Annotated in this window: 58 protein-coding genes and 5 pseudogenes (1 of these 63 running past the window's edge); 40 read left to right on the top strand and 23 right to left on the bottom strand. The window is 31.4% G+C overall.

All coding sequences use genetic code 11. The features are described 5' to 3' along the window. Positions 1-807, bottom strand: partial view of a CDC27 family protein gene (locus BGS43_RS02660; protein WP_002826407.1) — the 5' portion only. It extends 177 nt beyond the left edge of the window; only the first 807 of its 984 coding nucleotides appear in the window; the start codon lies at positions 805-807; its stop codon lies beyond the left edge, outside the window. Positions 808-876: 69 nt separating this feature from the next. Here BGS43_RS02660 and dnaG point away from each other — a divergent pair, with 69 nt between their 5' ends. The 13 genes from dnaG (at position 877) to BGS43_RS02595 (ending at position 12,905) form a co-directional block, all read left to right on the top strand. After that, positions 877-2,694, top strand: coding sequence for a DNA primase (gene dnaG / locus BGS43_RS02655; protein ID WP_096568695.1), 1,818 nt, complete (start codon positions 877-879; stop codon positions 2,692-2,694). A gap of 81 nt (positions 2,695-2,775) precedes the next feature. Further along, the gene (locus BGS43_RS02650) at positions 2,776-3,048 is read left to right on the top strand and encodes a NifU family protein (RefSeq protein WP_002858971.1); all 273 of its coding nucleotides are present in this window, start codon (positions 2,776-2,778) and stop codon (positions 3,046-3,048) included. Further along, positions 3,035-3,592 (top strand): hypothetical protein, encoded by a 558-nt coding sequence (locus tag BGS43_RS02645; protein WP_002826403.1) that lies wholly within the window; start codon positions 3,035-3,037, stop codon positions 3,590-3,592. The genes BGS43_RS02650 and BGS43_RS02645 overlap by 14 nt, the downstream gene beginning before the upstream one ends. Next, entirely contained in the window at positions 3,576-4,859 is a 1,284-nt protein-coding gene (locus BGS43_RS02640; RefSeq protein WP_096568692.1) for a UDP-N-acetylmuramoyl-L-alanyl-D-glutamate--2,6-diaminopimelate ligase, read from the top strand. The genes BGS43_RS02645 and BGS43_RS02640 overlap by 17 nt, the downstream gene beginning before the upstream one ends. 3 nt (positions 4,860-4,862) lie before the next feature. Further along, positions 4,863-5,174 (top strand): YbaB/EbfC family nucleoid-associated protein, encoded by a 312-nt coding sequence (locus tag BGS43_RS02635; protein WP_025398637.1) that lies wholly within the window; start codon positions 4,863-4,865, stop codon positions 5,172-5,174. Further along, positions 5,171-6,265 carry a PDZ domain-containing protein gene (locus tag BGS43_RS02630; RefSeq protein ID WP_002870243.1) on the top strand — a complete coding sequence of 365 codons (1,095 nt, stop codon included), beginning with the start codon at positions 5,171-5,173 and terminating at the stop codon, positions 6,263-6,265. Before BGS43_RS02635 ends, BGS43_RS02630 begins: the two co-directional genes overlap by 4 nt. Further along, positions 6,262-7,107: a polyprenyl synthetase family protein gene (locus BGS43_RS02625; RefSeq protein ID WP_002826398.1), complete on the top strand. Its 846-nt coding sequence runs from the start codon at positions 6,262-6,264 to the stop codon at positions 7,105-7,107. The genes BGS43_RS02630 and BGS43_RS02625 overlap by 4 nt, the downstream gene beginning before the upstream one ends. Positions 7,108-7,116: 9 nt before the next feature. Beyond that, positions 7,117-9,015 carry a transketolase gene (gene tkt / locus BGS43_RS02620; RefSeq protein WP_057044748.1) on the top strand — a complete coding sequence of 633 codons (1,899 nt, stop codon included), beginning with the start codon at positions 7,117-7,119 and terminating at the stop codon, positions 9,013-9,015. Positions 9,016-9,017: 2 nt separating this feature from the next. Then, a complete protein-coding gene (locus BGS43_RS02615) occupies positions 9,018-10,133 on the top strand; it encodes an ABC transporter permease (RefSeq protein ID WP_025398634.1) in 1,116 nt (371 codons plus the stop codon). After that, the gene (locus tag BGS43_RS02610; RefSeq protein WP_057032602.1) at positions 10,134-10,856 is read left to right on the top strand and encodes an ABC transporter ATP-binding protein; all 723 of its coding nucleotides are present in this window, start codon (positions 10,134-10,136) and stop codon (positions 10,854-10,856) included. A gap of 2 nt (positions 10,857-10,858) precedes the next feature. Further along, complete coding sequence (locus BGS43_RS02605; RefSeq protein ID WP_096568689.1) at positions 10,859-11,752, top strand: MlaD family protein; 894 nt, start codon at positions 10,859-10,861, stop codon at positions 11,750-11,752. After that, on the top strand, positions 11,752-12,354 hold the full coding sequence (locus tag BGS43_RS02600; RefSeq protein WP_052785116.1) for an ABC-type transport auxiliary lipoprotein family protein: 603 nt from the start codon (positions 11,752-11,754) through the stop codon (positions 12,352-12,354). The genes BGS43_RS02605 and BGS43_RS02600 overlap by 1 nt, the downstream gene beginning before the upstream one ends. A 50-nt stretch (positions 12,355-12,404) precedes the next feature. After that, on the top strand, positions 12,405-12,905 hold the full coding sequence (locus tag BGS43_RS02595; protein WP_002892084.1) for a flagellar FLiS export co-chaperone: 501 nt from the start codon (positions 12,405-12,407) through the stop codon (positions 12,903-12,905). A gap of 241 nt (positions 12,906-13,146) precedes the next feature. Here the strand turns inward: BGS43_RS02595 and map are convergent, their stop codons facing one another. The 6 genes from map to BGS43_RS02565 all read right to left on the bottom strand — a co-directional run bounded on the left by map (position 13,147) and on the right by BGS43_RS02565 (position 17,767). Beyond that, entirely contained in the window at positions 13,147-13,905 is a 759-nt protein-coding gene (map, locus tag BGS43_RS02590; RefSeq protein WP_096568686.1) for a type I methionyl aminopeptidase, read from the bottom strand. Between the two features lie 9 nt (positions 13,906-13,914). Further along, positions 13,915-14,658: a glutamate racemase gene (murI, locus tag BGS43_RS02585; protein WP_002826386.1), complete on the bottom strand. Its 744-nt coding sequence runs from the start codon at positions 14,656-14,658 to the stop codon at positions 13,915-13,917. 1 nt (position 14,659) lies between these two features. Further along, positions 14,660-15,118 carry a C40 family peptidase gene (locus BGS43_RS02580; protein ID WP_002826385.1) on the bottom strand — a complete coding sequence of 153 codons (459 nt, stop codon included), beginning with the start codon at positions 15,116-15,118 and terminating at the stop codon, positions 14,660-14,662. Between the two features lie 8 nt (positions 15,119-15,126). After that, positions 15,127-16,296 carry a Na+/H+ antiporter NhaA gene (gene nhaA / locus BGS43_RS02575; RefSeq protein WP_002826383.1) on the bottom strand — a complete coding sequence of 390 codons (1,170 nt, stop codon included), beginning with the start codon at positions 16,294-16,296 and terminating at the stop codon, positions 15,127-15,129. After that, positions 16,293-17,441: a Na+/H+ antiporter NhaA gene (gene nhaA, locus BGS43_RS02570; RefSeq protein ID WP_002826382.1), complete on the bottom strand. Its 1,149-nt coding sequence runs from the start codon at positions 17,439-17,441 to the stop codon at positions 16,293-16,295. The genes nhaA (BGS43_RS02575) and nhaA (BGS43_RS02570) overlap by 4 nt, the downstream gene beginning before the upstream one ends. Before the next feature lie 143 nt (positions 17,442-17,584). Further along, entirely contained in the window at positions 17,585-17,767 is a 183-nt protein-coding gene (locus tag BGS43_RS02565; RefSeq protein ID WP_002778846.1) for a putative motility protein, read from the bottom strand. A 177-nt stretch (positions 17,768-17,944) separates the two neighbouring features. Between BGS43_RS02565 and BGS43_RS02560 the strand changes: the two genes are divergently transcribed. From BGS43_RS02560 to BGS43_RS02525, 8 genes are all read left to right on the top strand, one after another. After that, a complete protein-coding gene (locus BGS43_RS02560; RefSeq protein ID WP_096568683.1) occupies positions 17,945-20,035 on the top strand; it encodes an FTR1 family iron permease in 2,091 nt (696 codons plus the stop codon). Continuing rightward, positions 20,032-20,571, top strand: coding sequence for an iron transporter (locus BGS43_RS02555; RefSeq protein ID WP_002778842.1), 540 nt, complete (start codon positions 20,032-20,034; stop codon positions 20,569-20,571). The genes BGS43_RS02560 and BGS43_RS02555 overlap by 4 nt, the downstream gene beginning before the upstream one ends. An 82-nt stretch (positions 20,572-20,653) precedes the next feature. After that, complete coding sequence (locus BGS43_RS02550; RefSeq protein ID WP_002826379.1) at positions 20,654-22,057, top strand: Fe-S-containing protein; 1,404 nt, start codon at positions 20,654-20,656, stop codon at positions 22,055-22,057. After that, the gene (locus BGS43_RS02545) at positions 22,044-23,336 is read left to right on the top strand and encodes an ABC transporter permease (protein WP_096568680.1); all 1,293 of its coding nucleotides are present in this window, start codon (positions 22,044-22,046) and stop codon (positions 23,334-23,336) included. The genes BGS43_RS02550 and BGS43_RS02545 overlap by 14 nt, the downstream gene beginning before the upstream one ends. Further along, the gene (locus BGS43_RS02540; RefSeq protein ID WP_002826376.1) at positions 23,326-24,444 is read left to right on the top strand and encodes an ABC transporter permease; all 1,119 of its coding nucleotides are present in this window, start codon (positions 23,326-23,328) and stop codon (positions 24,442-24,444) included. The genes BGS43_RS02545 and BGS43_RS02540 overlap by 11 nt, the downstream gene beginning before the upstream one ends. Then, positions 24,441-25,091, top strand: coding sequence for an ABC transporter ATP-binding protein (locus BGS43_RS02535; RefSeq protein WP_025398626.1), 651 nt, complete (start codon positions 24,441-24,443; stop codon positions 25,089-25,091). Before BGS43_RS02540 ends, BGS43_RS02535 begins: the two co-directional genes overlap by 4 nt. Beyond that, positions 25,088-25,576, top strand: a complete 489-nt coding sequence (locus BGS43_RS02530; protein ID WP_096568677.1) for a TlpA family protein disulfide reductase — start codon at positions 25,088-25,090, stop codon at positions 25,574-25,576. Before BGS43_RS02535 ends, BGS43_RS02530 begins: the two co-directional genes overlap by 4 nt. Further along, a complete protein-coding gene (locus BGS43_RS02525; protein WP_002778823.1) occupies positions 25,537-26,040 on the top strand; it encodes a TlpA family protein disulfide reductase in 504 nt (167 codons plus the stop codon). The genes BGS43_RS02530 and BGS43_RS02525 overlap by 40 nt, the downstream gene beginning before the upstream one ends. 51 nt (positions 26,041-26,091) lie before the next feature. On the opposite strand, the gene obgE is transcribed toward BGS43_RS02525, so the two are convergent. The 8 genes from obgE to aspA all read right to left on the bottom strand — a co-directional run bounded on the left by obgE (position 26,092) and on the right by aspA (position 33,799). Continuing rightward, positions 26,092-27,138 carry a GTPase ObgE gene (obgE, locus tag BGS43_RS02520; RefSeq protein ID WP_002800975.1) on the bottom strand — a complete coding sequence of 349 codons (1,047 nt, stop codon included), beginning with the start codon at positions 27,136-27,138 and terminating at the stop codon, positions 26,092-26,094. A gap of 106 nt (positions 27,139-27,244) precedes the next feature. Beyond that, entirely contained in the window at positions 27,245-27,499 is a 255-nt protein-coding gene (gene rpmA / locus BGS43_RS02515) for a 50S ribosomal protein L27 (RefSeq protein WP_002800974.1), read from the bottom strand. A gap of 10 nt (positions 27,500-27,509) precedes the next feature. Continuing rightward, complete coding sequence (gene rplU, locus BGS43_RS02510) at positions 27,510-27,818, bottom strand: 50S ribosomal protein L21 (RefSeq protein WP_002800973.1); 309 nt, start codon at positions 27,816-27,818, stop codon at positions 27,510-27,512. Positions 27,819-27,975: 157 nt separating this feature from the next. Next, positions 27,976-28,962 (bottom strand): hypothetical protein, encoded by a 987-nt coding sequence (locus BGS43_RS02505; protein ID WP_002826371.1) that lies wholly within the window; start codon positions 28,960-28,962, stop codon positions 27,976-27,978. Then, positions 28,962-29,585 (bottom strand): penicillin-binding protein activator LpoB, encoded by a 624-nt coding sequence (lpoB, locus tag BGS43_RS02500; protein ID WP_002778802.1) that lies wholly within the window; start codon positions 29,583-29,585, stop codon positions 28,962-28,964. The genes BGS43_RS02505 and lpoB overlap by 1 nt, the downstream gene beginning before the upstream one ends. A gap of 30 nt (positions 29,586-29,615) precedes the next feature. Further along, positions 29,616-30,968, bottom strand: a complete 1,353-nt coding sequence (locus tag BGS43_RS02495) for a hypothetical protein (RefSeq protein WP_002800971.1) — start codon at positions 30,966-30,968, stop codon at positions 29,616-29,618. 69 nt (positions 30,969-31,037) lie between these two features. Beyond that, positions 31,038-32,378 (bottom strand): anaerobic C4-dicarboxylate transporter, encoded by a 1,341-nt coding sequence (locus tag BGS43_RS02490; RefSeq protein WP_002826370.1) that lies wholly within the window; start codon positions 32,376-32,378, stop codon positions 31,038-31,040. 2 nt (positions 32,379-32,380) lie between these two features. Beyond that, the gene (gene aspA / locus BGS43_RS02485) at positions 32,381-33,799 is read right to left on the bottom strand and encodes an aspartate ammonia-lyase (protein WP_057044744.1); all 1,419 of its coding nucleotides are present in this window, start codon (positions 33,797-33,799) and stop codon (positions 32,381-32,383) included. A 262-nt stretch (positions 33,800-34,061) separates the two neighbouring features. On the opposite strand from aspA, the gene ung reads away from it, so the two are divergent. Further along, positions 34,062-34,757, top strand: coding sequence for a uracil-DNA glycosylase (gene ung / locus BGS43_RS02480; protein ID WP_002826367.1), 696 nt, complete (start codon positions 34,062-34,064; stop codon positions 34,755-34,757). Between the two features lie 115 nt (positions 34,758-34,872). Then, positions 34,873-35,568, top strand: a complete 696-nt coding sequence (locus BGS43_RS02475) for an aspartate/glutamate racemase family protein (RefSeq protein WP_002825557.1) — start codon at positions 34,873-34,875, stop codon at positions 35,566-35,568. Between the two features lie 193 nt (positions 35,569-35,761). Here the strand turns inward: BGS43_RS02475 and cydB are convergent, their stop codons facing one another. The 3 genes from cydB to BGS43_RS02460 are packed head-to-tail and all read right to left on the bottom strand — an operon-like array spanning position 35,762 to position 38,678. After that, complete coding sequence (gene cydB / locus BGS43_RS02470) at positions 35,762-36,886, bottom strand: cytochrome d ubiquinol oxidase subunit II (RefSeq protein ID WP_025398623.1); 1,125 nt, start codon at positions 36,884-36,886, stop codon at positions 35,762-35,764. Beyond that, positions 36,886-38,448, bottom strand: a complete 1,563-nt coding sequence (locus tag BGS43_RS02465; RefSeq protein WP_096568674.1) for a cytochrome ubiquinol oxidase subunit I — start codon at positions 38,446-38,448, stop codon at positions 36,886-36,888. The genes cydB and BGS43_RS02465 overlap by 1 nt, the downstream gene beginning before the upstream one ends. Next, complete coding sequence (locus tag BGS43_RS02460) at positions 38,448-38,678, bottom strand: DUF4492 domain-containing protein (protein ID WP_002800966.1); 231 nt, start codon at positions 38,676-38,678, stop codon at positions 38,448-38,450. Before BGS43_RS02460 ends, BGS43_RS02465 begins: the two co-directional genes overlap by 1 nt. 387 nt (positions 38,679-39,065) lie before the next feature. Here BGS43_RS02460 and BGS43_RS02455 point away from each other — a divergent pair, with 387 nt between their 5' ends. From BGS43_RS02455 to BGS43_RS09735, 6 genes and pseudogenes are all read left to right on the top strand, one after another. Then, positions 39,066-40,733, top strand: a complete 1,668-nt coding sequence (locus BGS43_RS02455; RefSeq protein WP_002825552.1) for an L-lactate permease — start codon at positions 39,066-39,068, stop codon at positions 40,731-40,733. A 152-nt stretch (positions 40,734-40,885) separates the two neighbouring features. Further along, entirely contained in the window at positions 40,886-41,623 is a 738-nt protein-coding gene (locus BGS43_RS02450; RefSeq protein WP_002778775.1) for a (Fe-S)-binding protein, read from the top strand. Further along, positions 41,620-43,059, top strand: a complete 1,440-nt coding sequence (locus BGS43_RS02445; protein WP_072236954.1) for a LutB/LldF family L-lactate oxidation iron-sulfur protein — start codon at positions 41,620-41,622, stop codon at positions 43,057-43,059. Before BGS43_RS02450 ends, BGS43_RS02445 begins: the two co-directional genes overlap by 4 nt. Beyond that, positions 43,052-43,708: a LutC/YkgG family protein gene (locus tag BGS43_RS02440; RefSeq protein WP_025398621.1), complete on the top strand. Its 657-nt coding sequence runs from the start codon at positions 43,052-43,054 to the stop codon at positions 43,706-43,708. The genes BGS43_RS02445 and BGS43_RS02440 overlap by 8 nt, the downstream gene beginning before the upstream one ends. A gap of 229 nt (positions 43,709-43,937) precedes the next feature. Further along, a pseudogene (locus BGS43_RS09740) lies at positions 43,938-44,259 on the top strand (hemerythrin family protein); the annotation flags it as partial. After that, the gene (locus BGS43_RS09735; RefSeq protein ID WP_180753337.1) at positions 44,259-44,507 is read left to right on the top strand and encodes a hypothetical protein; all 249 of its coding nucleotides are present in this window, start codon (positions 44,259-44,261) and stop codon (positions 44,505-44,507) included. The pseudogene BGS43_RS09740 and the gene BGS43_RS09735, both read left to right, overlap by 1 nt. Positions 44,508-44,748: 241 nt before the next feature. Here the strand turns inward: BGS43_RS09735 and BGS43_RS02430 are convergent, their stop codons facing one another. The 3 genes from BGS43_RS02430 to mqnF all read right to left on the bottom strand — a co-directional run bounded on the left by BGS43_RS02430 (position 44,749) and on the right by mqnF (position 48,006). Continuing rightward, positions 44,749-45,780 (bottom strand): Cj0069 family protein, encoded by a 1,032-nt coding sequence (locus BGS43_RS02430; RefSeq protein ID WP_002826150.1) that lies wholly within the window; start codon positions 45,778-45,780, stop codon positions 44,749-44,751. A 112-nt stretch (positions 45,781-45,892) separates the two neighbouring features. Further along, entirely contained in the window at positions 45,893-46,789 is an 897-nt protein-coding gene (gene sppA / locus BGS43_RS02425) for a signal peptide peptidase SppA (protein ID WP_002784833.1), read from the bottom strand. Then, a complete protein-coding gene (gene mqnF / locus BGS43_RS02420) occupies positions 46,777-48,006 on the bottom strand; it encodes an aminofutalosine deaminase family hydrolase (RefSeq protein WP_057044742.1) in 1,230 nt (409 codons plus the stop codon). Before mqnF ends, sppA begins: the two co-directional genes overlap by 13 nt. A 93-nt stretch (positions 48,007-48,099) precedes the next feature. Between mqnF and aroQ the strand changes: the two genes are divergently transcribed. From aroQ to fliY, 8 genes are read left to right on the top strand one after another with little or no spacing between them, the layout of a single operon-like run. After that, entirely contained in the window at positions 48,100-48,588 is a 489-nt protein-coding gene (gene aroQ, locus BGS43_RS02415; protein ID WP_002784836.1) for a type II 3-dehydroquinate dehydratase, read from the top strand. 2 nt (positions 48,589-48,590) lie between these two features. Next, a complete protein-coding gene (gene folK, locus BGS43_RS02410) occupies positions 48,591-49,073 on the top strand; it encodes a 2-amino-4-hydroxy-6-hydroxymethyldihydropteridine diphosphokinase (RefSeq protein ID WP_002826148.1) in 483 nt (160 codons plus the stop codon). Then, on the top strand, positions 49,074-50,504 hold the full coding sequence (gene flhF / locus BGS43_RS02405; RefSeq protein ID WP_025398617.1) for a flagellar biosynthesis protein FlhF: 1,431 nt from the start codon (positions 49,074-49,076) through the stop codon (positions 50,502-50,504). After that, positions 50,497-51,363: a flagella biosynthesis ATPase FlhG gene (gene flhG, locus BGS43_RS02400; RefSeq protein ID WP_025398616.1), complete on the top strand. Its 867-nt coding sequence runs from the start codon at positions 50,497-50,499 to the stop codon at positions 51,361-51,363. The genes flhF and flhG overlap by 8 nt, the downstream gene beginning before the upstream one ends. Positions 51,364-51,382: 19 nt before the next feature. Beyond that, complete coding sequence (locus BGS43_RS02395; RefSeq protein ID WP_002784842.1) at positions 51,383-51,739, top strand: hypothetical protein; 357 nt, start codon at positions 51,383-51,385, stop codon at positions 51,737-51,739. Continuing rightward, entirely contained in the window at positions 51,720-52,412 is a 693-nt protein-coding gene (locus BGS43_RS02390) for an RNA polymerase sigma factor FliA (RefSeq protein WP_002826143.1), read from the top strand. The genes BGS43_RS02395 and BGS43_RS02390 overlap by 20 nt, the downstream gene beginning before the upstream one ends. Then, positions 52,412-53,488 carry a flagellar motor switch protein FliM gene (gene fliM / locus BGS43_RS02385; protein ID WP_002826142.1) on the top strand — a complete coding sequence of 359 codons (1,077 nt, stop codon included), beginning with the start codon at positions 52,412-52,414 and terminating at the stop codon, positions 53,486-53,488. Before BGS43_RS02390 ends, fliM begins: the two co-directional genes overlap by 1 nt. Beyond that, complete coding sequence (gene fliY, locus BGS43_RS02380; RefSeq protein ID WP_057991724.1) at positions 53,485-54,327, top strand: flagellar motor switch protein FliY; 843 nt, start codon at positions 53,485-53,487, stop codon at positions 54,325-54,327. The genes fliM and fliY overlap by 4 nt, the downstream gene beginning before the upstream one ends. Before the next feature lie 48 nt (positions 54,328-54,375). Here fliY and BGS43_RS02375 read toward each other — a convergent pair. Next, positions 54,376-54,976, bottom strand: a pseudogene (locus BGS43_RS02375) (C39 family peptidase). Continuing rightward, positions 54,961-55,815, bottom strand: a complete 855-nt coding sequence (locus BGS43_RS02370) for a hypothetical protein (protein WP_072228253.1) — start codon at positions 55,813-55,815, stop codon at positions 54,961-54,963. The pseudogene BGS43_RS02375 and the gene BGS43_RS02370 overlap by 16 nt, the downstream one beginning before the upstream one ends. A 128-nt stretch (positions 55,816-55,943) precedes the next feature. On the opposite strand from BGS43_RS02370, the pseudogene BGS43_RS10235 reads away from it, so the two are divergent. From BGS43_RS10235 to BGS43_RS10225, 3 pseudogenes are all read left to right on the top strand, one after another. Beyond that, a pseudogene (locus BGS43_RS10235) lies at positions 55,944-56,467 on the top strand (bacteriocin). A 69-nt stretch (positions 56,468-56,536) separates the two neighbouring features. After that, positions 56,537-56,857 (top strand): annotated as a pseudogene (locus BGS43_RS10230) (Cj0814 family flagellar-dependent secreted protein); the annotation flags it as partial. 621 nt (positions 56,858-57,478) lie between these two features. After that, positions 57,479-57,671: pseudogene (locus tag BGS43_RS10225) on the top strand (hypothetical protein); the annotation flags it as partial.

Here is a 57,671-nt window from a genome sequence, read left to right as displayed (position 1 = left end):
AGAATTTTTAAAATTTACATCTTTAGACTCTTCATCCTCTATCAAACCCAAGGCATAAAAAAATTCAAAATATTCTTTATTTTGTAGATTAAAAGCTTTATTTTCTTTATAAAGCAAATCACAAATACTTGAAAAATCTTGATTTAAAAAAATATGATATTTTTCAAAAACCAAGCGTCCTAGCATAGGATTATTGTCTATTTGTAGTTTTAAAATATGCTCTTTTTTTTCTTCATCACTTAAACTAGAAGCAAGAAAATCCAAAGCTTTTAAAAATTCTTTTTCCTCTTGCACATTTTCTCCAAGCTCAAACAAACAGCCCAAAAGCTCTAAATTTTCCTTATATTTTCTTAATTTAAGATAAACAATTTTTAAAAGCTTTAGGGTTTGTATATTTCTGGGTCGAATTTTTAAAGCTTGCAATAAAACTTCCTTTGCGCGCTCTAAAAACCCTGCTTTAAAATATACTTTTGCCAATGCAAAAAAGATAAATTCACGCTCTTGCTTATCCTTACTTTTTTCAAGGGCGATAAGATAAATTTGCGTGGCTTTTTCAAATTCACCACTTTTGGTAAAAATTTCGGCCAAAAAACTCAAATTTCCAAAACTCAAACCCTCATTTCTTAACAAATCTTTGTGGATATTATCCATCTCAAATTTCTTAATAAATTTTTCAAGCTTTTGTTCTTCATCTTTGCTCGCAAATACTTTCCAAATATAATTTGCCACAGCTACAACGAAGATTAAAACAGTTAAAATTATAAGTCCCACTAAGGGATCTCTGTATTCTACGAAGAAAAAATCCATCATCCTGCTCTAAAAATTTTATGCCAAATTATAGCTAAATCTTTGTATAATTTTATTTAAGGTTTTAAAATGATAACTAAAGAAAGTATAGAAAATTTATCCCAAAGACTTAATATTGTTGATATTATTGAAAATTATATAGAAGTAAAAAAACAAGGCTCTAGTTTTGTGTGTATCTGTCCTTTCCATGCAGATAAAAACCCGTCTATGCATATCAATCCTACCAAAGGTTTTTATCATTGTTTTGCTTGCAAAGCTGGTGGAGATGCTTTTAAATTTGTAATGGATTACGAAAAATTAAGCTTTACTGATGCGGTTGAAAAAATTGCAAATCTTTGTAATTTTACTCTAAGTTACACCAAAGAGAAAAATGAAAATAAAAAAGAATTAAGAACTATACTGCCTAGCTTAAATGCTTATTTTAAATCCAATCTCAAACACCATAAAGAAGCTTTGGATTATCTGTATAAAAGAATGCTAAATGATCAAGATATAGCCAAATTTGAATTAGGTTTTGCAGGCTCAAGCGAAGACAGCATAAGATTGTTTCATAACGAAAAAATCCCTTTAGAAGATGCTATGAGTGTGGGTGCTTTAAAAAAGGATGAAAATAATGAATTTTATGCAAGTTTTATATGGCGTATCACTTTTCCAATTTATGATCATAAAGACTTATTGGTAGGTTTTGGGGGACGCACTTTAAATCCTAATGTTGCAGCAAAATATGTGAATTCTCCTCAAAATATATTATTTGATAAAAGTAGAATTTTTTATGCTTTTAATATAGCTAAAGAAAATATAGCCAAAAAAAAAGAAATGATAGTATGTGAAGGCTATATGGATGCTATAGCTTTTCATAAAGCAGGGTTTAACAATGCTGTAGCAGTTCTTGGAACAGCATTAACCGAACATCATTTACCCTTAATCCGCCGTTATGATGCAAAAGTGATTTTATGTTTTGACAATGATGAAGCAGGATTAAAAGCTGCGACACGATCTGCATTTTTATTAAGCACAAACAAAATAGACGGTAAAGTGGCAATTTTGCAAGGTGGAAAAGATCCTGCCGAGCTCATAGCAAAAAATGAAAGCACAAAACTCTATAATATACTCGATGAAGGAATAGAGCTTGGTGAATTTTATATCAGACGCTTAATATCCACTCATTCCATAATTTCTGCTCTTGACAAACAAAAAGCTTTAGAAACTATACAACAATTCACCTTTAATCTTGAACCTTTAGTGGCAAATTCTTACACTAGTCTAGTTTCAAATTTATTAAAAGTGGATGAAAAATTTATTGTCTTATCACAAAATTCAAAAAAAACCATACAAACCCCTTTAATTTCTCAAAATAAATACAATTTTCCTAAAGAAAAAATTCACATTGCAGAATTAGAACTTATAGCTTTTTTAAAACAGCATCCAGATATATGTAACGATTTTAAGCAAATTAGTGATAGTGTTTGTTTTAAGCATAAGATTTTATTGGATAAAATTTTAGAAAAAAAAGGTTATGAAGATAGCGATATTAGAGAATTTGAAAGTAAAAATATTCGAAAAAATTTAAACTATAGCGAATTCTTGTTAGGTATTTGTAAGGTTAATTTAGCTTTTTTAAACAATGTAAAAATTAAAAATTCTACACTCGCATTAAAAAAACAACTTTTTACACTTATTGATAAAAATTTAAATCTTTTAATTAAAAATTTAAATACCGAAGAATTAAATAATTTTTTAAAAGAATATTTAAGCTTCTTAAAATATGAAAAAAACGAAGAAATTCTCCAACAATCATTTAGAAACTTAAATGGAATTTTTGGTAACAAAAACTTTACAGCTTATGATTTAGGATTTAGCATACAAAATAATGACGAACCTTTTTAATTTATTTAAATTTCAAGCCTTAATTTACCTTTTTTTAAACACAATCACGCTAAAGTATATAAAAATTTTGAAGGATAAATTATGATGCCTTTTAGTGATGAAGAGCTTATAAATCCTGTTAAAGCAAGTTTAGAAAAGAGCTTGCCTATGCTTGAACGTGATGGCGGAGGGCTTGAATTTTTAGGAATTAAAAATGGGATCGTTTATGTCCATTTAATAGGAGCTTGTAAAGGATGCGCTTCAAGTGGAACAACGCTAAAATACGGTCTTGAAAGGCAACTTAAGATTGATATTCATCCAGAAATCACTATAATCAATTTAAATGGCGGAGCAGACGAATTTGCAAAATTATAAAAAACTTGGAATCGAGCATTTTTTACGCAAAGACTTTAAAACAGCAAAAATATATTTTTCTTTAGCTTATGAAAAACGCAAAAACAAACGCTTGTTTCATTTTATCACTCTTTGTGATCTAGCTTTAAAATCCCCAAAAGAAGCGTTATTACTTTTTGAATTTTATTTAGAACATTATCAAATTAAAAATATCGATAAAGATTTAGAAGAAATTTTAAGCACTATAGAGCTTAAAAATGAAAAAAGTACCGATGAAACAGAAAATGAAATTCAAGAAGCTCATACTTTAAACTACAAAGATTTTCTAAAAAGTGAAGAGCAAATCGGCTTTAAAAAGAGTTTTGAAAATATTATACATAGCACAAAATTAGTCATTGATAATCGTGATGATTTTTTAGATTTTTTGGAAAAATTACTTGATAATGGCTATAAAGATATGACTTTAAACTATATAGAAAGCGTTATGCCGCACTTTTGGGCAAATGATAGATTTATCAAACTCCAAGAAAAACTCATGGGATTTAAAAGTGAAATTAAAACTTGAAAATTCATTCATTACAGATAACACCTTAGAGTGTGAAAAAGAATGCTTTTTTTTGCAAACCACACAAAATGCTAAATTTCACGCTCAAGCCTTAGAAAAAGGTGCAAAAATCATTGATGTAAATGAGTGTAAAAAACTTTTAAAAATCGATGAAAAGATTCAAATCATAGGAATCACAGGAACCAATGGCAAAACCACAACCGCAGCAGCGATTTATTCTATCTTATTGGATTTAGGTTATAAGTGTGGGCTTTGTGGGACAAGAGGAGCTTTTATCAACGATGAGCAAATCGATGAAAAATCCTTAACCACCTCCCCTATTCTTAAAACCTTAGAATACCTACAAATAGCCACTCAAAAAAAATGTGATTTTTTCATCATGGAAGTAAGCTCACACGCCTTAATTCAAAACCGCATCGAAGGCTTAAATTTTGCTGCTAAAATTTTTACTAACATTACTCAAGATCATTTAGATTTTCACGGTACTTTTGAAAATTATAAAGAAGCAAAAGAACTTTTTTTTACCGATGAGAGTTTAAAATTTATCAACAAAGATGCTTTGGCTATTAAATTTAATGTGCGTAATGCTTTTACTTATGGCATAGAAAATCCTGCTTTATATCAAATCAAAGCTTATTCTTTAGAAGAAGGCATTAGTGCTATTGTAACAAATAAAAATCAAACTTTTCACATAGACTCGCCCTTGCTAGGACTTTTTAATCTTTACAATCTTCTAGTTGCTAGTGCTTGTGTGAATGAACTCGTAAAGCCTGATTTAAAAGACTTGGAAAAAGCTATCAGTGGATTTGGCGGGGTTTGTGGCAGGATAGAACAAGTAGCAAAAGGCGTGATTGTAGATTTTGCTCATACGCCTGATGGCATTGAAAAAGTGCTTGACACTCTTAAAAATAAAAAACTCATCGTTGTTTTTGGAGCAGGTGGAGATAGAGATAAAACCAAACGCCCTTTAATGGGAAAAATCGTCGAACATTTTGCAAAAATTGCTATCATTACAAGTGACAATCCACGCAGTGAAGAACCAAAAACCATCATGGAAGAAATTTTATCAGGCTTTACTAAAAAAGAAAAAGTTTTAATGTTAGAAGATAGAAAAGAAGCTATAAAAAAAGCTTTAGAACTAAAAGAAAATGACGATTTAGTCGTTATTTTAGGCAAAGGTGATGAAACTACTCAAGAAATTAAAGGGATAAAATATCCTTTTAGTGATAAAGTAGTTGTTAATGAAATTTTAAAAAATCAAGGATAATCAATGTTTGAAAATATGGATTTTTCTAAAATGGGAGAACTTTTAAATCAAGTTCAAGAAAAAGCAAAAAATATAGAACTAGAACTTGCAAATCGTGAATTTAGCGCCAAAAGTGGAGCAGGACTTGTTAAAGTAAGTGCCAATGGAAAGGGTGAAATTATCGATATTAGCATTGATGATTCTTTACTTGAAGATAAAGAATCCTTGCAAATTTTACTTATTTCTGCAATTAATGATGTTTTGGCTATGGTTGCGCAAAATCGTTCAAGTATGGCGAATGATGTTTTAGGCGGTTTTGGAGGTATAAAATTATGAAAAAAATTTTAATTATTTGCATGCTTTTTACTTTGTCTTTTGGTATAGAAAGACCTAAATTTGAAGATTTTTTAGCAGGTTATGAAAGAAATAAGGCAAGCATGCTCAACTATGAAGGAATGCCAGCTTTTGCACTCAGTGAAAATTTACTTGCTGTGTTAAAACAGCCTAATGCTAAGCTTAACAAATATGTAAAATACGATCCATTTTTAAATTTATATCTTGTAAGAACTGACTTTAGCCTAATCCCTACTCCTATGGGTGATGAAGAAAAACTTACTCGTAATGATTGGGTTGGAATTTGGGATCCTAATAAACCTTATATAGGGCATATTAAGTATTTAGCTCAAAATATTGACGAAAAAGATCAACTTGATTTTAATTCTAAAATAGGACTTTTAGGGACTCCATGCTGTGAAATGATGGGGATTGCTTTAAATAATAGCTCTTTTATAGGCAATCGCTATTTAAAACATTTTATGAAATATAATGATGTTTATTGGGGAGATATTGGCGTTGATTTTGTTGTTCGAGAAAATAAAATTTATGTTAACAATGTAAGAAAAAATCCACAATTTTTAATCAATGATCAAGTTATAAGTGTTGATGGCTTACCCGCCAATGATTTAAGAAAACTCAATGAAAAAATTCTTTTTGCAGATCGCGGAAGCACTCTTTATTTTCAAGTGTTGCGTGATAATATGGATTTAAATATTTCTACTGAAGTTTTTGCAAAAGATTTGAGCAAATTTAACCTTCCTGATTCTAAACCAAAACCAAAAATTACAAATTTCACAAGCAATCTTGGTTTAACGGTTAATACTAGTCTTGTTGTAACCAAAATAGATCCAAAATCAAAAGCATCAAATGCAGGATTTATGGTAGGAGATAAAATTTTACGCGTTAATAATATTATTTTAAATAATTTTAAAGAATTACAAAATATTTTAAGTGCTGGTAATGACTTTAGCATCTTAATTGAACGCAAAAGTACTAAATTACCTTTATCAAATTTCAACAATGAACTAGGCGGAAATGCCAACTCAGGTGGCGATGGTAAATTTCAATTTTTCATAAGGCTTACTAAGTGAATTTAAAAGAACTTTTTATCCATCACTTAGAAAAAAATCTACCTAAAGTTGAAAGCTTTCATCCTTTTTTTAATGAAGCTTTAGCACTTATGTTAAAAGCGGGGGGAAAGCATTTTCGCGCACAATTGCTTTTAAGCGTAGTACAAAGCAATAAACCTGAACTTTTAAATCAAGCTTTAGATGTGGCTTTAGCTTTGGAGTTTATCCATACTTATTCACTCATACACGATGATTTACCCGCTATGGATAATGCGGACTTTAGACGAGGAATTCCAACCTTACACAAAAGCTACGATGAAACTACAGCCATCTTAGTGGGCGATGCTTTAAATACTGAAGCTTTTTTAGTTCTAAGTCATGCTCATTTAAAAGATGAAATCAAAATCAAACTCATCAAAACCCTTGCTTTTAATGCAGGACTTAATGGAATGGTTATAGGACAAGCTATTGATTGTTTTTTTGAAGACAAAAGACTGAGTTTAAATGAACTTGAGTTGTTGCATACACATAAAACCGCAAGATTAATCGCCGCAGCTTTAAAAATGGGTTGTGAAATTTGCGAACTTAATAACGAAGAAAGCAATCAAATTTACAAACTTGGTTTGAAATTAGGACTGATTTTTCAAATCAATGATGATATTATCGATGTAACTACAAGTCAAGAACAAAGCGGAAAGCCTGCTAATAACGATACTCATAAAAATTCTTTTGTCAATTTGCTTGGACTTGAACAAGCTATAAAAACAAAAGAAAATCTTCTTAGTGAATGCGAACAAGACTTAGAAAAACTCAATGAAAAACTCGCACAAATGATACAAAATTTAATAATTCAATACTTATAAAGGCAAACAATGGACATTCAAATTTTACAAGAACAGGCAAATACTTTAAGATTTTTAAGTGCAGATATGGTGCAAAAGGCTAATTCAGGTCACCCGGGTGCACCTTTAGGAATGGCTGATATTTTAACGGTTTTAAGTTATCATCTTTCTCATAATCCCAAAAATCCAACTTGGCTAAACCGCGATAGGCTTGTGTTTTCAGGCGGACATGCCAGTGCTTTGCTTTATAGCTTTTTGCATTTAAGTGGATATGATTTAAGTTTAGAAGATCTTAAAAATTTCCGCCAACTTCATTCAAAAACTCCAGGCCATCCTGAAATTTCAACTCTTGGAGTAGAAATCGCTACAGGCCCTTTAGGACAAGGCGTTGCCAATGCTGTAGGCTTTGCTATGGCAGCTAAAAAAGCTCAAAACTTACTAGGAAAAGAATTAATCAATCACAAGGTTTATTGTCTTTGTGGAGATGGGGATTTACAAGAAGGAATTTCTTATGAAGCGTGTTCTTTAGCAGGGCTTCATAAGCTTGATAATTTAATCATCATCTATGATAGCAATGAAATTTCTATCGAAGGAGATGTAAGCTTAGCCTTTAATGAAGATGTAAAAATGCGTTTTGAGTCGCAAGGTTTTGAAGTTTTAAGTATCAATGGACACGATTATGAAGAAATCAATAAAGCCTTAGAACAAGCTAAAAAATCCACAAAACCTTGTCTTATCATCGCAAAAACAACCATAGCAAAAGGCGCAGGAGAGCTTGAAGGAAGTCACAAAAGCCACGGCGCACCTTTGGGCGAAGAAGTGATTAAAAAAGCCAAAGAACAAGCAGGTTTTGATCCAAATATCAGTTTTCATATCCCACAAGCAAGCAAAATCCGCTTTGAAAGTGCTGTAGAACTTGGGGATTTAGAAGAAGCAAAATGGAAAGATAAGCTTGAAAAAAGTGCTAAAAAAGAACTTTTAGAAAGGTTATTAAATCCTGATTTTAACAAAATAGCTTATCCTGATTTTAAAGGAAAAGATCTTGCTACAAGAGATAGTAATGGTGAAATTTTAAATGTTTTAGCTAAAAATTTAGAAGGATTTTTAGGTGGAAGTGCGGACTTAGGCCCTTCGAATAAAACAGAACTTCACAGTATGGGAGACTTTGTAGAAGGTAAAAATATCCATTTTGGTATCAGAGAACACGCTATGGCAGCGATTAACAATGCTTTTGCAAGATATGGAATTTTCTTACCATTTTCGGCAACTTTTTTCATCTTTAGCGAGTACTTAAAACCTGCAGCTAGGATAGCAGCTTTAATGAAAATCAAACATTTTTTCATTTTCACACATGATAGCATAGGCGTTGGCGAAGATGGACCAACACACCAACCTATAGAACAACTTAGCACTTTTAGAGCTATGCCAAATTTTTTAACCTTTAGACCTGCTGATGGGGTGGAAAATGTCAAAGCTTGGCAAATAGCCCTAAATGCTGATATTCCGAGTGCTTTTGTGCTTTCACGCCAAAAACTTAAGGCTTTAAATGAACCTGTTTTTGGTGATGTAAAAAACGGGGCGTATTTACTTAAAGAAAGTAAAGATGCTAAATTTACGCTTTTAGCAAGCGGAAGTGAGGTTTCTCTTTGCTTAGAAAGTGCAAATGAATTAGAAAAACAAGGCTTTGCTTGTAATGTAATCTCCATGCCTTGCTTTGAACTCTTTGAAAAGCAAGATAAAGCTTATAAAGATAGGCTTTTACAGGGTGAAGTTATAGGGGTTGAAGCAGCACATTCTAATGAACTTTATAAATTTTGCGATAGGGTTTATGGCATAGAAAGTTTTGGAGAAAGTGGTAAAGATAAAGATGTATTTGAGCATTTTGGTTTTAGCACTCCACAAATTTTAAATTTCATTCTTAATAAGTAAATATGGGTGCAAATTTCAAATTTCAAAAAGAAGAAAATAAAGTTTTTATTTTTGGAATTTGGGATAAAACGAGTGTGTCTAAGATTAAAATCAAAGATCTATTGAGCCAAATTTCTCAAACAAATTGTATTTTTGATTTTAGTCAATTAAATGAAATCGATATGGCTGGAGTGAGATTTTTTCTTGCTCTAGAGCATGATTTGAAAAAAAACGATATCTTGATTTTAAGACAGGGATTAAACACACGCTTTAAAAGCCTTTTTGAGCTTTGTGAAAAAAACTATCAAAGAATTAATGAAAAACAAGAGAAAAAATTCAATTTTACAGACTTTTTTATTTCTTTAGGAATTTTAAGTTTTGATCTTTTAAAGATTTTGCAAAAATTTATCAGCTTTACAGGTGCTTTTTTTACCAGTCTTTTTTTATGTATAAAAAATCCTAAAAATTTCCGCTTTATATCTTTTTTATATCATATTGAAAATTCAGCTTTTAAAGCCTTACCTATTGTTATTTTAACCGCTCTTTTAGTCGGGGTTGTGCTTGCATATCAAGCTGCTTATCAGCTTGCACAATTTGGAGCTAATATTTTCATAGTAGATTTAGTAGGAATTTCAGCCACTAGAGAACTTGCTCCTTTAATTGCCGCGATAGTCATAGCAGGTAGAAGTGCAAGCTCTTATACGGCACAAATTGGGGTCATGAAAATCACAGATGAGATCAATGCTATGAATACCATGGGCTTTCGCTCTTTTGAATTCATCATCATCCCGCGGGTCATGGCTTTAGTTATTGCCATGCCTTTAATCGTTGCCTTAAGCGATGCAATCAGCATATTAGGAGGAATGGTAGTAGCAAAAATAAATCTTGATATATCCTTTGGAGAATTTTTAAGGCGCTTTAGGGAAGCTGTGGAAATGAAACATATCATCATAGGGCTTGCAAAAGCTCCTATTTTTGGTTTTTTAATAGGACTTATTGCTTGTTTTCGTGGTTTTGAGGTAAAAAACACTACACAAAGTATAGGAATTTATACAACAAAAAGCGTTGTAAATGCTATATTTTGGGTAATAGCATTTGATGCTTTATTTTCTGTGGTTTTAACTATAATGGAAGTTTAAATGATTATAAAAGCGCAAAATATCATCACCCGATTTGGAAATAAAGTTGTCCACGATGGAGTAAGTTTCGAAATCAATAAAAATGAAATTTTTGGGATTTTAGGAGGAAGTGGAAGTGGTAAGTCCGTACTCTTAAAACAAATGTTAATGCTTGAGCATTTTGATGAGGGAGAATATGAAATTTTGGGCTTTAAGCTAAAAAATATTAGCGAAGAAGATGCCTTAGCACTGCGTAAAAAATGGGGTGTAGTATTTCAGTTTTCTGCACTTTTTAGCTTTTTTAGTGTTTATGAAAATATAGCTATCCCTCTTAAAGAATATACAAATTTAGATCCCATAGCTATAAAAGAACTGGTGTTGATGAAACTTAAAATGGTCGGATTAAATGAAAGTGTTTTAAAGCAGCTTCCAAGTGAGCTAAGCGGTGGTATGCAAAAAAGAGTTGCCATCGCTAGGGCTTTGGCTCTTGATAGCAAATTACTTTTTTTAGATGAACCAACTTCTGGACTTGATCCGCATAGCAGTCGTGAATTTGATGATTTGATACTAGAACTCAAACAAAGCTTTGATCTTAATATTGTTTTAGTAACACACGATAAAGAAAGTATGAAAAATCTGCTCGAGCGTTTTATCATCTTAGAAGATAAAAAAGTTGCCTTTTGTGGAAATTATGAGGAGCTAAGGGCACAAAATGAAAGATTGTTTAAAAGATTTATGGAGTAAAAGTGGAGAATAAAGCAAATTATTTTTTTGTAGGGCTTTTTGTTTTTGGAGTTTTTTTTGCTAGTATTGGTTTCATGCTTTGGCTTGGAGGATACTCAAAAGAAGAAAGTTTTGAATACTATGAAATTCATACACAAGAATCTGTTGCAGGCCTTGGAATCAAAGCTCCCGTAAGGCTTTTGGGAGTAGAGATAGGAAATGTGGAAAATATCAGTATTTATGATAAAGAAAATTTAGGGGTAAATATTTTAATTAAAATCAAAAAAGGAACCCCTATAAAAGAAGATACTTTTGCAACCTTACAACTTCAAGGCATCACAGGGCTTAAATTTATACAACTTCAAGGAGGCTCTAAAAACAGCCCAAGACTTCAAGCAAAAGGTGAAGAAGAATTTCCTGTGATTCAATTTAAAGAAAGTTTTTTTGCTGCTATAGATAGACAAAGTGAGCATATTTTTTCTTTAGTAAAAAGGGCAGATGATAAATCAAAAGAGCTTTTTAGTGATAAGAATATAAAGAATTTAGAAATACTTTTAAGCAATTTAGCACAACTTAGTACTACTTTAAATGAAAATTCTAAAGCATTAAGCCAAAATATCACAAATACTAGTCTAAAACTTGGAGAAATGGCGGATAATGTAAGTTTGAGCGCAAAAGGTTTTAACTCAAGCTTGAAAGATATTCAAGAAGGGGCTTTAGCTCTTAGTTCTTTTGCAAAAAAAGCCAATGTTAAACTTGATTCTTATGATGACTTACGACTTTCCCTAGAAGAAAATTTAGAACTCTTGAAAAAAGTACTTTTAGAAAGTAGTATTTTGATACAAAATTTACAAAAAAGCCCATCAGATCTGATTTTTAAGGAAACTCAACCTAAACTAGGACCAGGAGAAAAATAATGAAAAAATTCATACCCATAGCTATCTTAGTCTTTATATTTAACGCGTGTTCAGTTCCAACTAGCACTCTTGATAAAACGCAAAGCTTTATACTTAAAAATGATGAAATTCCCCTTCAGGCTGATTTTATTAAAAGCGATAAAATTCTTAAAATTCAAAATGCATCCTTGCCCTTGTATCTTCATTCAAGATCAATTGTTTATATACAAAAGGGTGTAAGTGGGACTTACGCACATCACTTCTGGGCGGATTTGCCCAACAATCTTTATCAATCCTTGCTGCTATCCAAATTTGAACAAAGTCAAATCTTTAAAGCCCTGCTTTCCCAAGGGAGCTCTGTGAGAAGTGATTATATACTTGAAAGCAGGATAGATTCTTTTGAACAAGTGGTTGATGAAAATGAAAATTATGTAAGCATTTCTATTAGTATAAATTTCATCGACGCAAAAGAAAGTAAAATCATCGCTCATCGCCTGTTTTCAATCAAAGAAAGGGTTAAAAAAATAGATATTTTTGATGTCTATCAATCCTTTGAAAAAGCTTTAAATTCTCTAGGAAATGAAATAGTTTTATGGATCAATGCCACACTTGATGAAAAATAGGAACACTTTTTGCTTTTTAAACCTTTAGCAATATTTTTGAAAGGTAAACAATGAAAAGTGATTTAGAAATATTTAAAAAACACTTAGGCGAAATTCAAGGTGTGAATGAATTTAAAGCAAATCAAATTTGCTCTCAAATCAATGATGCAAATGATTTTATAGGAGCGCTTCAAGTGCTTGATATGTCTTTAAAAAAAATAGAAAAAAGCATTCTAGAAAGAATAGATGAAAATTCAGATGATATGCAAAAAAGAACTCTTGATGCCACAGCATCACAACTTATACAAAACTGCTCTTTCATGGGAACAGCCCTTTTTGGAAATATTTTCAATGTTTATGTTGGTAAAAAACTTTTTGAATTTGAAATTGCTAATCCGCTTTTAATTCTTCAAACAAGTAATTACGAAGGTGTATTGGCCTATATACAAGATAAAAGAGATGAAATAAAAATCATTCTATCGGAGTTAGCAACCGCAATTACCATGGGCGAAACTATGGATAATACTGGAATTTATAACTCTACAATGGATTTTAAAAATTTATTTAAATAAGAATAGTAATCGTTTGTTCTCTTTAAGCAAATATAATATATTTTAGCTTAAAGAGATTTTCCAAACTCTAAAAGAGAGTTAGGCTACGAATAAAAAAGGGGGAGGGAAATAGCCTAACCCAAACGAGATCTTAAAAGATCTCTTTAAACTTAAATTATTAAAGAATATTAATACAATATTATTTAAAAAATTTTAAATTTTTAGGATTTTAAGAAAAAAATATTATTTTTATAATTTAATATCATATCATAGAAAGAATTTCAGCACGCCCATTAATCACAGCAACACAATGTTCATAATGAGCCGCATTAAGCCCATCAATACTTCCAGCATCCCATTTTCCATTATAATGCTTTGATGTTCCATCTTTTTGGCATATCATAGGCTCTATGCAAAACACCATTCCATTTTTAATTTTAGGGCCACTTTTTGCACTCGCACCTTTTTCTAAATAGTTTAAAATTTCAGGCTCTCCATGGGGCTTTCGTCCTATACCATGCCCGCAATATCCACGAAGCGGGACAAAACCTCTTGCATGGATAAATTCGCCTAAAGCAGCTGAAAGTTCCTTAAAACGCATTCCATCATGAATAATATCTATAGCATGGTATAACGCATCTTTAGCACAAGAGATTAAAGCTTTATCAGTGGGTGAAACTTCTCCTATAGCAATAGTTATTGCTGCATCCCCATAATATCCATCAATCAAACTTCCCACATCAAGACCTAAAATATCACCCTCTTTGATAATTTTATCATCTGGAATTCCATGGATGCAAACTTGATTTAAAGATGTACAAATGGCACCCGGAAAACCATAAAGTCCCTTAAATGATGGCTTGGCGCCAAGGCTTAAAATATAATCTTCTGCCATTTTATCAATTTGTTTTAAGCTCATTCCTATTTTAATTTCATTCTCTAAAAAATTTAAAGTTTTTGCTACAATTTGATTTGCTATTCTTAATTTTTCTATTTCATCTGGTTTTTTCAATTCTATCATTTTATTTCCTTATAAATTTAGCCAAATTTTAGCAGTATTTTTTAAAGATTCAACATCGCTTGAAGCATAAAAATGTAATTTTGCTTTATGATTTTTCAAATCTATATTTTCTCTTTCTTTAAGAAATTCAACTATAGCATCTCCTGAATGAATTAATTTTGTTTTATCACCAAAATACTTACTTAAAGAACGTCCTAGTAAAGGGAAATGAGTGCAAGCGAGTATCAAAGCATCTGGAGTTGTGATATTTTTAAAATAATATTCCATAGCACTTTGCAAAAAATCTCCTTCAAAAATACCTTCTTCAACCATAGGCACAAAAAGCCCTGTAGCTAAAGCATTTATATTTGTATATCCTTGAGATAATAAACGCTTTTGGTATTCTTCTGATTTAATGGTTGCTTTTGTCGCAATGACTAAAATTTCTTTATTTTTATCATGCAAAGCTTTTATCGTTGCTTCAACCCCTGCATCAATTACGCCATATACTGGAAAATGTGCTTTTGCTCTTAAAGCATCTAAAGCATAAGCACTAGCAGTATTACATGCAATGATAAGCATATCAATTTGAAATTGTTCAAAAAATTCCAATGCTTCAAGACAGAACTTTATAATAGTATCTTTATCTTTCACCCCATAAGGAACTCTTGCGGTATCTCCATAATAGATAATTTCATCAAAAAGCCTAGCTTCATAGAGAGATTTTAAAACACTAAGCCCTCCTACTCCGCTATCAAATACACCTATTTTCACTTTAATACCTTCTTGCTCCTATATAACGAGCCTTCCAATAAGAACTATTTAGCTCGACTTCTTTTACTCCACCTTTAGTAGATAAATGTATAAATTTTCCCTTGCTCATATAAATACCAACATGCATACCATTTGGCCCTCTACCTGTCTTAAAAAACACCAAATCTCCTGTTTGCAATTTTGATTTAGAAACTTTTCTTCCAGAACCTAATTGAGTTTTTGTAGTGCGAGGTATGCGTATATTAAGCTGAGCTAATGCGCTCTGTGTAAATCCTGAACAATCAGCACCTTTTTTACTAGTTCCACCTAAAACATAAGGGGTTTTTTTCCATTCATTTGCAATAACTTTGAGCCTTGCTTCTTTATTTGTGTTGTAACTAGGACGATAGTTTAGATTCTGATAAAAACTACATCCACTTATAAAAAATATAATCGTAATAATAAAAAAAATATGCCTCATCAATCCCCTTAAGATCGAGTAGTAAAGAATTTAAGATAAATAAAACCCCAAATCCCAGAACAAAATGAGGCTATAAGAATAGCTAAGTTATCTGCATAATTAAAAATATCACTAACTTCATACGCCAATCCATCAATAAACAAACTCATTGTAAAACCAATTCCTGTAAGTATGCAAACCCCATAAAGTTGTTTCAAATTTGAACCTTGGGGCAAAGCTGCAAATTTAAAGCGGATTGCCAAATAAGAAAATAAAAATACACCCACTTGTTTACCCACAAAAAGCCCCAAGAAAATACCTACACTTACACCTGAAAAAATTGCTCCTATATCGATATTGGATAAATTTACCCCAGCGTTAGCAAAAGCAAATAAAGGCAATATAACGAAAGCGAGCCAAAATTTTAGACTTTCATAGATTTCTTCTAAAAATGCTTCTCCATTTTTAGTTTGCATCGGTATAAAAAATGCTGTTATGATTCCAGCTAAAGTTGCATGCACACCACTTTTTAAAACACTAATCCAAAGAATAACTGAGCAAATAAAATAAAAAGACTTTCTTGTTATTCCTAAAATATTTAAAACAAGCATTGCCAAAATAGCAATTCCTGCAACGACAAAAGCAACTATTGATAATTTTGTCGTATAAAAAATAGCTATAATTAAAATAGCACCCACATCATCAAAAATAGCCAAAGAAAGTAAGAAAATTTTTAAACTTGATGGAATATGCTTGCCACACATCATTAAAATCGCTAAGGCAAACGCTGTATCTGTGGCTGTAGGTATAGCCCAACCTTTTAAAGTATAAGCATCTCCTATATTTACCAAAGCAAACAACATCGCAGGTATAAGTATACCCCCTAAAGCAGCCATAAAAGGTAAAACAATATTTTTAGGATTTTTAAAATCCCCGTGCAAAAATTCCTTTTTAAGCTCAAGCCCTATAGCAAAGAAAAATATAGATATAAGCCCATCATTTATCCAAAGTAAAAAAGGCTTATTAAGCTCAAATTCACCTACACTAAATCCGACTTTTAAATTTAGAAATTCTCGATAATGTTCGCTAAAAGATCCATTTTGCACAAGCAAAGCAAGCAAAGTGCAAACTATAAGTAAAACGCCGCCAAAAGCCTCGTTTAAAACTAAAGTTTTTAATTTATGTACTATATTATTCATTTAACAATCTTAAGATAAATAAAACCAACAATGGCACTTAAAAAACTAGCTACTAAAATAGCAAGTTTATCCGCATATTCAAAAATATCACTATTTTTATAAGCCAAACCATCAATAAACAAGCTCATCGTAAAACCGATGCCTGTTAAAATACATATACCATAAAATTTTCCATATTTAATATTTTCAGGTAGTTTTGCAAGCTTAAGTTTGATAGCAATAAAACAAAAAGTAAAAACACCTAGTTGCTTTCCTAAAAATAATCCTAGAATAATTCCAAGGCTTACAGGCGAAAATACCGAACCAAGATGCATATCTCTGATATCAATCCCAGCATTAGCAAAAGCAAATAAAGGCAAGATAAAATAAACCACCCAAGGATTTAAATCCTTAAGAACTTCATGCAAATAAGGTTTTTTATTTTTTGTATCAAGTGGTATAAATAAAGAAATGATCACACCAGCCAAAGTTGCATGCACTCCACTTTTAAGCATAGCTATCCACAACACAACACCTACTAACACATACAAAGAAAGATGGGTGATGTGATAATAGTTTAACAAAAGTAGAGCAAATATACAAAACAAACAAATAATAATTGCTAAAGCTGAAAGCTGATCTGTATAAAACAAAGCAATAATAACAATGGCACCCAAATCATCAAAAATAGCTAAAGAGAGTAAAAAAAGTTTTAAACTTGTAGGAATTTTATTTCCCAAAAGCATTAAAATACCCACTGCAAAAGCTATATCAGTTGCTGTAGGTATTGCCCAACCTTTCATAGCAAAATCATGGGAATAATTAATAGCAATAAAAATTAAAGCCGGAGTAATCATACCCCCTAAAGCTCCAAATATAGGTAAAGATACAGCTCTTATATTTTTAAGTTGCCCACGTAAAATTTCATATTTTAACTCAAGCCCTATACATAGAAAAAATATAGCTATCAAACCATCATTTATCCATAAATCCAACGACTTTGAAATTTGAAAATGTTCAAATCCTACTGTAAAATTAGCATGAAAAAAATCTGTATAAATAACACTTAAAGAAGAATTTTTACATAATAAAGCTAAAAATGTAAAAAATATAAGCAAAATACCAGGGAAAGTCTCACTTAAAACCATCTTCTTTATCATTTGCATCCTTGCTCCTAAGTAAATATTTGTAAAAATTTAATACGATAAATAAATATGGTAAAATTATAACGAAAAAATACTAAAGAAATAATTATTTGAAAAAACAAGCCCAAGATACCAAAAAGTTCTTAAGCTTGTTCTTAAGATATTTAAGCGTAAATATCCAAACCACTAGAGCTAGAAGTTTGCAAAGCAGAAGCCCCCGATGCACTCTCCATACCTTTGATAAGCTCATTCATCAACACTTCATTTGTATCCATTGATTTTTTCAAAACTGAAGTATTTACCGCTGTTAATAAATTAGCATTACTCATAGTTGCGTCTGAAATCATAACACCCTCCTAAGTATAATTTATGTATGAAGACTTGAGTAGTATCGGAAAAAATTTTAAACACTTAACCCTTTAAATTCGATAAAAATAATTTTTATTTTTGTTTAATATGGTTTGTATTATACTTCTATCAATATTGATAATAAATATTATTTTTTATATTTTTTAAGGAAATGTATGAAATTTTTTAAAATTTTGTTTTTTCTCTCTATGCTCTTTCTAGCAAATTCAGTTTTTGCTAGAGTTGATGATTATGTAGCAGAAGCTAATACTATTAAAAATATATTAGAAGAGAGTATAAAAAGCTATGAAAAGGGCGATAATTTAAAGGCTAAAAAGCTTAGCGAAGATGCGTATTTTCAACATTTTGAAAATATGGAAGGCCTAATAGGAAGAAACATAGGAAGAAAAGCTATCACTATGGAACGTAAATTTGTAAATTTGCGTCGCATGTATAAAGATGAAGCTCCTTTGACACAAATTAATGCTTTAATTGATAGTCTTTATTATGATCTTGATGAAGTAGCTCCGATTTTACAAAATGGATATCGTTTAAAAGCAGAAGCAAGCGATATAAACTATAATAAGGCTAAAGCTGAAAAATCAAGCCTAGAAGCCAATGCCAAACGCGAAGCTGATGCAGAAGCTTTAATCGCACAAATGATGGGTGTGGATAAAAAAGATTTAGCACAAAGCTCTTTAACCACCCAAGCTCCTATACCTATAAATAATGATACAAGCAAACTTACAGATGATAATGCAAGCGCTGATTTACAAGCTGCCGCTGCAATGGACGCAAGATTGCAATTTATACTAGATAATATCTCTACCAAATTTTCACAGGCAGCTAATGCTTTTAAAGAAAAAAACTACCAAACTAGTAAAGATTTTTTAAATGATGCCTTATTTAGTGATTATCGCAATACCAAAGTAGAAATTTTAGTAAACAAATTTACCAAAGCAGGAAACGATCAAAAAATTCAACAAGCCATACGCACCCTTATACGCCAAATCAACGATGCAAAAATAGATGAAAAAGGCTTAAGAGATGGCTTAGATAACATAGAAGAACAAATTTTTGATGTTTTCTTACAAATTCCAAATTCAGAACTTTCACGTTTGCAAATTTCAGGCTTTAATGATGAAACAAAAGGCAAAGATTATGCCAAAGTTTCTAATGATATCAAACTTGCTTTAGATGAAATTTTAAAAAATTATGATGGCTTTAGCACTTCTATGGTAGATGATTTACAAGGAATTTATCTAGATATTTTTGAAGCAAGCGGTATGGAAAATAAAATCGGTGCTGTAGATAGTGGCTTAAAACTTAAAATAGAAAGTTTATTTTCCAAAGGCGTGGCACTGATTAAAGCAAGTGCAGATAAAAAAGAGTTTGAAGCTACTTTTAATGACTTAGAACAACTCATAGCCAGCAGCGTGGATAAAATTCAAGATTCTACTCCTTATTCGCTGTTTATATGGGCTTTAGGTATTATTTTGCGTGAAGGCTTGGAAGCTTTGATTATCATTGTAGCCATTGTTTCTTATCTTGTGCAAAGTGGCAACAAAAATCGTCTAAATATCGCCTATAGTGCTCTTTTTACAGGAGTGATTTTAAGTTTTATTACCGCTTTTGGAGTTTCTTGGCTATTTAAAGAAAATGCAGGTCAAAGTAGAGAGCTTATAGAAGGTATTACCATGCTTATAGCCGTATTACTACTCTTTTATGTGGGCTTTTGGCTACTTTCAAACGCACAAAATAAAAAATGGACAAGCTTTATCAAACAAGGTGCTATAGATGCTATATCAAACAATAGTGCAAAAACCCTTTGGATCACCGTATTTTTAGCTGTTTATAGAGAAGGTGCAGAAACTGTGCTTTTTTATCAAGCCTTGCTTTTTGATGCTAAAACAAGCACTGATTTTGGTGCTGTTTTTGGCGGACTTGGACTTGGAATTTTAATACTTATTGTTTTATATTTTCTTTTAAAAGCAGGAGCCATTCGCATACCTGTAAAACAATTTTTCTATATCACTTCTTACATTATTTTTTACATGGTTTTTGTTTTTACAGGCAAAAGCATAGCCGAACTCATAGAAGGAAAAGTCATCATTCCTAGTCTTATACCTATGAATTTTGAACCGATTTTATGGCTTGGAATTTATCCTTACTATGAAACTTTAATCCCTCAATTTATAGTTTTAATTATGCTAATTATTGGCATTTTAATAACAAAACAAATTTCAAAAAAAGGAGTAAAATCATGATAAAAAAAGTTTTATCAGTAGTTGCTGCAGCTGCGGTTATTAGTACAAATTTATTTGCAGGCGAAGTGCCGATCGGCGATCCAAAAGAACTTAATGGCATGGAAATAGCCGCTGTTTATTTGCAACCTATCGAAATGGAACCAAGGGGTATTGATTTGGCTGCATCTTTAGCAGATATTCACCTAGAAGCTGACATTCACGCACTTAAAAACAATCCAAATGGTTTTCCAGAAGGTTTTTGGATGCCTTATTTAACTATAGCTTATGAACTTAAAAATACTGACACAGGTGCAATTAAACGTGGAACTTTGATGCCTATGGTGGCTGATGATGGTCCTCACTATGGTGCAAATATTGCTATGGAAAAAGATAAAAAAGGTGGCTTTGGCGTAGGAAATTATGAACTTACTTTTTATATCTCAAATCCAGAAAAACAAGGTTTTGGACGCCATGTTGATGAAGAAACAGGTGTGGGTAAGTGGTTTGAACCTTTTAAAGTAGATTATAAATTCAAATACACAGGCACGCCAAAATAATTTTACGCTCGGATTTTCCGAGTGTTTGAATATTTTTATTTTTATTTGAAAAATTAAAATAACAATGTTTAAAGAGTAAATTATGAGTATATATTTTGTGCATTTTCTTATCAGTGTTTTACCGCTAAGTATTTTAATGGCCTTTATCACTCCTAATAAAAAATATATTTTTAAAAGTTTTTTAGTAGTTTTTTTGGGCTTTTTATTTGGATATTTTGCTTTTTTTATCGCAGCACAATTTTTAAAAACCGAGAATTTGATATTTAATTTCAATTTTATTTTTATAGCCTGTTTGCTTTTGAGTTTTGTGCTTTATTTTTGGCAAAAAATAGAAATTTTGAATTCTATTTTACTAGGAATTTTGAGTTTTTGTATAGCTTTGCATTATTATAATTTAACTCAAGATTTTCCTATATTTAACGGTGTTTTAATCGATAGTGAAGCCATTTCTTCTTTGGGTTTTATTGCTTTAGCTTTATTAATTTGTATTTTAATTTTCTTCTTTTTAAAATGGCAAAAGAATATCAACAAAAAAGCAAGTTTTATACTTTTTTTAATCCTTATTTTTATAGAAGGAGATAAGGTTTTAGCAAATATATTGCTTACACTGATGAGAAATTCTTTCATAGAAACTCATACTTTTTTAGTAAGTTTTGTTGGAAAAAGTAATTATTTTGGTGTTTTTGGAATTTATGTTTATTTATTTTTCATCATTTTTTTAGCATTTTTAAGTTTGCAAATTCGCAAAAAAAATATTGTAAAAAAGCAAATTTTAGATATTGTTTACCGCAAAAATGAAGCAAAAAATACTCTCATAAATCGCTATTTTTCTAGTGTTTTTATCTCTTGTATTTTGAGTTTTTGTATCATCTTATACTTTTTTATGGTAAGTTCTAAACCCTTAAGCATAGACGAGCCTACAGAACTTTTACCTGATAAAAATGGCAAATTTATATTTGATGTAGCGCTTTTAAGAGATAACAAACTTCATCGTTTTGCTTATATAAGCGAGCAAGGCAAAGTGATAAGATTTTTCCTCATCAATAAAAGAGAAGATAGGGATTCTCCTGTGGCTGTTTTTGATGCTTGTGCTATTTGTGGGGATATGGGTTATATTAAAAAAGAAGGGGAATTAATTTGCATTTCGTGCAATGTGCGAATTTTTCTACCGAGTGTAGGAAAAACAGGGGGTTGCAATCCTATCCCATTAAAATACGATTATGATGGTGAAAAAATCACCATAGATGTTAAAGATGTTGTAGCAGGATCTAATTATTTTAGTCAAATTAAAGATATACAAGTGCAAGATCCTGTTTCAAAAGATAAGATCATTAACACTCAAGCACCTTTTTCTTACAGCTATAAAGGTATAACTTATTATTTTTCAAATGAAAAAAACTATGAGGAATTTAAGAAAGATCCTATGAAATATGTAGAAGATACAGAAGCTTTATTTTTAATCCAAAGGAGAAATAATGCTAGTTAAAATGATAACTCATTCTATCTTTAGAAATAAAATTCAAAAATTTCTAGCTTTTCTTACTTGTTTTTTGGCTACGCTTTTACTATGTACAATGTTAAATATCACTCTAAGTATAGGCGATGAAGTAACTAAGCAACTCAAAAGCTATGGCTCTAATATCCTTGTTTTACCCAAAGGCTCAAGCCTTAGTATAGAAATAGGTAATGAACTTTATGAACCCTTAAAAAACAAAAACTACCTAGAAGAAAAAAATTTATATATGATTAAAGACATTTATTGGCGTAACAACATCACCGCACTTGCTCCTTTTTTGGAAGGTAAAATCACAATTGAAAACTCCCAACAAAAAGCACTTATTTATGGTACTTATTTTCAAAAAGTCATAAAAATTAAAGATGATGATGATTTTATCACAGGTATTAAAAGTCTTTATCCTTATTTGAAAGTGCAAGGCAAATGGGCTAAAGATGACAGCAATGAAATCATGCTAGGCGAAGATTTTGCTAAAAATAACGATCTTAAAATCAATGACACGATACAACTCATAGGAGAAAATAAAATTTCAAAAGAAGTAAAAATTGTAGGAATTTTACTCCACGCCAATCCTAAAATGTCAAACAAAATCATCACTCCTTTAAATTTAGCTCAAGAATTATTAGAAAAAAAAGGCTTATATGCAAGTGCTGAAGTAAGAGCTTTTACCATACCTGAATCAGCCCTTTCTGAAAAGGTACGCCGAATGGGCGAGGAAAAACTCGATCAAATAGAATACGATAAATGGTATTGCTCAGCTTATGTAGGATCAATTGCTAGTCAAATTAGCGATGGCTTGCCAGGAGCGGATGCAAAAGCACTCAATGCCATAAGCGATGCTCAAAGTTTGGTTGTTAAAAAAATTCAGTCTTTGATGGCTATTACTTGTATTATTTGTCTTATTGTTGCAAGCATTGCGATTTCAAGTTTAATGAGTTCTGAAATTCACCGCAGAAAAAAAGAAATAGGGCTTTTAAAAGTACTTGGAGCAAATACATTTCAAATTTACTTACTTTTTGCAGGTGAAAATTTGATCATAGCTTTAGTTTCTGCTGTATTTGGATTTATTTTTGGCATAGGACTTTCAGAGCTTATCAGCCTTGGAATTTTTGGATATTTTATAAACATTGCTTTTATAGCCTTGCCTTTAAGTCTTGTATTTGCAGGTTTGATAGCTATACTTGGATGCTTGCTTCCTATAAAAAATATTGCAAATCTTTCTCCCGCAGGAGTTCTTTATGGTAGATAAGTTTTTTTTAAATGAGCTTTTTAAAAGCATTGCTTTTTCTTATCAAAGACTTTTTATTATTGTCTTAAGTGTTTTTATAGGAGCACTAACTTGCTCGGCTTTTTTAAATATTTATTTTGATATTGATACAAAGCTTTCTAAAGAATTAAAAGCTTATGGAGCAAATGTTATCATCGAGCCTAAAAATGATAAAGAGCTTATCTTAAATCAAGACTATGAAGAAGCAAAAAAGAATTTAAAAGCTAGAGCCTTAACTCCTTTTTTGTATACATTTTTAAATTTGGGTAGCACTAGTGGAGTAGTTTTGGGTACAGATTTTAGAGCCTTAAAGATAACTAAGCCTTTTATAGAAGTTAAAGAAGGGAGCTTTTCTCTAAGTGATTTTGATGAAAATTCAGCTTTTTTGGGTATTAATTTATCCAAACAACTAGGACTTAAAGTAGGCAATGAACTTCAAATTTACAACCCAGAAAATGGCAAAACTACCAAGCTTACGATAAAAGGCATACTCTTAAGTAATGATGAATTAGACAGCATAGTTTTAGCGCCTTTAAGCGTAGTACAAAATTTAAGCGATACCTTTGGAATTCAGTATGCTAATGCGGTTGTTTATGGGAATTTTGATGAGATAAATACAAAAACAAAAAATATTAGCAATGAAAACATTAATACAAAACCTATTTCATCAGTATCTTTAAGCGAAGGCCTAGTTTTAGACAAAATAAAAGCTTTAATGTTTTTAATCATACTTGTTGTCTTAATCATAGTCACAACAAGCGTAAACACCACTCTAAGCTCGATTATATTTTCGCGTAAAAAAGAAATTGCCTTGCGTTTAGCCTTGGGTGCTAAAAAAAGTGAAATTTTCAAGCTTTTTGCTTGTGAATATTTTATCATTAGTCTTTTTGCTAGCATTATAGGGGCTTTTTGTGGAATATTTTTAGCAAATATATTTGGATATTTGATTTTTAATGCAAGTATAGATTTTAGATTTATAGCTGTTTTTATAGCCTTAATCATTTCTTTGATTTTTGCCTTTTTGGCTGCCTTTTTTCCTATAAAAAAAGCATTAAAAATCAATGTCTGTGAAAATTTGAAAGGTGAATGATGAAAGAACTTATACAAATTAAAAATTTAAGTAAAGAATTTGGTAAAGTAAAAGCACTGGATAATATAAATTTAAATATTTACAAAGGAGAATGGCTTGCCATCATGGGTCCTTCTGGAAGCGGAAAATCAACGCTTTTAAATATATTATCTCTTATGGATGATCCTAGTAGTGGTAAATATATTTTAGATAATGAAGATTTAGAACAAATCAATGAAGAGCAAAAAATCACTTTGCGCCGAGAAAAAATCGGTCTTATTTTTCAGCAATTTCATCTCATTCCTTACCTTAGCGCCTTAGAAAATGTTATGCTTTCGCAATACTATCATTCTAGTGTAGATGAAGAAGATGCAAAAGCTGTACTTGAAAAAGTAGGACTTTCACATCGCCTTAGCCATTTACCAAGCCAACTAAGCGGTGGAGAGCAACAAAGAGTTTGTATAGCAAGAGCATTAATTAACAATCCTGAAATTTTACTTGCTGACGAGCCTACGGGGAATTTAGATGAAGCCAATGAAAAAATCGTTCTTCAAACCTTGCAAAAATTAAAAAATGAGGGCAAAACTATAGTCTTGATCACACACAATCCCGAATTAGCAAAATTTGCAGATCGCACCCTTATCTTACAGCATGGAGTTTTAAAATGAAAAAAGTATTTTTATTTTTCATAGGTCTTTTTTTACTTAATGCTTGCTCTTTTGATGCAAATCAAAACCAAGGTAAAATTGGCCAAATAGGAGCTGAAATTTCAGCTAAAGATACTTTAGGAAAGGCTGTTAAATTAGCTGATGATAAAAGCAATATAAAAGTCTTAGTTTTCTTTCAAAATGGATGTCCTTCTTGTTTGCAAGAGCTGCCTTCTTTGGATAAATTTATGCAAGAACACCCAAATAAAATCAGCGTTTATGCTATAAATTCGGTAGATAAAGCTGAAGTCGTTCAGGTTTTAGCTGAACAATTAAATTTTAAAAATATCAAAGTTTTAACTGATGATCTTAAAATCACCAATGATCGCTACGCTGTATTTGCAACTCCAACCACCATCATACTTAAAGATGGGATTATAAAAGAAAGAATTTTAGGAGAAAAACCATGGCAAACTTTCGAATCCAAACTTATCTCTTTGCTTTAATTGTAGCTTTATTTTTTATAGCTTGCGATAGTGGAGAAAATTTTAAAGCTTTAAATAGCAATAAAATTTATAATTTCTCTTATAATGGTTTTGAAAAAAGTTTAAAATTAGACGATCAAACACAAAATTTTGCATTAGTATTTTTTACTAAAGATTGTGGGGTTTGTAAAGAGCAAATTCCTATTTTGCAAGATTTAGCTAAAAATTATGATTTTAATATTTTTATAGTACTAGGCGATGCTAAAGATGCAAAGGATGCTAAAGCTTGGGCAGATGAAAAGGGTTTGTCGCATCTGGCTTTATTTTATGAAAAAAAAGCAGCCAAATATCTCTCAGGTGCAGTTGGAGAAATATACGGAGTACCTGTACTTAGCTTTTTTAAAGAAGGCAAGATAGATGAAAAATTCATAGGCTTAACGCCTTATGGTGTGCTTGAAAATGAGATTAAAAAGTTAAAAATTTAATTTTGCTATAGATCAAGATTATAATTAAAATATCTCGAGGTGATTATCTTATCACCTTTTTTCACGCTTTTCTCTTAATTTTTTAATCTCTTCTAAAAGCATAAATTTAAGCTCTTTAAGTCCAGTTTTTTCAAGGCTTGATACTTTGATTAAAAAACCTTGTGGGTTATTGTTTTCTTTAAGATAATCTTCTAAATCTTTTATATTTAAAGCGATTTGCTCGGCAAAATCTTCACCCAAATTCACACTATCACTTTTTGAAACCATTATGCCAAACTCACGCCCAAAAAGCTCATTTGAAAATTTCTCAAGCTCATTTCTTAATACTATAAATTGCTCTTTTAGGGGCATTTCTCTCATAGGATCTAATACAAAAAGTAAAAAGCTAGTCCTTTCTATATGTTTTAAAAATGCAAGTCCTAAGCCTTTGCCTCCGCTTGCACCTTCGATGATCCCTGGAATATCAGCCATCACAAAAGAATTATACTCATCCACATCTACAAGTCCTAATTTTGGTGTGAGCGTGGTAAATTCATAATTTGCGATTTCAGGCTTAGCATTTGAAACTACACTTATAAGGGTGGATTTTCCCACATTTGGAAAGCCTACAAGCCCTACATCAGCAATAAGTTTAAGCTCAAGTCTTACTAAACGACTTTCGCCTTTAATGCCTGGCTGTGCATAATCAGGGCGCTGATTGGTTGCATGTTTAAAATGCGTATTTCCAAGCCCTCCTTTGCCGCCTTTTAGAAAAAGTTCTCTTTGTCCTTCTTTGGTAAGATCAAGTAAAATTTCATTGGTTTGTACATCGATAACTTGCGTTCCTTCGGGCACTATAAGTTCTAAATTTTCACCCTTTTTTCCATTTTTGTTGCGACCCATTCCACCTGCGCCATTTTGTGCACGCAATTCTCTTTTTCCTTTAAAATTTACAAGTGTATGTGTATTATTATCGCAAACGAAGATGATATCCCCGCCATTTCCACCATCTCCTCCATCAGGGCCACCAAGTGGAACATGTTTTTCACGGCGAAAACTTACAGCACCTTTGCCACCATCGCCTGAAGCTAAAGTAATTTTAACACTATCAATAAACATTTAAATTGCCTTTGACTTTAAATTTATAAAGCTAAATTTGAGTACATAAAAGAAGTTAAATTTATAAATTTAAAGTTTTCAAGACGCTAAAAAGCGTCCTAAAAACTTATGCAGGATATACAGAAACTTTTTTTCTATCTTTGTCTTTTCTTTCGAATTTTACAAAACCATCAATTAGAGCAAAGATAGTATGATCTTTTCCCATGCCTACATTGTTACCTGCATGAGTTGCAGTTCCTCTTTGGCGGATGATGATATTTCCAGCTCTAACAAACTCGCCACCAAATTTTTTAACACCTAAACGACGACCTATGGAATCGCGGTTATTTTGAGTTGAACCTTGACCTTTCTTGTGTGCCATTCTTTACTCCTTAAACTTTGATATCTTTTACTACAACGCGAGTGAATTGTCTTCTAAAACCGCGTTTAAGTTTAGAATCTTTTCTGCGTCTTTTTTTATAAATCACAACTTTTTTATCTTTTCCGTGATTAATCACTTCCAAAACAACCTTTGCACCTGCTACGAAAGGCGCACCTACCTTTAATTCTTTATCATTGATAGCAAGAACTTCGCTTACTTCAATATTTGCTTTGCTTTCAGCTTCAAAGTGATCTAGCTTTAACTCATCGCCAACGCTAACTTTATACTGCTTTCCGCTGTGTTTAATAATAGCATACATTGCTTTTTCCTTAATAATTTGGTAAGTACCACAAAGCACCGAAATTCGGATTTGAAAGCTTTAATGGCTAGAAAAGTTTTAATTTTACAAAAATTTTCTTTAATATTTGATGAATTTAAGAAAGACTTTAGAGTTTGAAACCAAACCCTAAAGCAGTTTAAAAGCCAAGATTAACCCCGCCGTTTTCATGAAGTTTATAAGTATTTTCTTTCCCTTCTTGCTTACTATCTTCTTCTAAAGTATTAAAAAATAATGATTTTTCCATTTCTCTTTGCATAAATAGAGCAATGTTTTCCCAACTTTTTTGCTCTTTTTTGCTATCACCAGATAAAGTCAAAGCTGTATTGAAGGTTTTAGAAAAAACAAGCTCTCTTGTAGGATAAAATATAAGCTTATAAGCTATATTTATACTTGCATTTGTATTATGTTGATAGCTTATCTTACTTTGTTTTGCTTGAGTAATATCTAAAATCTCAAATTCTAAAACATAATCAGCACCCAAAACATTGCCTAATTTATAGCTTTCTTCGCTAGAACCATCTTCGCTTTTTATAATTTTATTTTCATCTTTAAAATCATGCTCTCTTTCCAAAAGAGTAAAATTCTCATCCTGTGAAAAAGCATCATATAAAGCTCTTTTTAAATATGATTCTTCTTTGTTTTTATCGTTTAAAATTACTAATTTAGGTTTATTATCGTTTTGATACAAAGATTTAAAAGCTGAAATTTCAACTTGCCAAAGCGTTCCGTTTTGATCAATTTTATCTACTTTATAAGTATCGATATAACCCTTACTTACATTTTGAAGGACGCTTTTAGATTTTTGTAAAATTTGTCCTAAATGAGAGAAGCTTAAATCAATACTTTGAAGCTCTTGTCTTAAATTGACATTAGAAACTCCTTTAAATTGTGATAAAGCGTCTATTAAAGCATTATTTAAAGCTTCTTCCTTGCTTTCTCCTGTTCCATTACCTTGCACCACTTTTTGAAATTTATTTCTTTGGTGTGGCAAGGTTTTAAGACTCTGAACAAGATCTAAAGAACTTAAATTAACATCCTCTAGCAGAACATAATCATAAATAATAACATCATCTTGCGCCCACATAAAACTCAAGATGGTTAAAAATAAAAAGATTTTTTTCATTACCAAGTTACCGATTTACTTGAGCCTGTTTTATCAATCGTTCTTTCATCTTCCCAATAAGCAAGTCCTGAATTTAAATCCGTAACACTTAGATAAAAGAAATACTCTGCTTGTATATCGCCATTCTTAAGCTTGACATTGTCTTGGCGGATCTTTCCGCTGATTGAAAAATCAGGTGCAACCAAAGTTCCTTTGCTAGAAATGGTGTTTTGATTAAATTCATCATTATCTCTTAATTCTCTTACTGCTTCACTCATTTCATCCCTAGCTCCACCCGCTGCAACAGCTGTTGTTAGGACAAATTTACCTGATTTTCTAAGCGCTATAGTGATCTTACTAATGAGCTTATCTGTATCAATGCGTTGGGGAGTATCATTGATAATTTTACCTATAGCAATAACCTTTCTTTGACCTGGTTGAATATTGGCAAAAGCAGGATCGCTTAACATACTATCTATCATAATTTGAGCAGTTTTTTCAAAATCTTCCCTATCAAGTCCTAAGGTTAAAGCATCACCTTGTTTTTTTTGACTTGCATAACCATCAGTATAAACAGGCGCTCCACAAGCTGCAAAAAATACTGCGAAAAATGCGCTAAAGATTATAAAAATATTTTTTTTCATTATTTCTCCTTTTTTTGTAATTATACTCTTTTAGTTTTCAATTTTGTAAACCCTAGCGGGAAATTGAGAAGCAAAAGAACGCACTACAATCAATACATTTTTATCAATATCCACTTCACTAGAATAAATTTTTTGATTTTTATCATCATAAATTTGTACCGATCCATCATTTTCAATCATCATAATTTGTATATTTTTAGGTAAAAAATTCCAAAATCTTAAATCACTTCTTGTGGTTGCAATGCTAAAAATATTTGTAGCAAGACTTAAAATTCCGCTCTCATCATTTTTAGCCACAGCCATATTTAAACTTGTTTTTAAAGTGCTTGAGATTAAAGATTTGATGATGATTGAAGTCAAATTGGCTTTAAATTCACTTGCAACGATTTGATCAAAATCAAAAGCATTAGAAGTTGTAAATTTTTGATGATTATTTGCGATATTTAAGTAATCATAAGAAGCATTGCGCTTTGTTAAAATAGGCAAAGCAACACTAGCAGTTGTAATATAATCATCAAAGATAAATGGCAAGGTTAAATTAAATTCATCCAAAGCAGGACTTAATCCATTTTCATATATTATAAAAATATATTTTTTTAATTTTTTTGGATTTAAACTGCTTGAATATTGATCAAAAATCTTAAATTCTTTTTCTATTTCTTTATTTAAATTCAGCACATAAACTTCTTTAAGCAAATCCGCTGCTTTTTTATAATCATAATCCATAAAGAAAAATATAGATGAAATATAAGTTACATAAGGATTGGTATAATCTTTTTGTGCATTAAAGTCTTTAAAAAGATTTTCATATTGTTTTGAAACAATTTTTATATTATTATTGATATTTTGCCTTAATTTTTCTTCCTTGCTAGCCTCTTGATATGCTTTTTTAATTTCGGAAGCAAAATACTCTTTTGCCTTTTCTTGTCTCATCAATGCGCGGTTAAATTCCACCCTAGCATTAACAAAATCTCCCAAACTCATAAAATTTAAACCCTTATAAACATTAAGCATGGTTCTTTCATACCAAGCACCTTGATAATCATTTACACCCTCATTTATCAAAGTAGATGCAAGTGCTCTTGTGCTTTTCTTGGATAAACTTTGCAAATCCACATCGTATTTATAAGAATCTTCAACCTTATCAAAAATAGAATTACTTAAGTTAAAATCCTTACAATCTCTTGCGATATAACCTGTATTTAAACCTGTAAAAATCACATCTTTATTTTGACTGATCTTTTCTTGTTGCTCTTGAAAAAATTGCTTATTGCAAGTTTGAGAGAATAAATTTTGCTGATAGAATACATTTTGTTCTTGATGAGTAGAGCATGCAGAAAAAATTATCGCTAAAATAGAAAAAACAATTGTTTTATATTTCATTATAATTCCAAAAATAAAAATTATAATTTTAATATATCATAAAATTGATAATAGCCCAAAAAAGGGCTATTACATTAACATAGGAGCGGTTGCAAAGCCTAAAGCTACAGCGATTGCGATAGCTAAAACTCCTGGTATAAAGAAAGAGTGATTGAAGATAAATTTTCCGATTCTAGTAGTACCTGTATCATCCATTTGCACAGCACCAAGTAAGGTTGGATAAGTCGGAAGCACAAAAAGCGCTGAAACTGCTGCAAAACAAGCTACAAGCATATAAGAATCCTGTGGATTTGTTGCGCTAATTCCTAAAGCAGTAACGATTACAGGCACAATAGCCTTTGCAGTTGCCGCTTGAGAATATAAAAGCATACTTGCGAAGAAAAATGCAACTGCTAACATAGCAGGGGTTTGTTTAACCCAATCACCTGCTACTTCTTTAATAGAAGCTTCATGTCCTGCAACAAAAGTATTTCCAAGCCATGCTACACCAAATACACAAATGCAAGCTGTCATACCACTTTTAAAGACGCTTGTATCAAGAATCTTTCCAGGTTCAACCTTGCAAAGCCAAGTAATCAAAGTCGCCGCAGTAAGCAAAAAGCTCATGATAGCTGCATCTCTTGGAACAATTACTGGATCAATCCATTTAATATTGCTTGAAATCGCAGTTGCATAAAGCACAACTGCTAAAACAGTGATAAGAAAAATTGCCACTGAAAGTTTGGCACCTGGTTTATCTTCGCTATGTAAGATAGCACCCGCATCTTTAACAAGACCTGCTTTTAAGCGTTCTTGATAAACTACATCTTTGCTTAAATCCATAGGAGTGATTAAACTCACTATAAAAGCAGTTATCATGCAAGCTATAAAAGTAGTACCTATCCAAATTCCAATTAAAGTTGGATAATTCCATCCCAGTGGTTCTAAAACCCCGCTCATATAAACCACAGCTGCACTTACAGGAGATGCAGTAATACCAATTTGTGAAGATACGACCATCAAAGAAAGCGGAGCACTTGGTTTGATATTTTGAGATTTTGCCACATCAACTACAACAGGCATTAAAGAAAATACAGCATTTCCTGTTCCTGCTAAGATAGTAAGCAACCATCCGCAAGCTGGAGCAAGATAATTAATAAATTTAGGCTTGGATCTTAAAATTTTTTCTGTAACCCTAACCATATAATCAAGCCCACCAGCTTGTTGCATCGCAGAAATAGCTGCAATAGCTGCAGCTATGATTAAAATTACATCCCAAGGAATATTTCCTGGTTTCATTCCCAAGACAAGTCCTAAAACAACAACACCAAGTCCTCCTGCATAGCCTATGGCTATACCTCCTAAGCGAATTCCTATAAAAATTGCTCCAAGGAGGACAATTATTTGCAAAATTATCATTATTGTATCCATGGTTAAGCCTTTATATTATTTTTAGCTTCCATATGTGGATTTAACATATTTGATGGAGTTAAAATTTCATCAATTTGCTCCTTGCTTAAAAGTCCTCTTTCAAGTGCGATATCAGCTACTCTCTTACCTGTACTCATAGCCTCTTTAGCAATACTGGCTGAATTTTCATAACCTATATAAGGATTTAAAGCTGTTACTATACCTACTGAATTATAGACGAAGTCTGAACAAATTTTTTCATTTGCGGTAATACCATCTATACATTTATCAGCTAAAGTATACATTGCTTTTTCTAGCATTACAACAGAATTAAACAAGCTATATGCTACAACTGGTTCAAAAACATTAAGTTGTAATTGTCCACCCTCACAAGCAAAAGTTACAGTTACATCTGCTCCAATAACAAAATAACAAACTTGATTAACTACTTCAGGAATAACAGGATTTACCTTACCTGGCATGATAGAACTACCTGGTTGCATTTTTGGAAGATTAATCTCATTAAGACCACATTTTGGACCACTACTTAAAAGTCTTAAGTCATTACATACTTTAGAAAGTTTTGTTGCAACACGTTTTAAAACACCTGAAATTTGTACATAAGCTCCCGTATCTTGAGTCGCCTCGATTAAATCCTCAGCCACAGTATATTCAAAACCTGTCACTTCTCTTATTTTTCTTTCTACAACCTTCGGATAATCAGGATGAGAATTAATTCCCGTTCCAATAGCAGTTCCACCCAAATTGATCTCTAAAATCAATTTTCTAGCTTCTAATACTCTTTGTATATCTTCGCCTATCATTACAGCAAAAGTTTTAAATTCACGACCTAAAGTCATAGGTACAGCATCTTGCAGTTGGGTTCTACCCATTTTAAGAACATCTTTAAATTCTTCAGCTTTTCTCTCATAAGCTTTTTTTAAATGTTCCATAGCTTTTGCCAAATCACTTAAATAATCATGCAAGGCAAGGTGTAAAGCTGTAGGATAAGCATCATTAGTACTTTGGCTTAAATTAACATGATCATTTGGATGAAGGTATTGATACTCACCTTTTTTATGGCCCATAAGCTCAAGTGCTATATTGGCTATAACTTCATTGGCATTCATATTTGTACTTGTTCCAGCTCCACCTTGTATCATATCAACTACAAATTGATCGTAATATCCGCCCTCTAAAATTTTATCGCAAGCTTTAATAATAGCATCTTGGATATCTTTATCTAAAAGACCTAATTCATAATTTGCCATAGCAGCTGCTTTTTTAACCCTTGCTAAAGCTCTTACAAAGCGTGGGAAATCCTTTAGCCTCTCGTGTGAAATATTGAAATTTTCCACCGCTCTAAAGGTTTGCACTCCATAATAAACCTCATCAGAAATTTCTAATTCCCCGATAAAATCGTGCTCTTTTCTTGTTCCCATTTGAAACCTTTCTTATTTAATTTTTCATACAAGCTTTATTACTTGTACTCATATCAGTATAATCATATTGTAATTTTAGTTAATAATTAGTTAACAATATTTATTCTTTAGAAATACTATAAAATATACTTTTAGGACAATTTAACTCTTTTTATATTTAATTTTTATTTATTAATTAATTTTATTTATTTCAGTAAAAATTAATATATTTTTCTTGGCTTGTTTGATAAAATATACCTTTAATTTATTTTTGGAAATTTTTATGAAAGAAATTACTATAAACATTGAAGATATCAAAATAAATAATGATTGGAAAGAGTTTTTAAAAGAAGAATTTAGCAAAAGTTATTTTTTAGAAATCAAAAAACGCTATATACAAGCTTTAAACAATAAAGCCATTATCTATCCTCCTTCAAATTTAACCTTTAATGCTTTTAATCTTACTCCTTTGAGCGAGCTTAAAATTGTACTTTTAGGACAAGATCCTTACCATCAACCCAATCAAGCTATGGGGCTTAGTTTTTCTGTGCCTTGTGGGGTTAAAATTCCTCCTAGTCTTTTAAATATTTATAAAGAATTAAAAGCAGATCTTAATATAGAACCTTCTAAAAGCGGGGATTTAAGCTCTTGGGCAAAACAAGGAGTTTTGCTCTTAAATTCTATTCTTAGCGTTGAAGCGGGAAAACCTGCAAGTCATAGCTCGTGGGGTTGGCAAGAATTTAGTGATGCTATAATACATAAATTAAGTAATGAAAAATCAGGACTTGTTTTTATGCTTTGGGGAAATTACGCAAAAAGCAAGGAGATTTTGATTGATAATGCTAAGCATTTGATTTTAAAAGCAGCCCACCCAAGCCCTTTAGCTAGAACAGGATTTTTAGGTTGTAAGCATTTTTCAAAGGCTAATGAATTTTTAAAAAAAGTTGATAAAATTCCTATAGATTGGAAAATAGTTTAAAAAATTATTTTAAATTTTAATAAAAATATTAAAATATATTTATTTAAAAATAAATCATATTTCTATGAAATATATTGTAATAAAATAACTCAAAAATTAATTCTTAAGGAGAAAAATGAAAACCATTGGTATTATAGGCGGAATGAGTTTTGAAAGCACTATTACTTATTATAAAACAATAAATCAAGCTATAAATGATAAATTAAAATCTTTAAATTCTGCAAAAATTTTACTTTACAGTGTTAATTTTGAAGAAATAGAAAATTTACAAAGCCAAGATAAATGGCAAGAAGCTGCACAAATTTTGACTCAATGCGCTAAAAAATTAGAACTTGCAGGGGCTAATTTTATAATAATTGCAACTAATACTATGCATAAGGTTTTTGATGAAATTCAACAAAATATAAATATCCCTATTTTGCATATTGCAAAAAGTTCTGCTAAGGCTTTAAAACAAGAAAACATACAAAAAATTGGTTTATTGGGTACTAAATACACAATGACTCAGGATTTTTATAAAAAAATACTGATTGAAGAAAATATTAGCGTTATTACTCCTAGTGATGAAGATATAAAAATCGTTAATGATATTATTTTTAATGAGCTTTGCAAAGGTAAAATCAAGCAAGATTCTAAAGAAAAATATTTAAATATTATAAATAAACTACAAGAAAAAGGGGCAAAGGGAGTGCTTTTAGCTTGCACTGAAATTGGTTTATTAATATCCAAAAATGATACAAATATTAAAATTTTTGACACAAGCCTTATTCACGCCCTTGATGCTGCTAATGAAGCTTTAAAAGATTTATGATTAAAAGATGCCCAAAAATGGGCAAATTGCAATATTTTGAAAAGATTTATACTTATATCGGTTTAAATCTTATCTTGCTTTATAGTTTGCTATCTTTTTCTAATTGATTGATATTTAGCATGATAAATTTATAGCTTAGATAAATTACTAAAGGCCAAGCCAATAAAAACAAAACATGTAACATTTTTTCTCCTTAATATGCGTGATCATCGTTTGCGATTTCTTCGCGTGTGATTTTTACTTTATCCATTGCATTCCAAACATAGATAATATAAGCTAAAACAAAAGGTACAAGTAAAGACACATAAGCCATGACGCTTAGAGTATAATAGCTTGAACTTGCATTTTTTAAAGTTAAAGAACTTTGTAAATCACTTAAAGATGGGTAAAAAGCACTTTGACCTAAACCAATGCTTGATAATAAAGCAAAAACTGTTAAAACCGTTCCAAGTCCTAGGGTAAAAATAGCTTTAGAGCAACCTTTTGCTCCTTGAACCATACCTAAAAGCACTAAAATCACACCGATAGCAAGCAAGATAGCAAAAATCATTTGATTTAAGAAATTATATAAATACAAATTCGCACTCATGCTTACAACTCCATTGGCATCTACGCTAAAACCATCTTTTAAAAAAATCCACGCTAAAAAACCTAAGAAAAAAGGTAAAAACAAAATGCTATTGATCATAAGTTTTTTCATAGCTCTTATTTTGATATTCTCATCATTGATATTGTTCATAAAATACGCTGCGCCTAAAAGCCTTGCTAAAAATACTAAAGCTAAGCCTAAGAGATAATTAAAAGGATTGAGTAAAAGTTCTAAGCCGTGCAAAGGGTTTTGCCAAGAAACAAAATTATGCTCATTTAAGATAAATTCAGAACCGCTAAAAAAGCTACTTACTGCAACTCCGATTAAAAATACACCTAAATAACCATTGATTTTAAGAAAAATTTCATAGGTTTTAGAGCCATAAACATTATTTTCTTTTTTACGATATTCATAAGCCACAGCTTGTAAAATAAAACAAAATAAAATACAAAGCCAAGCCCAATAAGCTCCGCCAAAACTGGTACTATAAAAAAGTGGAAAAGCTGCAAAAGCTGCTCCGCCAAAAAGTACGAGAGTTGTAAAACCAAGCTCCCATTTACGCCCTAAAGAATTAACTAGCATAGTTTTTTCAAGCTCATCCTTGCTAAGCTCATCGATTAAAGTCTGTCCACCTTGAACAAAAAACATAAAAACTAAAAGTCCGCCAAGTAAACTTAAAATCAACCACCAATAAATTTGCAAACCTTCAAGTTCTAAACCAAAAAACATTATTTTTCTCCTTTGCCCATAAGTGGAGTATGTCCTGCATGTGCGTCAAAACCTTTTTTAATCTGAGTAAGCATGATTTTAACTTCTGCAATCAATAAGGCTGTAAAAAGTACTGCAAAAATCCAAAATGAAATTTGAACATTGACTTTTCCAAGTTGTGTTGCTGCGATATGTACAGGAAGCAAGTCTTGAATTGCCCAAGGTTGTCTGCCTACTTCAGCAACAATCCAACCTGCTTCAGCGGCAATATAACCCAATGGAATGGATAACAAACACACCCAAAGTACTTTTCTAAATTTCTCAATATCATTTGCCATGGTAAGATAAAGCGCAACGATGAAAAGTAAAAAGAAAAAACTTCCTAAAGCAACCATGATATGAAAGCTATAAAAAGTTAAAGCCACAGGTGGAATAGTATCGCTTGGTTGTTCTAAATATCCATAACCAAAATCTTTAAAATGAGTTTCTAAAATGGATTTGTGATTTGCCATAGCTATTGTATCATTGTTTTCTTTAGCAAGTTTATAGTCTTTTAGAGCTTGTATAGCGATTTTTCCTCTATCGATACGATTTTGCATAGGTTCTATACCTTTGCTTTCATTTCCATAGATCAAATCTTCAATTCCTGGAACAAAAGAATTTGGATCACGGTTTCCTAATATAGAAAGAGCGTAAGGTATAGTAATGTCAAATAAAAACACACTTTCGTTATTATCTATGGTTTTTTTAGGATTTAAAATTCCAAAAGGTACAAGTCCTGCACGATGTTCACCTTGATAAACCCCTTCCATAGCTGCAAGTTTCATAGGTTGAGTTTGAGTTACACGGTAAGCGCTTTCATCTCCGCTGAAAAACAAAAAGATTGAACAAACCAAACCAAAACTAGCTCCTACAACTAAGCTTTTTTTAGCCTCGATAATATGGCGTCCTTTTAACATAAACCAAGCTGAAATTCCCATTACAAATAAAGCTGAAATCACATAACCACTGCCTATGGTATGTAAAAATTTTGAAATAGCTACAGGAGAAAGTGCTACTTCAAAAAAGCTTTGCATTTCATTTCTTGCTGTGTCAGGGTTAAAGCTCATTCCTACAGGATATTGCATCCAACCATTTGCCACTAAAATCCAAAAAGCAGAAAGATTACTTCCTATAGCCACACACCAAGTTGAAAGTAAGTGAAAACCCTTGCTTACTTTATCCCAGCCAAAAAACATAACTGCAAAAAAAGTAGCCTCTAAAAAAAATGCCATAATACCTTCAACCGCCAAAGGAGCACCAAAAATATCACCCACAAACCAGCTATAATTTGCCCAGTTTGTTCCAAATTCAAACTCCATAATAATGCCTGTAGCTACACCGATAGCAAAATTGATAGCAAATAAAGAAAGCCAAAATTTAGTGATTTTTTTCCATCTTTCATTGCCTGTTTTTACATAAATGGTTTCCATAATAGCAATGATAAAAGATAAGCCCAAAGTCAAAGGCACAAATAAAAAATGATAAAGCGCGGTTAATGCAAACTGCGCTCTTGACCAATCCACACTGCTAAGTTCGCTCATTATTTCTCCTTAATAAGATTTTCTATGACAAAATTACTTTTTTCATTATCATTTTTAAAAATAGAATTGAAATTTACGTCAAAAACAAAAAGTTTAAGCACAACAAGCATTATAAAAAGTTTTATAAAAATAATTTTCCATAAAGTTTTTCCAAGGGTAAGGTTTTTAAACCCTTCCTTATAAAAGTTAAAAATTCGCACAAAAAAGAAATAAAAACATTTTAGATACATTAAATTAAACCTTATAAAAATAATGAAAAATTTAAATTGGAAAAAAGCGTGAAATTATAATGAAATTTATGTTATTAAATCCTTAAAACTTGCTTTTATAATTGTTAAAACTTTAGCCGGTTTTGACTATAAATTCTAAAATTTGGTATTTAACTAGCAAAAATATTCTAAAAAATGACAAAACAAAAAAGATTTTACTCTCATTATAGTTATATTTTTATATTATATTTATATTTTTATATACTCTATATGTTACCAAATTGCACAAAATGATACACAAGAAGCCTTATGATTTTTCTTAAATTTTAATTTCATTATATATATTTTAAGAATTTGCTAGAATGAAGAGAAACTTTAAATAAAATAAAACAAAGGAGAAGACACATTATGTGGCAACAAATTTATGATCCGTTTAATAGCATTTGGCTCAGTGCCTTATTTGCTTTTTTACCTATTCTTTGCTTTTTAGCTTGTTTGGTATTTTTCAAGTTAAAAGGTTATCAAGCGGGTTTTTTAACCGTGGTTTTAGCAAGCGTCATAGCTTTATTTGTTTATGATATGCCTTGGAATTTAGTAGGTGCTAGCTTTGTACAAGGCTTTACAAATGGTATGTGGCCTATAGCTTGGATTATTATCGCGGCTATTTTTCTTTACAAACTTTCTATCAAATCAGGTTCTTTTGAAATCATTAAAAAAAGCGTGATGAGTATCACTCCTGATCACAGAATTCAAGTGATTTTAATAGGTTTTTGTTTTGGTTCTTTCTTAGAGGGTGCTATAGGATTTGGTGGTCCAGTAGCTATCACAGCAGCTCTTTTGGTGGGACTTGGCTTGCGTCCTTTACAAGCAGCAGGACTTTGTCTTATAGCCAATACCGCACCTGTTGCTTTTGGTGCTGTGGGGATTCCTATCATCGCTATGGCAAATTTAGTAGGAGTTGAAGCTCATTCTGTATCTGCTATGGTGGGTAGAATGCTTGTTCCACTTAGCCTTACTATACCTTTTTTTATAGTGTTTTTAATGGATGGTTTAAAAGGGGTAAAAGAAACTTTCCCTGCTATTTTAGTTGCCGCATTAAGCTTTACAGCAACGCAATTTTGGAGCTCAAATCACTTAGGCGCTGAACTTCCTGATATTATTTCAGCTATTGTGTCTTTAGCAGTTACAACTATCTTTTTAAAATTTTGGAAACCAAAAAATATTTTTAGACTAGATGGAGAAACTCATTTTAGCGAAGATAATACCTTAAATTTTGGTGATGTGTTAAAAGCTTGGACACCTTTTATTTTACTTATAGTTTGTATTATCATTTGGACTCAACCTTGGTTTAAAGCTATCTTTGATAAAGATGGTTTTTTAAGCTATACAAGCATTAGCTTGCAATTTAGCAATCTTACAAGCGGTATTTTAAGTCCTTCTATTACAGGTATAGGTGAAGCCAAACCTCTTTCTTTAGGACTTGGAATCGATCTTATCAATGGTAAAAGTGTAGCTCAAGCAGGAACTGCGATTTTACTTGCAGCTTTTTTAACCATAGCTATTTTAAGAATAAAAGCTGAAGATGCTGCTGAATGTTTTTGGGCAACCCTAAAAGAAATGGCTATCCCTTGTCTTACCATAGGTTTGGTTGTAGCCTTTGCTTTTATTTCTAAAAATAGTGGTATGAGTACTACTTTAGGACTTGCTTTTGCTCATACAGGAGATGCTTTTGCATTCTTTTCACCTATTATAGGTTGGATTGGAGTTTTCCTAACAGGATCAGATACAAGTGCTAACTTACTTTTTGGAACCTTGCAACAAGTAAGCGCTCAAAAACTAGGTATTAGCGAAGCTTTATTTTTAGCAGCTAATTCAGTAGGTGGGGTTGTTGGAAAGATGATCAGTCCACAAAGCATTGCTATAGCTTGCGCAGCCGTTGGACTTGTAGGCAAAGAATCTGATCTTTTCAAATTCACACTCAAATATTCTATAGCTTTTATCATTTTAATAGGAATTTGGACTTGCATTATCGCATTCTTTTTACAAGGAATCATTCCAGAGGTAGTAGCCAAATAAAAACAAACTTGCAAGATTTATTCTTGCAAGTTTAAGCAAGTTTTAAATGAAAAAATTTTGAAAATATTTTTATCATTGATTTAATTTTGATTTTATTTTTCTAAAGTTAGAATAATTGTTTATATTAAATCTCTTAAAATGAAGGAGAAGAAATGAAAAAGGTATATTTTTACGCCACATGCTTAGGAACTGCTGCCATGCAAGAAAGCGTTCTTAATGGTATTAAACTTTTACGCCGAGAAGGAGTGGAAGTTATTTTTAAAAAAAACCAAACCTGTTGTGCCCAACCCTCTTTTAATTCAGGATATTTTAATGAAAGTCGCGAAATAGCTTTATATAATGTAGATTTATTTGACAAAGATTATCCTATCGTTGTACCTAGTGGATCTTGTGCGGGTATGATGAGTCATGATTATAAAGAGCTTTTTAAGGATAGACCTGAATTTTCTAGAGTGAAAGATTTTAGCTCGCGTGTTATAGAACTTTCACAATATCTTGATGAAGTTTTAAATGTAAATTATGAAGACAAAGGAGAACCTATTAAAGTGACTTGGCATTCTAATTGCCATGCTTTAAGAGTTCAAAAAAGTATACAAGCAAGTAAAAATCTCATTAGAAAACTTAAAAATGTTGAACTTGTAGAATTACAATATGAAGAAGAATGTTGCGGTTTTGGGGGAACTTTTTCTGTAAAAGAACCTGAAATTTCAAATGCTATGGTAAGAAATAAGATTAAAGATATACAAAATACTGGAGTAAAATACCTCATCAGTGGAGATGGTGGCTGTCTTTTAAATATAGATGGAACTATGCGTAGAATGGGTTTAGATGTTAAAGGCATACACTTGTATGAATTTTTATTTAAGCGTTTGGAAGGAGAGAGATTATGAGTCAAAAAATTCCACACGAAGAAATTGTTCATATTAAACTAAACGACATTCAAATGCGTGAAAATTTGATGACTGCTATGCATACTTTGCAAAAAAATAGACTCGGGGTCATTGATGCAAGATTTAGGGATTGGCAAGGATTAAGAGCTAAAGCTAAGCAAGCTAAAAATAATGCCTTAATGAGCTTAGAAGAAAGACTTTTAGAATTTGAAAAAAATGCTACAAAAAATGGCATTAAGGTGCATTGGGCAAGCAGCGATGAAGATGCCTGTGAAATCGTCTATGAAATCATGAAAGAAAAAAATATCACCAAGCTTTTAAAAGGCAAGTCAATGGCAAGTGAAGAAATAGGCCTAAATCACTACCTAGAAAAAAAAGGTTTAAAAGCTATAGAAACCGATCTTGGAGAGCTTATTTTACAGCTTAATGAAGAACCTCCTTTGCATATAGTTGTCCCTGCTATTCATAGAAATCGCCACGAAATAGGTCAAATTTTTAAAGATAAACTTGGTGCAAAATTAGAAAATGACGAACCTGAAAGCTTAAATGCCATAGCAAGAGATCATTTAAGAAAAGACTTTGAAGGCTTAAAATTAGGACTTAGTGGTGTAAATTTTGCCATGTCAAGAGAGGGGGCTTTTTGGCTTATAGAAAATGAGGGAAATGGTAGAATGTGTACCACAGCACCCGATATTCACATCGCACTTTGTGGTGTAGAAAAAGTTATGGAAAGCTTTGAAGATGCAGCAACTATGGTTTCTTTACTTACTCCTTCAGCCACAGGACAATTTATACCTACTTATAACAACATTATCACAGGCCCACGAAAAAATGGGGATTTAGATGGCCCAAAAGAAGTGCATGTGATTTTATTTGATCACAATAGAACCAAAATGCTAGCTCATAAAGATTATTATGAGGCTTTGCGTTGTATTCGATGTGGGGCTTGTATGAATTTTTGCCCTGTTTATGATCAAATCGGCGGACACGCATATCAAACCACCTATCCAGGACCTATTGGTGAAGTCATCAGTCCAAATATTTTTGGTATAGATCACACAGGTGATATTTTAAATTTCTGTTCGCTTTGTGGACGCTGTTCAGAAGTTTGTCCGGTGCAAATTCCTTTAGCTGATCTGATTAGAAAACTAAGATGCGATAAGATAGGACAAGGAGAAAATCCACCTATGGGTGCAAAAAATATCCATCATAATGCAATGGAAGCCTTTGCATTTAAGCAATTCAAAAAAGCAGCAACAAAAGGTGAAAGATGGCGTTTTGCACTTTCAAAAGCGCATTATTTTAATTGGTTTGTGCAAAACTTATCAGGAGCTTTACCAGTGATTAAAAAATGGTATGCTTTTAAAGAATTACCTCAAATCAAAAAAGATCTATATAAAGAAATTCAGGCCATAGAAGGAGTAATTTATGAGTAAAATCAATGAAATTTCTAACAAAAGTAAAGAAAAAATTTTATCAGCACTCAATGAAGCTTATGAAGCAAAAGATTTTACTTATCAAGCCAGTATAGATCCTGTAGAGCATATTCAAACAAAAGAAGATGCCTTAACTGAAATGAAGCAAAAAATGAGTGATAATAAATACATTGTTGAAAACGCTACTAAAGAAACTTTGGAAGAAAAAATCAATGAAATTATCACAAAATATAATTACAAAAAAATGATATATGGCACTGATTTAGGCTTAGATTTAAACAAAATTCAAGCCGAAGAAAAAATTTGCTTTGATAAGGAAATTGAAAATTTACGATATGAAGTTTTTCATAGCGATTTTTCTATAGTTCATGCAAGAGCTGGAGTAAGCTCTCATGGCGTTGCTTTGATACCTTCAAGCAAGGGACAACCTAGAATGCTAAGTCTTGCACCTAAGCTTTGTATAGTGTTATTAAAAAAAGAAGACATAGTAAAAAGCCTTAGCGAAGCTTTAAATTTAGTAAAAAAAGAAAATGAAATTTTACCTACTAATATTTTATTTATCGCAGGTCCTTCAAGAACAGCAGATATAGAATTAATCACTGTTTTTGGCGTTCATGGGCCACAAATTGCACATATTATTATTTACTGATTCTATACTAGAATCAGTAAGTCTTAATTTTTAATATTAATTATATATATTTTTATATTATATAAATATAAATAAAATAAATAATTTCTAATTAATAATATTTTAATAAAATATTATGTAATATTTCACTCAAATATATTAAATTAATTTTAAATATAAAAATTAAAGAAGGTGCCTTTAGATAAAACTAATTCCAACTTGGAATGAAAAATACAGTATTCATGACACAATGATTGACATTCAACACCAAAAACTTTTTGAACTTGCAAGCAAGGTTGAAAGTGCTGTTTGTAAATTTGCAAAACGAGAAGAACTCAAAGAAATTTTAACAGAACTTTTTAACTATATGAAAAAACATTTTAGTAATGAAGAAGATTACATGCAAGAAATTCATTATCCTTATTTAAATAAACACAAAATCATGCATAAAATATCATTCGTGATATGTCTTATCTTATACAAAACATAAAATCAACCAATGATTTAAAAGAAAAACTTTACACGGTTTCTAAAAAATGGCTCTCTCTTAGAACATATACTTTATGAAGATATGAAAGTTGAACAATACAGAAGATCTTCTTTAACTTCTGAAGATGATGGGGAAGTAAGCTTTGAAGAAGTCAAAGAAGAAAAAGATGATGAAAATACAGTTTATCTTTATACATGCGAATGCGTAGAACAAATGCATGATGTACCATTTGAAATTCATCAAAAAATTCAACTTAAGGGCGTAAAATTTAAATGTAAAAAATGCAAAGAAGCCATACAGTTTTATAAAAAATATTCATCAAATTTCTAATTAACTATTTATGCGTTAAAATAATAAATTAAAGTATAAGTTAGACAAAGAAGGAAATTTAATGGATAAAAAATAAAATATTTTATTTTGGATAAATTTGACTATTCCTATCCTATACTAACCAAAGATACAAAATGCTCATTTTGTGAAAATTTTTTCCCGATAGAATATAGCTCAAACTTAAAAACAATAGAAAAAGAATGTCCATTTTGCAATAATAAAATGGACATTAAACTAAAGACTAAGCCTTAGTTTTACTTACAATATTAATAATATTTAAAGCTACTTCATCAGCAAGTTCTAAATGAGAAGTAAAGCCTACACAAGAACAATTAATCTCGCCTAAAACATATTTATCATTGCCCTTTTCATCAGTATCTAAAATAAAATCAGCCGTCCAAATCAATGGTAAGTCGTAATTGCCTAATTTTTCCCTTACCTTAGGAAGTTCTCCTAAAAACATATCTACCAAATTTTGCCAATCCTCGGGTTTATCATAGCGGTATTGCGCCCCACTAAAAAGCGTTGCAGAAAAAGCATCGGCATCTTCAGCTGGTTTTTTATGAACTACATTTACAGGAGTGTTATAAAGCATTAAAAGTCTTATCTCTCCTTCTTTAATGCGTGGTAAAAAAGTCATATCTACAAGCATACCATTATCGCCTATAATGTATTGCTCACAAAAATCCATAAATTCACCCAGTTCTCTATGCTCTACATGATTGTCTTTTGCTTCGGTACATTTGATTTTAGTATCTAAAGGCAAAATATCTCCTTTTACTTCGCCCTCTACACTCACACGCCAAATTCCCTCACCTGTAGAACCGCGATTTTGTTTTAAAACCCTTTCTCCCTTAGCTAAACTTTTTGGAAAATTTTCTTTAAAAGTCTTGATATCATAGTATGCATAAGTATCACTTGGCACAAGATCTGTATCTGCAAGTTTTGTTAAAGCGTCTTTTGCTCCATAACCTATCATCGCATCAGGATGAGGCATACCCACAAGACCTTCTTGGCAAAGTTTTCTTAACATATCAAAATACTCATTTTCTTCTTTAAGATTGCCAGGATTAATACGCGAAACATAACCATCAAAATTTTCTTTTACATAGTTATAAATTTCATTCTTTTTGCCTACTTCAAAAAAAATCACCTCGGCATTCCAACCCTTAGCTTTTAAAGCATTTACCATAGGCATAGTATCTTTTCTATAGCCATCTTCACCCTTATCGCTGCCGCCTCTAACCTCAAAAAAGACTATATTTTTTTTCATTGTACTGCTCCTTTTAAGTTAAAATATAAACAATTATTTCATAAAAATATTATAAAAGTTAAACGAATAAGAGGCTTTTTCTCCTATAAGATATAAAAAATTTAGAATTATTTTATTTTAATTCTAAAAAATTCGCATTCAATCTAAGCACAGTATCACTTATCACTTTACCTAAAAAATTGGAACTTTGACTCTCTAAACGATTTAAAAATCTATCGATTCTACCCTCTTCTTTCCAAACAGGATTTAAAACTTTAGCAAGTTCTTGAAGTTCTTTTTTTGCATTTTCATAATTGCTTAATTCATCAATAAGTCCTAAATCTTTTGCATTTTGTGCTAAAAACACCCTTGCATTTGCCCAATCTTTTCTTTTATCTAATTCCAAATCGCGTTCTTTGGCTACAAATTCTGAAAAAAGATCATAACTTTCATCAATCAAATTTTGCAAAAATTCTCTCTCTTCTTCACTCCAAGCCCTTGTAAAAGTTCCTGCACTCTTAAATTCCCCTGCTTGTATGGTTTGTTCTTTAATCCCTATTTTCTTAGCCAACTCACTCAAATCAGCACCCTGCATAATCACACCTATAGATCCTATAAAACTAGCAGGATTTGCCAAAATTTTATTTGCTCCTACTCCAGCCAAGTAACTCCCACTCGCCATAGTCCCACTTGCATAAGCTATAACAGGTTTCTTAGTCTTTAAATCCTTAATAGCCAAAGCTAGCTCCATACTTGGAGCAAAAGCACCCCCAGGAGAATCTATCACAAAAAGCACGCCTTTAATATTATCATTATTTTTAGCACTGATAATTTTTTCCAAAAGTTCTGAGCTATCTAATATCTCGCCTTTTAAGTCAATGCGTTCTAAATTTGCATATGATGAGCTTGAATTTGAGCTTGGTGCCAAAAGCCAAATCACGATCAACAATAAAACAAAAGTTTTAAAATAAGTATTGATAAATTTTATCACGCTACCCAAACCCTTAAAAAATGATTTTAAAATTTGCATTCTTTTCCTTTTATAAATATTTTTTGCACTTCTTTAGCATTTAAAATAAATTGCAATGGCGCTTGCTCCTTGTTGCATTCTCCTAATTCAAATACACTAAAATCAGCCATTTTTCCTTGCTTGATTTCACCTAAATTTAAATTTAAAGCTTTAGCTGGATAAAGCGTTGCCATTTGTAAAAGCTTAGGAGCTAATTTTAACAAATCAAAATCTGTATGCACAAGCAAATTAGCACGCATTTCATCTAAAATCGATAAAGAAATATTAGAACTTAAACCATCTGTACCCAAATGGATATTTAAGCCGCTTTTTAAAGCCTTTTTTAAATCAAATGTTTTTTGACTCAAAAGACGATTTGAAAAAGCACAATGAGTAATAGAATGTAAATTTTTATCAAGCAAATCCATTTCTTTTAAATACACACAATGGGTAAAAAGCGTCCTAACACCTTTAAATAATTGAATAAATTCACTAGCTTTATAAAGTGGCTTAGGATCTGGCGTAAAGTTTTTAAACCATTCTTTAAACCCTCCTTTTGCCTCTTTAAGCCAAGCATTTTCAGCCTTACTTTCTAAAAAATGCGTACTGATTAATAACTTTTGCTTTTTAGCAAGATTGATTGCAAATTTTGCAAGCTCTGGATGAGTTGAATAAGCAGAATGCACAGAAATAGCAGGTATAAAAAACTCATCTTTAAATTTTAAAGATTTTTCAAATCTTGTTAAAAACTCTTGTTTTTTATCTTGAATTTGGGCTTCATTTATGCCTAAAATTTCATTAAAAAATACAACACGCATTCCATTTTGACTTGCTCTAACACAAGGATTTAAATCGCTGCCAAAGCTTGAAATTTCACCTATGGTACCTATACCGCTTTTTTGCATTTTTTGAATGTTTTTTAATATAAGCTCTTCTTTAGCTTGCTCATTTAACATAGAACGAGAGTTCATCACGCTTTTAAGCCAAATTAAAAATTCTCCAAAATGCAAAGTAGTCGAATTTGCGCTAAATTCTAAATGGGTGTGCGGATTGATAAAAGCAGGCAAAATGACGCAATTAGGGCTTGTTTTTATAAGTTTAGCCTCTGGGTATCGTTTTTTTAATTCTTCTAATTCGCCTAATTCTAAAATTTCATTCTCAAAAACAAAGGCTTTGTTTTCTAAAATACTAAATTGCTCGTCACATAAAAAGATATATTTTGCACTGATTATATACATTCTTTTTTTCCTTGAATAAAATCACATTGTAGCGAAAATTTATTTTAAAATGTTATAATAAAAGGTTAAAAATAAAAATTTTAAGGCAAAATTATGAAAATAATGGTCATCCAAGGCCCAAATATCAATATGCTAGGCGTAAGGGAAGTTAGAATTTATGGTGCAATGAAAATGGAAGACATTCATACTCAAATGAAGATGGCAGCTTCTCAAAACAATGTTGAATTAGATTTTTTTCAAAGCAATTTTGAAGGCGAAATTGTAGATAAAATTCAAGAATGTCTTGGTACAGTAGATGGTATAATCATTAATGCTGCAGGCTATACTCATACTTCAGTAGCCATCCGCGATGCGATTTCTGCAGTGGCTTTACCTACGATAGAAGTACACATCAGTAATGTTTATCGCAGAGAAGAATTTCGTCAAAAAAGCCTTATAGCTCCTGTATGTTCTGGATCTATAGTAGGATTTGGTCCTTTTGGTTATCATTTAGCTTTAATGGGCATTATTCAAATTTGCGAGCAAGTAAAAAATTTGCATGCTGCGCAAGCACAGCAAATGCAAGCTGGGGCTCAAAATTAAAAATGCTAAAAATAAAAGGAGCAAGACGACTTGAAACAAGCCGTTTTTTTCCTTATTTTAGCCAAAACAAAAAAGAATTTAAATACCTTGCTCTAGTAGGCCTAGGAAGCAATATAGAGCCAGAAAAAAAAAGGTTTAACAAGCTTTTTCGTGTAATGATGGAGGATAGAAGGTTTAAAATTTTAGCCACATCTCCATTTTTGATCAATGAAGCTTTTGGTTTTAAAGCTCAAAAAGATTTTACGAATGCAACAATGCTTATACAAACAAACCTACACGCAAGAGCTTTTTTGAAAGTTTTACTTTTTTATGAGCTTAAATTTAAAAGAAAAAGAACTTTCAAAAACGCTCCTAGAACACTTGATTTAGATCTTTTATATTTTTCACAAAAAGTCAAGCGTGATGAGGGGTGTATGGTGCCTCATATAGGGGCTAATCAAAGAATAAGTGTAATTTTGCCCTTGGGCTTAACAAAAGGATTGTAAATGGGACAACTTATCCATACCTTTACTGTAGAAGATACAGAGCAAATTATCCCGAAAGTAAAAGAGGATTATGGCGACAAAGCTTTAATTATTACCAATAAACAAATTCGTCCCAAAACACTTAACCGCGCTGCTCTTTATGAAGTAATGGTTGCTATAGAAGAGAGTGATTATGAAGAGCATTTGAAAAAAATGGGGAAATCCTTACCTCCTAAAAAAACTATCGCTAAAACTTTAGAAAAACAAAATCTTGAAGAAAAAGTCAATGCTTCAATACCACAAAATAACGAAGATGAAGATGTGATTCTTGATTTTTCAAATACTAGGGCAAATTTAGCAAAAATCAAAACTAGCGACACTAATTACCAAGACTTTCCACAAAGTAAAATCAATCCTAATCCCACCATGGGTTTTAACGATTTTAAAGAACGCTTAAGTGAAGTAAGCAATGAAATTTCAAAAGTAACCAATACCCCTTTGGTAGATAATTATGTGCCCAATCCAAACTATAATAAAAAAATAGAAAATTTTGAAAAACAAATCAATAAGCTTAATGATAAAATCGATTTACTCGCAGACATGATGTGGGATGAAAAAGCAGAAGCTCGCAACAATCTTATCATCCCGCCTGAATTTGCAACCATTTACAAAAAAGCCAAAGAAAGTGGTATGCTTGAAAAGCATTTAGAAGCTATCATGAAAGCCACTATAGAAAATATGCCTGCGGCTATGAAAACAAACAAAGACGCTGTGCAACGATATTTTTATTCTCTTTTGAGAAATATTTTACCTTGCAGGGTAGAAAGTGAAATCAAAAAACAAAAAATTATGATGCTTGTAGGCCCAACAGGTGTTGGAAAAACCACAACTTTAGCAAAGCTAGCTTTTCGCTATGCTTATGGAGATAAGCGCTATAAAACAGGTATAATCACTTTAGATACTTATAGAATCGGTGCTGTAGAACAACTTTTCCAATATGCAAAAATGATGAAACTTCCTATCATCGATAGTATAGAACCAAAGGATTTGGACGAGGCGATTAAAAGTCTTAATAATTGCGAAGTAATTTTAGTCGATACTATAGGAAATTCGCAATACGATCAAAACAAACTTGCCAAAACAAAAGAATTTCTTATGCATTCAAACGCTGAAATTGATGTTAGTCTAGTCGTTTCTGCTAATACCAAACACGAAGACTTGATGGAAATTTACAAAAATTTTTCATTTTTAAATATCGACACCCTTATCATCACAAAATTTGATGAAACCAAAGTTTTTGGAAATATTTTCTCTTTAATTTATGAAACTAATATCCCACTAAGCTTTTTCTCTACAGGACAAGAAGTGCCTGATGATATAGAAGTAGCCAATAGCGATTTTTTAGTTCGCTGTATCTTAGAAGGTTTTAACAAAGGAAAAGATAATGAATAATCAAGCCAATAAACTCCGTAGCCTTATGAATCAAAATGGAGGAAAAAAATCACAAAACACTCATTTTATAGCGATTACAAGTGGAAAAGGTGGAGTGGGCAAAAGCACCATTAGCGCAAATTTGGCAAATGTACTTGCTAATAATGGATATAAAGTAGGACTTTTTGATGCAGATATTGGCTTAGCAAATCTTGATGTTATTTTAAATGTTCGCATTCAAAAAAATCTTTTACATGTTTTGCGCGGAGAATGCTCTTTAGAAGATATTTTGATCGAAGTAAAGCCAAATTTATGGCTCATCCCTGGTGAAAGCGGTGATGAAATTTTAAAATACAACGATAAAAACATTTATGAAAGATTTTTAAATCAAGCAAGTATTTTAGATGAGCTTGATTTTCTTATCATCGACACAGGTGCGGGTATTGGTGGAAATATTTTAAATTTTTTAGAAATGGCTGATGAAGTTATAGTAGTAACTGTTCCTGATCCTGCTGCGATTACCGATGCGTATGCAACCATTAAAACCACTTCTAAGACAAAAGAAAATTTACTAATGCTCTTTAATGTTGTAAAAAATGAAAATGAAGCTTTAAAAGTTTTTGAAAATATTAAAAAAGTTGCAGATGCAAACATTAAAAATCCTTTAAATTTAGAATTCTTAGGTCATTTAAGCGCTTCTAAAGATGTAAGTGGTAGTATTAAAAAAAGAACTTTATTTAGCGATGAAAACACAGCCTCAAGTGATGAGATTAAAGCCCTAGCTTCCAAGCTTTTATATAGATTGGAACAGAAAGTGCTTGATAATGTCACAAGTCGAAGTTTTTCAAATTTCTTTAGGAAAATCATCGAACGATTCTAAGCAATAAAGAGAAGATATTATGAGACCTGAAAATTATGTAGCATTTTTCACCGTTTGCGGATTTTTTATAGGATTGGCTTTTAGTATTATTAGTATAGAAGAAGCTTTTGATATTTTAATTTTTACTTGTTTTATTACTTTTATGTTTTATGTTTTTATACACATTGCTATTATGAATTTTATCGATATCAAAAAAATCAGTGGGCGAATTTTCAATAAACATGATTATGAAAAGACTAGCAATAATATTATAAATGACTTAGTCATTCGTGAAAAGAAAATGGATATAATCTTAGAAAAGCTTAACGAAGAAAGAGAAGAGCTTAAGAAAAACGAATCAAAAGAAAGACGCAAAAATGCAAAAAGAGCCGCCTAAAGCCTATGCTCAAATGATAAAAGATGAACAAGATCAGCTAGTTTTATCCTATATGCCTGCACTTCGTGCAATGGCTTTTAGGCTAAAAGAACGCTTGCCTTCTAGCATTGATGTAAATGATCTAATTAGCATTGGCGTTGAAGAAATGATCAAGCTTTCACGCCGCTACGATAAAGAGCAAAATGATAGTTTTTGGGGATTTGCTAGAAAGCGTGTTAATGGCGCTATGCTTGATTTTTTACGCTCTTTGGATGTAATGAGTCGCAATAACCGTAAAATCATTAAAGATATTGATATTTTAATCGACGAATATTTTAGAGAACATGAAGAAGAGCCTGATGATGAATATCTAGCTAAAAAGCTTGATTTGGATGTAGAAAAGATTAAAGAAGTGCGCATCGCACATGCCGTTAGCTATACTTTACCCATTGATGATCAATTAGAGCTTTATAATGAAGATGATACTTTAGAAAAATTAGAAAAAGAACAACTTTTAGAAAAAATTCACGAAGTATTAGAAGATCTTAAAGAACGCGATCAACTCATTATCCAACTTTATTATTATGAAGAGCTCAGTCTTAAGGAGATTAGTGAAATTTTAGAGATTAGCGAGAGTAGAATTTCACAAATTCATAAAAAACTTTTAAAAAAACTTAGAGAAAGGCTAGTGTAATGGCAGAAATACTCTCCCAAGAAGAAATTGACGCTCTACTTGAAGTTGTCGATGATAATACCGATACGCCTATAGCCTCTGAAAAAGATGAAAAAGATGAAAGAAATGTAGTCGTATATGACTTTAAGCGTCCAAACAGGGTATCTAAAGAGCAACTTAGGACAATTAAAGGTATACACGATAAACTAGCAAGAAATTTAGCTTCTCAAATTTCGTCCATTATGAGAAGTATTGTTGAAACCAAACTTCACTCGGTGGATCAAATGACTTATGGTGAGTTTTTGATGTCGCTACCAAGCCCTACAAGCTTTAACGTTTTCTCTATCAAGCCTCTTGATGGAAACTGCGTTTTAGAGATTAACCCAAGCATTGCTTTTCCTATGATAGATAGACTTTTAGGAGGTCAAGGCGATAGCTATGAGGCTTCGCGAGAGCTTACTGATATAGAGCTTAATTTGCTTGATTCTATTTTGCGTATCATCATGCAAAGACTTAAAGAAAGCTGGGCTACAGTAACTGAAATTTATCCTAGTATAGAAGCTAAAGAATCAAGCCCCAATGTTGTACAAATCGTATCGCAAAACGAAATCGTTATCATGGTGGTGATGGAAATCATCATAGGAAATTCAAGCGGTATGGTAAATATCTGCTATCCTGTTGTCCATTTAGAAAGTATCTTGAGTCGTTTAGCAAACCGTGATATTATGATGGGTGAAACTTCGGCTAAAAAATCGCGTAATAAAGAGCTTAAAACTCTCATCGGTCGTGCTGAAGTGGTATATGAGGCAATTTTAGGAAAAACCTTAATTAATGTTCATGAATTTTTAGAACTTAAACAAGGCGATATTTTAAGGCTTGATAGAGAAGCAGACGATAAAGCTATAGTAAGCATAGATAAAAAAGATGTTTTCTTAGCACAAATTGGATTGCATCGTTTTAGAAAATCTATTAAAATTTTAGAACTTATACGCACAGATAAAGATGAAATCAAAGAAATTTTGGAAAAATACGAAGAAGAGCGTAAAGCTAAAGCCAGTGTTTATGATGAGCCTGAAGAGGAGGATGAAGAAATATGATCAATGATTTTTTAAAAATGTTTACAAATGAATGCATCAGCACTATTGAAGGTTTAACAGGAAAAAGTGCTGAATTTAGCGAATATAAAGAATTTGATGTCAATACAAGCGATACTTTAAAAGCACCTTTAGTGTATGCTATATTTAATATAGCAAATGGTGGAAAAATAGGAATTTTAGCTGGTGCTGTTTTAATGAGTGCTATTGGTGAATGGATGATGGGTGAAGAAGAGATCACCAAAAACGATAAACTAGGTCCTGATGAAATGGATGCAGCTAAAGAAGCTATCCAAAACATCGTTTCAGCATTTTCTACAACCTTAGGAGCCCAAAAAGACATTCCAAAAATGGATTTTAGCATAGAATCTTGTGAATTTGTGCCCGAAAGCGTAGATTTTAAAGATTTTAAAAAATTATTTTTATATGATGTAAAAATAGGCGATTTAGAAGAACAAGTTTCTTTAGCTATGGATCAAACACTTCATAACATCCTAAGCGGGAAACCTGCTGAAACAGGAAATACAAGCGCTGATTCTAATCACAATACTGAAGAAAAAGCGATAATGCTTAGCGAAGAGCTTAAAAATATCAATCTTATCATGGATGTGCGTTTGCCTGTTCGTGTGCGTATAGGCAATAAAAAAATGCTTTTAAAAGATGTTTTAACTATGGATATAGGTTCAGTTGTGGAGCTTAATCAACTTGCAAACGATCCGCTTGAAATTTTAATTGGGGATAAAAGAATTGCTTATGGCGAGGTAGTAATTGTCGATGGTAACTTCGGCGTTCAAATTACAGAAATTGGTTCTAAAAAAGAAAGATTAGAACAACTAAGATAAAAAGTTTTAGCCTACAAATTAAGAATAATAAATATAAACGAATTAAAACTAAAACAAACTAAAAGGTCTAAAATCAAAATGTAAAGATTTTGGAGTGTTTAGTTTGAAAGGTTTTAACTCTTTTTTAGGAGCAACAATTAAAGCATAACCGCCTTTATTATATCTATCCCAAATACTAAAAAATTGATTTTTGGAACTTATATATTCTCCATGACTTGGATCAAGCACTTGTAAATAATTACCTTTATGATTAATAATTACCACAAAATGTGGAAAGCGTGGATCATCTTCAATTTTTACAAGCATTGGAATATTTACAAGTTTATCCAAGTTTTCTCTATTGATTTGATATGAATTGCTTTGAAAGCCCAGTTTTTTAACTGCATCGCTTAAATCTGCAAAGCTTACCATATCCGTATAAAGTTCTTGTCCGCTCATAATCTTTAAAAGTTCAAGTTCATCAAACTTTTTTTGATCATCAAGTATATTAAGTAAAGTTGCTAAAGATGAAGCCCCACAAGATTGCTCATAAGTTTGTCTTATTACTCTTTCGTTTTTAATTTCTTGATAAGACTTAACTACCCATTCGGCTTTTGCACTCAAAGCAAGAATGGGTAAAAAATAATAAAATTTTTAGAATTTTTTCCATAAGCTTATCCCAAATATGCTATCAGGAGAAGCAGAGCTTCCTCCAAAACTAGCATTAACAGAAACTGCGGTATCTGAATTAATGCTATAAGTAGAACCTAAACTTAAAGTTGGAATAGAACGCACTTCAGAATTTTGATAGCCATTGATTTTTTGTTTCATTTGAAATCTTTGCTCTGCTCCTAAATCTAAAGTAATTTTAGGACTTAGAATAATAGATAAATCCCCACCCACATAAATACTATTTCCATACTCTATTTTAAGGGTTTTAAATTTTCTTGATTGATTATAACCAAATCCTGTATAAATACTATAAACCACAGGATCGCTATATCCCCTTAAACTAGCTTGTAAGCTTTGTGATTTTAGATAAAAGTTTTTGGTTTGATTGATTGCTTTTTCTCTTTGAACAACTGCAGTTTGAAAGGTAATTTGTGGAATTAAATCTGCAATGCTATCGCCTGTATAAATAAAACCTAGCCATAAACTATCAAAACCTATTCTGTTTTTACTAGAATACTCATTTGTAAAAAAGTTTGTATATTCTTGTCTTGCATAACTTCCGCCCCCTGAAATAAGTATGTCAAACTTAGGTGTTAGGGTATAAATGAAAGTTTGAGTTAAAAACACTTGCTTTGTATCATTCCAAATTGTAGGATCTCCGCCTATTGTTATATTAGGATAAAGAGAATACGAGTTTGCATTTCCTGTGCTAAGTAAAGAAAAGCTTGTAATGCTTCTTAAGCCTATTTGCTTTTTAAATAAACTGTCTATATTTAGTTCATCACTAGCAAAAACACAATTAACTAAAACCATAAATACTAAATAAATCTTTTTCATTGTTACCTTTCTAAATATTTTCAAATTTTTTTAAAAGCAATGAATGTTCCAAATAAAAAATTTGATTTTAATATATAATTTGTGATATTATTCAAATAAAGAGTAAAATAATTAAATAAGGAGAAATTATGCTTAAAAAATTAGCAAGTTCATTGATTTTAGGTTCTTTGTTGGCAAGTTCTGCTTTTGCTGGGGATTTTTTAGCTAAAGTTAGTAATGGTGCTTTAAGTGATAATTCTCAAGGAGTTAAGGCTCTTAATTTAGATGAGATGAAAAAGGAGAATTACAATATATAGCAAATTATCTTAAAGGGAATACTAATGCACCACAAGGACTTTGTGGCATAGATCAAACATCTTGCTCAAATCCTAGTAAAAATAGATTAATAGCATTTTTGCAAGTAACACAAAACTCGCTCTCTTTGCTTCCTACTTACATTGTTAAAAGACAAGTAAAAGTTTCTGACTTAGGACAACCTTATGTGCTTTTCACTTATGGGGTAGGTGCTTATGATCCAAATACTTATCAAATGTATAAATTTAATTCTAGCTCAATGTTAAATAACAATATGATTATTAAAGAAATGGCTAATAAATATAAAGAATATATGGAAAGCCAACTTGGTGGCTGGACTGCTAGAGCTAGAAGATAAAAAACTTATGAAAAAATCATTTTTGCCGATTTATCTTATAAATAAAACTTTACTTACAGGAAGGCAAAAATGATTAATGGTATAAATTCTTATTCAAACTACAATTACACAAATAATACCTCAAATACAAAATCATCTAATGTCATAGCAAATAATAACCTTGTAAGTGATAAATCACAAGCGGTAGATAAAATTTTAGGTTATGGCGTAGATAAAGATGGCTTTTTTACAAGCGATTTTAATGAGAAAGCAGGTATTCCAAAAGATTATAAGATTTATGCAGATGGTTTAAATAATTTTGTAAATAACTTTATTAAAAGACAACCTTTTTACTCTCAAATAGACATTGCCAAAACAATAGGAGATGCTTATAACTCTTTTTCTTCTTTTGTTAAAGATAAGGGATTAGGAGAAAGCTTTCAAGAACAGGATTTAAAAAATCTATCCCAAAAAGATGGGGTAAATTATTGGCAAGAATTACAAAGCGATAATGCTTTCATTTGGAAGCTTGCTGATAAAAATATAGCGGATTTGGGTTCTAATAAATATCAAATACATGATAACAAAATATCTAAAGGTGGTGCTTTAATTGCGTTTTTTATAAATAATCTTAGCACAATTAAAGGACAAACAACCTTACTGGGTAAATTAGCTGGACTTAATAGCGATACGGACAACAATGAAATAAAAGAATTTTTGTCCTTTATGAATAAAAATCCCTTAAAATATTCCTACGAGCAAGATGGCTGGGGCAATCCTATGGGAGATAGTTTATCAATATGGAATTATATAAATAGAGCTAAAAATTTAGGAGATGATAAACTAATAAAAACTATTGAGAATTTAGGAGATGAATACAATAAGCTTATTAATTCTAATATGAGCCTAGAAGAATTTAAAACTAAATATCTTGATTTTAAACAAAGGCACGATGAGTTTGTAAAATCACTAGAAGAAACAGAAAAGGCAAAAGGTGTAGATTATAGCAATCCTTTAAAAAATACAAATAACAAAGAAACTTCAGAAGAAGACAAAGAAAAGCCTTTTAAACCTATACAAGCAGAAAGTAAAAACAAAGAAACTTACAAAGATGATAATGTAAGAAACGAGCTTGTAAAAAAACTATTAGAAGGTAAATTTAGCACAAGCGATGAGTTAGAACTTCTTTTTGGTATGAAATTTAGTGATGATGATGCAGGAGAAT

It is taken from the genome of Campylobacter sp. 110, from assembly GCF_002383965.1.
GTDB lineage: Bacteria > Campylobacterota > Campylobacteria > Campylobacterales > Campylobacteraceae > Campylobacter_D > Campylobacter_D coli.
The sequence above is the reverse complement of the archived record's forward strand: the minus strand, read 5'-3'. Positions and strand labels throughout refer to the sequence as shown.

Excerpts from the sequence above, each read along its gene's own strand:
- dnaG (WP_096568695.1), top strand. The coding sequence starts at position 877 with ATGATAACTAAAGAAAGTATAGAAAATTTATCCCAAAGACTTAATATT.
- BGS43_RS02650 (WP_002858971.1), top strand. The coding sequence starts at position 2,776 with ATGATGCCTTTTAGTGATGAAGAGCTTATAAATCCTGTTAAAGCAAGT.
- BGS43_RS02635 (WP_025398637.1), top strand. The coding sequence starts at position 4,863 with ATGTTTGAAAATATGGATTTTTCTAAAATGGGAGAACTTTTAAATCAA.
- BGS43_RS02630 (WP_002870243.1), top strand. The coding sequence starts at position 5,171 with ATGAAAAAAATTTTAATTATTTGCATGCTTTTTACTTTGTCTTTTGGT.
- tkt (WP_057044748.1), top strand. The coding sequence starts at position 7,117 with ATGGACATTCAAATTTTACAAGAACAGGCAAATACTTTAAGATTTTTA.
- BGS43_RS02615 (WP_025398634.1), top strand. The coding sequence starts at position 9,018 with ATGGGTGCAAATTTCAAATTTCAAAAAGAAGAAAATAAAGTTTTTATT.
- BGS43_RS02610 (WP_057032602.1), top strand. The coding sequence starts at position 10,134 with ATGATTATAAAAGCGCAAAATATCATCACCCGATTTGGAAATAAAGTT.
- BGS43_RS02600 (WP_052785116.1), top strand. The coding sequence starts at position 11,752 with ATGAAAAAATTCATACCCATAGCTATCTTAGTCTTTATATTTAACGCG.
- BGS43_RS02595 (WP_002892084.1), top strand. The coding sequence starts at position 12,405 with ATGAAAAGTGATTTAGAAATATTTAAAAAACACTTAGGCGAAATTCAA.
- map (WP_096568686.1), bottom strand. The coding sequence starts at position 13,905 with ATGATAGAATTGAAAAAACCAGATGAAATAGAAAAATTAAGAATAGCA.
- BGS43_RS02580 (WP_002826385.1), bottom strand. The coding sequence starts at position 15,118 with ATGAGGCATATTTTTTTTATTATTACGATTATATTTTTTATAAGTGGA.
- nhaA (WP_002826383.1), bottom strand. The coding sequence starts at position 16,296 with ATGAATAATATAGTACATAAATTAAAAACTTTAGTTTTAAACGAGGCT.
- nhaA (WP_002826382.1), bottom strand. The coding sequence starts at position 17,441 with ATGCAAATGATAAAGAAGATGGTTTTAAGTGAGACTTTCCCTGGTATT.
- BGS43_RS02565 (WP_002778846.1), bottom strand. The coding sequence starts at position 17,767 with ATGATTTCAGACGCAACTATGAGTAATGCTAATTTATTAACAGCGGTA.
- BGS43_RS02560 (WP_096568683.1), top strand. The coding sequence starts at position 17,945 with ATGAAATTTTTTAAAATTTTGTTTTTTCTCTCTATGCTCTTTCTAGCA.
- BGS43_RS02555 (WP_002778842.1), top strand. The coding sequence starts at position 20,032 with ATGATAAAAAAAGTTTTATCAGTAGTTGCTGCAGCTGCGGTTATTAGT.
- BGS43_RS02550 (WP_002826379.1), top strand. The coding sequence starts at position 20,654 with ATGAGTATATATTTTGTGCATTTTCTTATCAGTGTTTTACCGCTAAGT.
- BGS43_RS02540 (WP_002826376.1), top strand. The coding sequence starts at position 23,326 with ATGGTAGATAAGTTTTTTTTAAATGAGCTTTTTAAAAGCATTGCTTTT.
- BGS43_RS02535 (WP_025398626.1), top strand. The coding sequence starts at position 24,441 with ATGATGAAAGAACTTATACAAATTAAAAATTTAAGTAAAGAATTTGGT.
- BGS43_RS02530 (WP_096568677.1), top strand. The coding sequence starts at position 25,088 with ATGAAAAAAGTATTTTTATTTTTCATAGGTCTTTTTTTACTTAATGCT.
- BGS43_RS02525 (WP_002778823.1), top strand. The coding sequence starts at position 25,537 with ATGGCAAACTTTCGAATCCAAACTTATCTCTTTGCTTTAATTGTAGCT.
- obgE (WP_002800975.1), bottom strand. The coding sequence starts at position 27,138 with ATGTTTATTGATAGTGTTAAAATTACTTTAGCTTCAGGCGATGGTGGC.
- rpmA (WP_002800974.1), bottom strand. The coding sequence starts at position 27,499 with ATGGCACACAAGAAAGGTCAAGGTTCAACTCAAAATAACCGCGATTCC.
- rplU (WP_002800973.1), bottom strand. The coding sequence starts at position 27,818 with ATGTATGCTATTATTAAACACAGCGGAAAGCAGTATAAAGTTAGCGTT.
- BGS43_RS02505 (WP_002826371.1), bottom strand. The coding sequence starts at position 28,962 with ATGAAAAAAATCTTTTTATTTTTAACCATCTTGAGTTTTATGTGGGCG.
- lpoB (WP_002778802.1), bottom strand. The coding sequence starts at position 29,585 with ATGAAAAAAAATATTTTTATAATCTTTAGCGCATTTTTCGCAGTATTT.
- BGS43_RS02495 (WP_002800971.1), bottom strand. The coding sequence starts at position 30,968 with ATGAAATATAAAACAATTGTTTTTTCTATTTTAGCGATAATTTTTTCT.
- BGS43_RS02490 (WP_002826370.1), bottom strand. The coding sequence starts at position 32,378 with ATGGATACAATAATGATAATTTTGCAAATAATTGTCCTCCTTGGAGCA.
- aspA (WP_057044744.1), bottom strand. The coding sequence starts at position 33,799 with ATGGGAACAAGAAAAGAGCACGATTTTATCGGGGAATTAGAAATTTCT.
- ung (WP_002826367.1), top strand. The coding sequence starts at position 34,062 with ATGAAAGAAATTACTATAAACATTGAAGATATCAAAATAAATAATGAT.
- BGS43_RS02475 (WP_002825557.1), top strand. The coding sequence starts at position 34,873 with ATGAAAACCATTGGTATTATAGGCGGAATGAGTTTTGAAAGCACTATT.
- cydB (WP_025398623.1), bottom strand. The coding sequence starts at position 36,886 with ATGTTTTTTGGTTTAGAACTTGAAGGTTTGCAAATTTATTGGTGGTTG.
- BGS43_RS02465 (WP_096568674.1), bottom strand. The coding sequence starts at position 38,448 with ATGAGCGAACTTAGCAGTGTGGATTGGTCAAGAGCGCAGTTTGCATTA.
- BGS43_RS02460 (WP_002800966.1), bottom strand. The coding sequence starts at position 38,678 with ATGTATCTAAAATGTTTTTATTTCTTTTTTGTGCGAATTTTTAACTTT.
- BGS43_RS02455 (WP_002825552.1), top strand. The coding sequence starts at position 39,066 with ATGTGGCAACAAATTTATGATCCGTTTAATAGCATTTGGCTCAGTGCC.
- BGS43_RS02450 (WP_002778775.1), top strand. The coding sequence starts at position 40,886 with ATGAAAAAGGTATATTTTTACGCCACATGCTTAGGAACTGCTGCCATG.
- BGS43_RS02445 (WP_072236954.1), top strand. The coding sequence starts at position 41,620 with ATGAGTCAAAAAATTCCACACGAAGAAATTGTTCATATTAAACTAAAC.
- BGS43_RS02440 (WP_025398621.1), top strand. The coding sequence starts at position 43,052 with ATGAGTAAAATCAATGAAATTTCTAACAAAAGTAAAGAAAAAATTTTA.
- BGS43_RS09735 (WP_180753337.1), top strand. The coding sequence starts at position 44,259 with ATGAAAGTTGAACAATACAGAAGATCTTCTTTAACTTCTGAAGATGAT.
- BGS43_RS02430 (WP_002826150.1), bottom strand. The coding sequence starts at position 45,780 with ATGAAAAAAAATATAGTCTTTTTTGAGGTTAGAGGCGGCAGCGATAAG.
- sppA (WP_002784833.1), bottom strand. The coding sequence starts at position 46,789 with ATGCAAATTTTAAAATCATTTTTTAAGGGTTTGGGTAGCGTGATAAAA.
- mqnF (WP_057044742.1), bottom strand. The coding sequence starts at position 48,006 with ATGTATATAATCAGTGCAAAATATATCTTTTTATGTGACGAGCAATTT.
- aroQ (WP_002784836.1), top strand. The coding sequence starts at position 48,100 with ATGAAAATAATGGTCATCCAAGGCCCAAATATCAATATGCTAGGCGTA.
- folK (WP_002826148.1), top strand. The coding sequence starts at position 48,591 with ATGCTAAAAATAAAAGGAGCAAGACGACTTGAAACAAGCCGTTTTTTT.
- flhF (WP_025398617.1), top strand. The coding sequence starts at position 49,074 with ATGGGACAACTTATCCATACCTTTACTGTAGAAGATACAGAGCAAATT.
- flhG (WP_025398616.1), top strand. The coding sequence starts at position 50,497 with ATGAATAATCAAGCCAATAAACTCCGTAGCCTTATGAATCAAAATGGA.
- BGS43_RS02395 (WP_002784842.1), top strand. The coding sequence starts at position 51,383 with ATGAGACCTGAAAATTATGTAGCATTTTTCACCGTTTGCGGATTTTTT.
- BGS43_RS02390 (WP_002826143.1), top strand. The coding sequence starts at position 51,720 with ATGCAAAAAGAGCCGCCTAAAGCCTATGCTCAAATGATAAAAGATGAA.
- fliM (WP_002826142.1), top strand. The coding sequence starts at position 52,412 with ATGGCAGAAATACTCTCCCAAGAAGAAATTGACGCTCTACTTGAAGTT.
- fliY (WP_057991724.1), top strand. The coding sequence starts at position 53,485 with ATGATCAATGATTTTTTAAAAATGTTTACAAATGAATGCATCAGCACT.
- BGS43_RS02370 (WP_072228253.1), bottom strand. The coding sequence starts at position 55,815 with ATGAAAAAGATTTATTTAGTATTTATGGTTTTAGTTAATTGTGTTTTT.